54 protein-coding genes (1 of these 54 cut by a window edge) are annotated in these 56,020 nt (G+C 66.3%); 15 read left to right on the plus strand and 39 right to left on the minus strand.

Annotation, left to right across the window (positions count from 1 at the left end; genetic code table 11):
- Positions 1-163: 163 nt before the first annotated feature.
- A complete protein-coding gene (locus tag IE92_RS0112505) occupies positions 164-805 on the minus strand; it encodes a M15 family metallopeptidase (protein ID WP_051701916.1) in 642 nt (213 codons plus the stop codon).
- A gap of 85 nt (positions 806-890) precedes the next feature.
- On the opposite strand from IE92_RS0112505, the gene IE92_RS0112510 reads away from it, so the two are divergent.
- The gene (locus tag IE92_RS0112510; RefSeq protein WP_030148840.1) at positions 891-1,571 is read left to right on the plus strand and encodes a response regulator transcription factor; all 681 of its coding nucleotides are present in this window, start codon (positions 891-893) and stop codon (positions 1,569-1,571) included.
- Positions 1,568-2,668 carry a sensor histidine kinase gene (locus tag IE92_RS0112515; RefSeq protein WP_030148841.1) on the plus strand — a complete coding sequence of 367 codons (1,101 nt, stop codon included), beginning with the start codon at positions 1,568-1,570 and terminating at the stop codon, positions 2,666-2,668. The genes IE92_RS0112510 and IE92_RS0112515 overlap by 4 nt, the downstream gene beginning before the upstream one ends.
- Before the next feature lie 121 nt (positions 2,669-2,789).
- On the opposite strand, the gene mgtE is transcribed toward IE92_RS0112515, so the two are convergent.
- Both mgtE and IE92_RS0112525 read right to left on the minus strand, forming a co-directional pair.
- Positions 2,790-4,133 (minus strand): magnesium transporter, encoded by a 1,344-nt coding sequence (mgtE, locus tag IE92_RS0112520; protein WP_030148842.1) that lies wholly within the window; start codon positions 4,131-4,133, stop codon positions 2,790-2,792.
- A gap of 144 nt (positions 4,134-4,277) precedes the next feature.
- On the minus strand, positions 4,278-5,300 hold the full coding sequence (locus tag IE92_RS0112525; RefSeq protein ID WP_051701917.1) for a LacI family DNA-binding transcriptional regulator: 1,023 nt from the start codon (positions 5,298-5,300) through the stop codon (positions 4,278-4,280).
- A gap of 238 nt (positions 5,301-5,538) precedes the next feature.
- Between IE92_RS0112525 and IE92_RS0112530 the strand changes: the two genes are divergently transcribed.
- From IE92_RS0112530 to IE92_RS0112550, 5 genes are read left to right on the plus strand one after another with little or no spacing between them, the layout of a single operon-like run.
- A complete protein-coding gene (locus tag IE92_RS0112530; RefSeq protein WP_030148844.1) occupies positions 5,539-6,762 on the plus strand; it encodes a sugar ABC transporter substrate-binding protein in 1,224 nt (407 codons plus the stop codon).
- Positions 6,763-6,766: 4 nt separating this feature from the next.
- Positions 6,767-7,771, plus strand: coding sequence for a carbohydrate ABC transporter permease (locus tag IE92_RS0112535; protein ID WP_081864115.1), 1,005 nt, complete (start codon positions 6,767-6,769; stop codon positions 7,769-7,771).
- An 8-nt stretch (positions 7,772-7,779) separates the two neighbouring features.
- A complete protein-coding gene (locus tag IE92_RS0112540; RefSeq protein WP_051701918.1) occupies positions 7,780-8,634 on the plus strand; it encodes a carbohydrate ABC transporter permease in 855 nt (284 codons plus the stop codon).
- 33 nt (positions 8,635-8,667) lie between these two features.
- Positions 8,668-9,447: a ThuA domain-containing protein gene (locus IE92_RS0112545; RefSeq protein WP_030148847.1), complete on the plus strand. Its 780-nt coding sequence runs from the start codon at positions 8,668-8,670 to the stop codon at positions 9,445-9,447.
- Complete coding sequence (locus IE92_RS0112550) at positions 9,444-10,550, plus strand: Gfo/Idh/MocA family protein (RefSeq protein WP_043322156.1); 1,107 nt, start codon at positions 9,444-9,446, stop codon at positions 10,548-10,550. The genes IE92_RS0112545 and IE92_RS0112550 overlap by 4 nt, the downstream gene beginning before the upstream one ends.
- A 56-nt stretch (positions 10,551-10,606) precedes the next feature.
- On the opposite strand, the gene tyrS is transcribed toward IE92_RS0112550, so the two are convergent.
- Positions 10,607-11,902, minus strand: coding sequence for a tyrosine--tRNA ligase (gene tyrS / locus IE92_RS0112555; protein WP_030148849.1), 1,296 nt, complete (start codon positions 11,900-11,902; stop codon positions 10,607-10,609).
- Positions 11,903-12,033: 131 nt separating this feature from the next.
- Between tyrS and IE92_RS0112560 the strand changes: the two genes are divergently transcribed.
- A complete protein-coding gene (locus IE92_RS0112560; RefSeq protein WP_030148850.1) occupies positions 12,034-13,068 on the plus strand; it encodes a hypothetical protein in 1,035 nt (344 codons plus the stop codon).
- A gap of 11 nt (positions 13,069-13,079) precedes the next feature.
- Here IE92_RS0112560 and IE92_RS0112565 read toward each other — a convergent pair whose 3' ends face one another.
- Both IE92_RS0112565 and IE92_RS17915 read right to left on the minus strand, forming a co-directional pair.
- The gene (locus IE92_RS0112565; protein ID WP_030148851.1) at positions 13,080-13,496 is read right to left on the minus strand and encodes a hypothetical protein; all 417 of its coding nucleotides are present in this window, start codon (positions 13,494-13,496) and stop codon (positions 13,080-13,082) included.
- 8 nt (positions 13,497-13,504) lie between these two features.
- Entirely contained in the window at positions 13,505-13,705 is a 201-nt protein-coding gene (locus tag IE92_RS17915) for a type II toxin-antitoxin system HicA family toxin (protein ID WP_081864116.1), read from the minus strand.
- A gap of 94 nt (positions 13,706-13,799) precedes the next feature.
- On the opposite strand from IE92_RS17915, the gene IE92_RS0112570 reads away from it, so the two are divergent.
- Entirely contained in the window at positions 13,800-14,162 is a 363-nt protein-coding gene (locus IE92_RS0112570; RefSeq protein ID WP_030148852.1) for a hypothetical protein, read from the plus strand.
- A gap of 257 nt (positions 14,163-14,419) precedes the next feature.
- Here the strand turns inward: IE92_RS0112570 and argH are convergent, their stop codons facing one another.
- The 7 genes from argH to argC are packed head-to-tail and all read right to left on the minus strand — an operon-like array spanning position 14,420 to position 22,337.
- A complete protein-coding gene (gene argH, locus IE92_RS0112575; RefSeq protein WP_030148853.1) occupies positions 14,420-15,847 on the minus strand; it encodes an argininosuccinate lyase in 1,428 nt (475 codons plus the stop codon).
- Positions 15,848-15,907: 60 nt separating this feature from the next.
- Positions 15,908-17,047 carry an acyltransferase family protein gene (locus IE92_RS0112580; protein ID WP_051701920.1) on the minus strand — a complete coding sequence of 380 codons (1,140 nt, stop codon included), beginning with the start codon at positions 17,045-17,047 and terminating at the stop codon, positions 15,908-15,910.
- On the minus strand, positions 17,047-17,985 hold the full coding sequence (argF, locus tag IE92_RS0112585) for an ornithine carbamoyltransferase (protein WP_030148855.1): 939 nt from the start codon (positions 17,983-17,985) through the stop codon (positions 17,047-17,049). The genes IE92_RS0112580 and argF overlap by 1 nt, the downstream gene beginning before the upstream one ends.
- A gap of 23 nt (positions 17,986-18,008) precedes the next feature.
- The gene (locus IE92_RS0112590; protein WP_030148856.1) at positions 18,009-19,190 is read right to left on the minus strand and encodes an acetylornithine transaminase; all 1,182 of its coding nucleotides are present in this window, start codon (positions 19,188-19,190) and stop codon (positions 18,009-18,011) included.
- A complete protein-coding gene (argB, locus tag IE92_RS0112595) occupies positions 19,187-20,092 on the minus strand; it encodes an acetylglutamate kinase (protein ID WP_030148857.1) in 906 nt (301 codons plus the stop codon). Before argB ends, IE92_RS0112590 begins: the two co-directional genes overlap by 4 nt.
- A 3-nt stretch (positions 20,093-20,095) precedes the next feature.
- Positions 20,096-21,247 carry a bifunctional glutamate N-acetyltransferase/amino-acid acetyltransferase ArgJ gene (gene argJ / locus IE92_RS0112600; protein WP_030148858.1) on the minus strand — a complete coding sequence of 384 codons (1,152 nt, stop codon included), beginning with the start codon at positions 21,245-21,247 and terminating at the stop codon, positions 20,096-20,098.
- A gap of 46 nt (positions 21,248-21,293) precedes the next feature.
- Positions 21,294-22,337: an N-acetyl-gamma-glutamyl-phosphate reductase gene (gene argC / locus IE92_RS0112605; protein WP_030148859.1), complete on the minus strand. Its 1,044-nt coding sequence runs from the start codon at positions 22,335-22,337 to the stop codon at positions 21,294-21,296.
- A 382-nt stretch (positions 22,338-22,719) separates the two neighbouring features.
- On the opposite strand from argC, the gene IE92_RS0112610 reads away from it, so the two are divergent.
- Positions 22,720-24,285, plus strand: coding sequence for a helix-turn-helix domain-containing protein (locus IE92_RS0112610; RefSeq protein ID WP_051701921.1), 1,566 nt, complete (start codon positions 22,720-22,722; stop codon positions 24,283-24,285).
- Between the two features lie 54 nt (positions 24,286-24,339).
- Here IE92_RS0112610 and IE92_RS0112615 read toward each other — a convergent pair whose 3' ends face one another.
- The 3 genes from IE92_RS0112615 to IE92_RS0112625 form a co-directional block, all read right to left on the minus strand.
- Positions 24,340-25,344, minus strand: coding sequence for a hypothetical protein (locus tag IE92_RS0112615; protein ID WP_030148861.1), 1,005 nt, complete (start codon positions 25,342-25,344; stop codon positions 24,340-24,342).
- Positions 25,345-25,445: 101 nt separating this feature from the next.
- Positions 25,446-26,309 carry a hypothetical protein gene (locus IE92_RS0112620; protein WP_030148862.1) on the minus strand — a complete coding sequence of 288 codons (864 nt, stop codon included), beginning with the start codon at positions 26,307-26,309 and terminating at the stop codon, positions 25,446-25,448.
- A gap of 102 nt (positions 26,310-26,411) precedes the next feature.
- Positions 26,412-26,966 (minus strand): phosphoribosyltransferase, encoded by a 555-nt coding sequence (locus IE92_RS0112625; protein ID WP_030148863.1) that lies wholly within the window; start codon positions 26,964-26,966, stop codon positions 26,412-26,414.
- A 144-nt stretch (positions 26,967-27,110) separates the two neighbouring features.
- Between IE92_RS0112625 and IE92_RS0112630 the strand changes: the two genes are divergently transcribed.
- Complete coding sequence (locus tag IE92_RS0112630) at positions 27,111-28,049, plus strand: DMT family transporter (RefSeq protein ID WP_211250793.1); 939 nt, start codon at positions 27,111-27,113, stop codon at positions 28,047-28,049.
- A gap of 144 nt (positions 28,050-28,193) precedes the next feature.
- On the opposite strand, the gene IE92_RS0112635 is transcribed toward IE92_RS0112630, so the two are convergent.
- The 14 genes from IE92_RS0112635 to IE92_RS0112700 all read right to left on the minus strand — a co-directional run bounded on the left by IE92_RS0112635 (position 28,194) and on the right by IE92_RS0112700 (position 42,376).
- Positions 28,194-29,276, minus strand: coding sequence for a linear amide C-N hydrolase (locus IE92_RS0112635; protein WP_051701923.1), 1,083 nt, complete (start codon positions 29,274-29,276; stop codon positions 28,194-28,196).
- Positions 29,277-29,342: 66 nt separating this feature from the next.
- Complete coding sequence (locus IE92_RS0112640) at positions 29,343-30,047, minus strand: hypothetical protein (protein ID WP_030148866.1); 705 nt, start codon at positions 30,045-30,047, stop codon at positions 29,343-29,345.
- A 135-nt stretch (positions 30,048-30,182) separates the two neighbouring features.
- Positions 30,183-31,583: a glutamate decarboxylase gene (gene gad / locus IE92_RS0112645; RefSeq protein ID WP_051701924.1), complete on the minus strand. Its 1,401-nt coding sequence runs from the start codon at positions 31,581-31,583 to the stop codon at positions 30,183-30,185.
- 71 nt (positions 31,584-31,654) lie between these two features.
- On the minus strand, positions 31,655-33,601 hold the full coding sequence (locus tag IE92_RS0112650) for a YhgE/Pip domain-containing protein (RefSeq protein WP_030148868.1): 1,947 nt from the start codon (positions 33,599-33,601) through the stop codon (positions 31,655-31,657).
- Positions 33,598-34,446, minus strand: coding sequence for an ATP-binding cassette domain-containing protein (locus tag IE92_RS0112655; protein ID WP_211250794.1), 849 nt, complete (start codon positions 34,444-34,446; stop codon positions 33,598-33,600). The genes IE92_RS0112650 and IE92_RS0112655 overlap by 4 nt, the downstream gene beginning before the upstream one ends.
- 517 nt (positions 34,447-34,963) lie before the next feature.
- Positions 34,964-36,460, minus strand: a complete 1,497-nt coding sequence (locus IE92_RS0112665; protein WP_030148870.1) for an amidase — start codon at positions 36,458-36,460, stop codon at positions 34,964-34,966.
- Between the two features lie 44 nt (positions 36,461-36,504).
- A complete protein-coding gene (locus IE92_RS18565; protein ID WP_030148871.1) occupies positions 36,505-37,581 on the minus strand; it encodes a hypothetical protein in 1,077 nt (358 codons plus the stop codon).
- A gap of 2 nt (positions 37,582-37,583) precedes the next feature.
- Positions 37,584-38,225 (minus strand): ABC transporter ATP-binding protein, encoded by a 642-nt coding sequence (locus IE92_RS0112675; RefSeq protein WP_051701925.1) that lies wholly within the window; start codon positions 38,223-38,225, stop codon positions 37,584-37,586.
- The gene (locus IE92_RS0112680; RefSeq protein ID WP_156027549.1) at positions 38,213-39,316 is read right to left on the minus strand and encodes a hypothetical protein; all 1,104 of its coding nucleotides are present in this window, start codon (positions 39,314-39,316) and stop codon (positions 38,213-38,215) included. The genes IE92_RS0112675 and IE92_RS0112680 overlap by 13 nt, the downstream gene beginning before the upstream one ends.
- Positions 39,317-39,382: 66 nt before the next feature.
- A complete protein-coding gene (locus tag IE92_RS0112685) occupies positions 39,383-39,958 on the minus strand; it encodes a hypothetical protein (protein ID WP_030148874.1) in 576 nt (191 codons plus the stop codon).
- A gap of 17 nt (positions 39,959-39,975) precedes the next feature.
- The gene (locus tag IE92_RS19175; RefSeq protein WP_081864119.1) at positions 39,976-40,299 is read right to left on the minus strand and encodes a lactococcin 972 family bacteriocin; all 324 of its coding nucleotides are present in this window, start codon (positions 40,297-40,299) and stop codon (positions 39,976-39,978) included.
- A gap of 152 nt (positions 40,300-40,451) precedes the next feature.
- Positions 40,452-41,051 (minus strand): energy-coupling factor transporter transmembrane component T family protein, encoded by a 600-nt coding sequence (locus tag IE92_RS0112690; protein WP_030148875.1) that lies wholly within the window; start codon positions 41,049-41,051, stop codon positions 40,452-40,454.
- On the minus strand, positions 41,048-41,734 hold the full coding sequence (locus IE92_RS0112695) for an energy-coupling factor ABC transporter ATP-binding protein (RefSeq protein ID WP_030148876.1): 687 nt from the start codon (positions 41,732-41,734) through the stop codon (positions 41,048-41,050). Before IE92_RS0112695 ends, IE92_RS0112690 begins: the two co-directional genes overlap by 4 nt.
- Before the next feature lie 3 nt (positions 41,735-41,737).
- Complete coding sequence (locus IE92_RS0112700) at positions 41,738-42,376, minus strand: biotin transporter BioY (protein WP_051701926.1); 639 nt, start codon at positions 42,374-42,376, stop codon at positions 41,738-41,740.
- A gap of 81 nt (positions 42,377-42,457) precedes the next feature.
- Between IE92_RS0112700 and IE92_RS0112705 the strand changes: the two genes are divergently transcribed.
- Entirely contained in the window at positions 42,458-43,069 is a 612-nt protein-coding gene (locus tag IE92_RS0112705) for a TetR/AcrR family transcriptional regulator C-terminal domain-containing protein (protein ID WP_030148878.1), read from the plus strand.
- Between the two features lie 277 nt (positions 43,070-43,346).
- On the opposite strand, the gene IE92_RS0112715 is transcribed toward IE92_RS0112705, so the two are convergent.
- The 4 genes from IE92_RS0112715 to IE92_RS17420 all read right to left on the minus strand — a co-directional run bounded on the left by IE92_RS0112715 (position 43,347) and on the right by IE92_RS17420 (position 46,754).
- The gene (locus IE92_RS0112715; RefSeq protein ID WP_030148880.1) at positions 43,347-44,474 is read right to left on the minus strand and encodes an AI-2E family transporter; all 1,128 of its coding nucleotides are present in this window, start codon (positions 44,472-44,474) and stop codon (positions 43,347-43,349) included.
- Between the two features lie 253 nt (positions 44,475-44,727).
- A complete protein-coding gene (locus IE92_RS0112720; protein ID WP_043322161.1) occupies positions 44,728-45,279 on the minus strand; it encodes a GNAT family N-acetyltransferase in 552 nt (183 codons plus the stop codon).
- A 9-nt stretch (positions 45,280-45,288) separates the two neighbouring features.
- Positions 45,289-46,026: a uracil-DNA glycosylase gene (locus IE92_RS0112725; RefSeq protein WP_081864120.1), complete on the minus strand. Its 738-nt coding sequence runs from the start codon at positions 46,024-46,026 to the stop codon at positions 45,289-45,291.
- Positions 46,027-46,028: 2 nt separating this feature from the next.
- Positions 46,029-46,754, minus strand: coding sequence for a type 1 glutamine amidotransferase family protein (locus IE92_RS17420; RefSeq protein WP_051701928.1), 726 nt, complete (start codon positions 46,752-46,754; stop codon positions 46,029-46,031).
- A 141-nt stretch (positions 46,755-46,895) separates the two neighbouring features.
- Here IE92_RS17420 and IE92_RS0112735 point away from each other — a divergent pair, with 141 nt between their 5' ends.
- Positions 46,896-48,419: an MFS transporter gene (locus IE92_RS0112735; protein ID WP_081864144.1), complete on the plus strand. Its 1,524-nt coding sequence runs from the start codon at positions 46,896-46,898 to the stop codon at positions 48,417-48,419.
- Positions 48,420-48,470: 51 nt separating this feature from the next.
- On the opposite strand, the gene IE92_RS0112740 is transcribed toward IE92_RS0112735, so the two are convergent.
- The 4 genes from IE92_RS0112740 to IE92_RS0112755 are packed head-to-tail and all read right to left on the minus strand — an operon-like array spanning position 48,471 to position 52,498.
- A complete protein-coding gene (locus IE92_RS0112740; RefSeq protein ID WP_051701929.1) occupies positions 48,471-49,364 on the minus strand; it encodes a nucleoside hydrolase in 894 nt (297 codons plus the stop codon).
- A gap of 43 nt (positions 49,365-49,407) precedes the next feature.
- Entirely contained in the window at positions 49,408-50,265 is an 858-nt protein-coding gene (locus tag IE92_RS0112745; protein WP_051701930.1) for a carbohydrate ABC transporter permease, read from the minus strand.
- Positions 50,262-51,212: a carbohydrate ABC transporter permease gene (locus IE92_RS0112750; RefSeq protein ID WP_051701931.1), complete on the minus strand. Its 951-nt coding sequence runs from the start codon at positions 51,210-51,212 to the stop codon at positions 50,262-50,264. Before IE92_RS0112750 ends, IE92_RS0112745 begins: the two co-directional genes overlap by 4 nt.
- Positions 51,209-52,498, minus strand: a complete 1,290-nt coding sequence (locus IE92_RS0112755; protein ID WP_030148888.1) for a sugar ABC transporter substrate-binding protein — start codon at positions 52,496-52,498, stop codon at positions 51,209-51,211. The genes IE92_RS0112750 and IE92_RS0112755 overlap by 4 nt, the downstream gene beginning before the upstream one ends.
- A gap of 195 nt (positions 52,499-52,693) precedes the next feature.
- Here IE92_RS0112755 and IE92_RS0112760 point away from each other — a divergent pair, with 195 nt between their 5' ends.
- Positions 52,694-53,701, plus strand: a complete 1,008-nt coding sequence (locus IE92_RS0112760) for a LacI family DNA-binding transcriptional regulator (protein ID WP_030148889.1) — start codon at positions 52,694-52,696, stop codon at positions 53,699-53,701.
- Positions 53,702-53,798: 97 nt separating this feature from the next.
- On the opposite strand, the gene IE92_RS0112765 is transcribed toward IE92_RS0112760, so the two are convergent.
- Complete coding sequence (locus tag IE92_RS0112765) at positions 53,799-54,575, minus strand: SDR family oxidoreductase (RefSeq protein WP_030148890.1); 777 nt, start codon at positions 54,573-54,575, stop codon at positions 53,799-53,801.
- Between the two features lie 293 nt (positions 54,576-54,868).
- Here IE92_RS0112765 and IE92_RS0112770 point away from each other — a divergent pair, with 293 nt between their 5' ends.
- On the plus strand, positions 54,869-56,020 hold the 5' portion of the coding sequence (locus IE92_RS0112770; RefSeq protein ID WP_030148891.1) for a bifunctional o-acetylhomoserine/o-acetylserine sulfhydrylase. It continues 177 nt past the right edge of the window; only the first 1,152 of its 1,329 coding nucleotides appear in the window; it begins with the start codon at positions 54,869-54,871; the stop codon falls past the right edge of the window.

The raw sequence follows: 56,020 nt of genomic DNA on the forward strand, positions 1-56,020 counted from the left end.
CCGGCGTGTTGAAGTATGGGGATGATCCCGCTTGAGGCCGGCCGCTTTTCGCTTGCCGCACCTTTGGGGTGATGAGTATTACTTTACGCAGGTTCCACACAACGGGCAAATCGAGGCCGAATAGTGGCGTGTCGCGCGTGCATTCGCCGCGAGCGATGCCCGGTTAGGAGGCGTCGGTGCGCAGAGCGGGACAGGTACCTCCGGGGGTCGTGGCCAGCTCGAAATGCCAGGGCTCATTCGCGTAGATCCGGCAGAGTCCATATCGATTCCCGTGCCGTTCCACCCAGGCGGCGGCATCCGTGGGGCCGATGTCCACGGCCTCGCCGCTGACGTGTCGAGAAGACTCCGGGGTCGAGACAAACCTGCGGGCGGCGCTCTCGCTGCCGTAGTCCTTGATCGCCTGCGTGAGCATCCACTCCTGCAGCGCCTCCGAACGCCAGCCGCTATTCACCCCGAGCTCGATCCCCGCCCGTCGCGCATCCCGTGCCGCCGAGCGCACGGCCTTCAGAAGTCCGGGATCCAGGTTGGTCAGTGCCGGAAGCTCAGCGCTCTCAGGACTCAGCGACTCCCCCAGCCGGATATAGCCGTTGGCTTCGTCCAGGGCAAACGGAGGCTGAGTGAATCTGGGTTCAATGATCCCCGCCGCGGCCCCTCCTCCCGGATGGGTGGTCGCCCCGGGAAACGAGCCCAACACCGCGATGAAATAGGCGGCCAGCCCCGCGGGTACCAGCAGCACAAGGGTACCAACCAGGAGAGCGCGACGGCGGCGGACGAGCCGAGAAGAAGAACCGTGGTGAATCATCATGCGTCGATTCCATCCGGGTGCGCGTTGCCACGTCGTATCCGGTTTTTCATATGTTTTCGATACGCCGACTTCCTAGACTGTGTGCATGCGTGTGCTGATAGTTGAGGACGAGCCGTTTCTGGCCGAGGCGATCCAGGATGGGTTGCGCCTGGAGGCCATCGCCGCCGATATCGCCCTGGATGGGTTCGCGGCGCAGGAACTGCTGGCTCTCAACGGCTACGACGTGGTGCTCCTGGATCGGGATATTCCCGGTCCCTCGGGCGACGATATTGCCCGGGAGATTCTCACCGATGGGCTGGGCACCCGCATCCTCATGGTCACCGCGGCCGATCGCCTGGACGACAAGGCAATCGGATTTGAACTCGGTGCCGACGACTACCTGACCAAGCCCTTCGCCCTGCGTGAGCTGATCATGCGGGTGCGGGCACTTGCCCGGCGCTCCCCCGAGGCCGCACCCCCGGTCCTGGAATCGGCCGGGCTCCGAGTGGACACGTTCCGACGCGAGGTCTATCGGGACCAGCGCTATGTGGCGCTCACCCGGAAGCAGTTCGCCGTGCTGGAGGAGCTGATGCGCGCGGACGGCGGCGTACTCAGCGCCGAAACCCTGCTCGAGCGCGCCTGGGATGAAAACGCCGATCCGTTCACCAACTCGGTGCGGATCACCATCTCCTCGCTGCGCAAAAGGCTCGGCGAGCCGTGGTTAATTCACACCAGGCCGGGATCGGGGTACTACTTCGCCGCCCCCACACCCGGGGGCACGGCATGACGTCCCGGGCGCGCGGTCTCTCCGCGCGGGTCAAACTCACCCTCAGCTATACCGGTTTTCTCCTGGTTGCCGGGATCGCCCTGATGCTGTTTGCACAGTACGTGCTGCAGTTCGTGCCCACCAGCTCGCTGGTCCAGACCAATGCGCCCGATGGGAGCACCTTCGCCCCCAACCGTGGCGATCTGCTCCGGGTATTTTGGCCACGAGCTTTTGCGGTGCTGGGTTTTCTCACGGCGGTTGGACTGCTGGGCGGCTGGTTTCTGGCCGGAAGAATGCTGGCGCCGCTGACCCGAATCACCGCGGTCACCCGGGCCGCCGCCGAGGGGATCCTGGACCGAAGAATCGGGCTCCCCGGCCGCCGGGACGAGTTCCGCGAACTCGCCGACACCTTCGATTCGATGCTGGATCGGGTCGAGGGCATGCTCGCCGAGCAGCGACGTTTCGCGGCCAACGCGTCCCATGAGCTGCGCACTCCCCACGCGGTCATCCGCACGATACTCGAGGTCGCCGAGGCCGCCCCCGACCGGGTCGACGTCCCGAAACTGGTGTCCCGGCTCTCCCACACAAACGAGCGCGCGATCGCACTGACCGAGGCGCTTCTGTTGCTCGCCCGAGCCGAGGGTGAACCGCCGGCCGCCGAGGAGATCGACCTCACCGCGACGGTGCTCGCGGCGATTGCCGAGCTCGCCCAGGCATCCGAACACGCCCAGATTCGGGTGGACACCGCGCTCCTACCCGCGCGGGTGTGGGGCAACCCGGCGCTGGTGCATGCGGTGGCCATCAACCTGATTCGAAACGCCCTGGTCCACAACACCGCCGAGGGTGGATGGGTGCGGATCGGCACCGAAACCCGGGGCGATCAGGGCGTATTGCGGGTGGAAAACAGTGGGCAGATTCTCACCCCGGAACTCGTCGCCACGCTGACCGAGCCGTTCCAGCGCGGAGCAGCGCGTCGCCACGATTCCGAGGGCGGCGTGGGATTGGGGCTGGCGATTGTCTCCGCGATCCTGCGTACACACGCGGGAACGCTGACCCTCACCCCCCGGGCAGAGGGCGGCCTGGTCATCGAGGCTCGACTGCCCACGTCCGCACCGTAACCGTTGGCGCTGGCGCTGGCGCTGGCGCTGGAACCAGCGAGACCGAAAGCCACGGCGCGGAAACAGAAAATCGAGATCTACGAATCGACACCCGCGAGCCGCCGATCGAGGATGAGAGCGGTTAGATTCCCAGGATTACCTTGGCCAGGCTGAAGTAGATCAGCAAGCCGGTGGCGTCACAGAACGTGGTGATGAACGGGGTCGAGAACACGGCCGGGTCGACCCGAATGGCCTTGGCGATCAGCGGCATCGCGCCGCCCACGGTCGCGGCCATCGCGCAGACACACAGCAGGGTCGAGCCGATCACCAGGCCCGTGGGCACGTCATACACCAGCGAGGCCAGGGTGAAACCGAGGACCCCGAGCAGCAGTCCCAGCGTGGTGCCCACCCGGAATTCGCGCAGCAGCACACGCCCCACGTCCTTCGAGGTCACCTCCCCCATCGCCAGCGCGCGGGTGATCGTGGTGGCCGCCTGCGAGCCCGTGTTGCCGCCGGTTCCGGTGAGCAGCGGGATGAAGAGCGCCAACACCACCTTCTGCTCCAGGGTGGCCTCGAAGATGCCGAGGACCTGAACCGTCAGCAGCGCCGAGACCGCGAGCACCAGCAGCCACACCACGCGGGCCCGGGCGATCTTGAACGCCGAGGTCGAGAGATAGGGCCGGCGCAGCGGCTCGGCACCACCGGCGCGGGCGATATCCTCATCCTCGGCGTCGCGCAGAATCTGGTGGGCATCGTCGATGGTGAGGATCCCCACCAGGCGCTTTTCGCTATCCACGATCGGCATGGCCAGCAGATTCGCCTCGCTACAGCGCCTGGCCACCTGCTCGGCGTCATCGCTCACGGTCGCCAGCTCGGGGGTCTGCATCAGGTCGGACACGCGGGCGTCCTCGGGGGCCGCCAGAATTTCGCGGAGGCTGACCACCCCGACCAGCCGCTTTTCCCCATCGGTGACCGGGATCATGTAGATGGTTTCGGCCTCGGTGGCGCGGTGACGCACGGTTTCCAACACCCGCCCGGCGGTGAACTCGGGATGCGCCCGCACATACTCCGGACTCATCCGGCGACCCACCGAGCGGGACGGATAGCCGAGCATCAGCGTGGTCAGCGCGCGCTCATGCGGGGTCAGATCCGACAACAGACGCTTGGCCAATAACGCGGGCACCTCGTCCAGCAGGCCCACCCGGTCATCCGGATCGAGACCCGCAAACAGCCCGGTGACATCCTCATCACGCAGGGCCCGGACAAGATCGGCCTGGTGTGCGGGCTCGAAGCGCTCAAAAACCTCCAGCGCGCGCTCCTTGCTCAGCAGCCGGAACAGGACCGCCGAGCGCTTGAGGCTGCAGCGCCACAGGGTCGAGGTGACCTCGCTAGTTGACATTCCCGCGAGTTTCGCTGCCGCCAGGGGAAGGTCCGCCTCGGCGAGCGCGCCCTCGCGTACCAGATCGATGTCGATGCCCTGACCCATGCGTTCTCCTCGATGACGTCATTCGGGCGTGGTACACGCGGCACCACAGTCCCAAATTTTCCCCGGCCGGGCCGCGATTTCCCGCTCGGCCCGCCCCAAAGATAACAGGTTGGGGTGTCCGATGGGGGACGAGTGATCGAACGACTAGGCGCGTGGCCGAGCCGGTGCGATCGAGTTCACATCCACATAGCGACAGTCCACCAGCGCGGCGGCCGGTTCCAGGTTCGGGTTCTCCAGGCGCTGGATCAGATCCCGCACACCCCTGCGGCCCAGCTCACGGCTGGGTGACTCGTAAACGGTGAGCTCGGGATCTGCGGCGCTCACGATATCCACCGAGGCCCCCACCACGAGCACCGAGACGGCCTCGGGCACGGGTCGCCCGTGGGCGGCGAGCGCGCTGACGATCCCCGGGGAGGCGTGCTCGTTGATCAGGAGCAGCGCGGTCACATCGGGCATCTCGGCGAGAATCCGCGGGACCAGCGCCCGCCCGGCCGAGGAGCTTTCGGCGCAGGAAAAGATTCCCGGGGTGGCACCGATTGCGCGCATCCGTTCGAGATAGGTGTCGCGGGTGCGGGCGACCGGTCCGTAGTCGCTGGTGCCCGGATCCCCATCGTCGTCAAAAACGATGCCGATGCTGCGGTGACCCAGCGCCTCGAAGCGGGCGAGCGCATCGATCACCGCGCCCTCGAAGTTCACGTCCACATAGCTGATGCCCGAGAGCTCCCGGGTGCGACCGATCAGCGTGAAGGGAACGCCGAGTTCGCGCAGACGCACCACGCGCTCATCGTCCAGGTGGACCTCCATCAGGATGACCCCGTCGATCAGGCCATTACTCACCACCCGGTCGATGTGTTCGGCCCCGTTATCTCCGGGCCAGAGGATCAGGTTGTAGCCCAGCTCGGACGCGGCCTCGGCGGCGGCGGTGAAAAACTTCAGGGCGGTCCCGCTCAGGCTGTGATCCTCCATCGGGAACAGCAGCGCGATGATCCGGGTGCGCTTGCTCGCCAGCGCACGGGCGATCGCATTGGGCCGGTAATCGAGGGTGTCCATTGCCTCACGCACACGTTCCAGGGTGGCCGGGGCGACCGGCTTGGTGTTGTTGATCGCGAACGAAACCGTGGCGAGGGAAACGCCCGCCAGTTTCGCGACGTCGCGCATGGTTGCCATGGGGTTCCTTTGCGAATTGGTGTGTGCAGTCTCTCACACCCCTCGACCGCGACGAGACCGACGCGGCGCACAAATAACAAAACAGTGAACCGGTTAACTTTTTGGTTGACACGGGCTCGGAGTCGTGAGATTGTTGCGTCACCCACGAAATTACACCTCGACACGATCCCCGGACTGCTGCGGATCAAAGCGGTTTACCGAACGGGTCGAAGTCTCTCACCGGCAAAGGAGCCGCATCATGGAGAAAAAACATCGTCTGACCGTCTTAGCGAGCCTCGCCCTGGTTCCCCTCGCCCTGAGTGGATGCAGCGCGGGCGGATCCGGCGGCGGGGCCTCATCCGACGCCGACACCCTCAGCGTGGTCGACTACTACGTCAACGACCCCGACCAGGGACTCGTGGTGGCGGCACTGGATAAGTGCGCGGCCGAGCTCAAGGTGAAGCTGAATCGCACCGGCGTCCCGGGGAAGGATCTGATTCAAAAAGTCCTGCAGATGTCCTCCTCGAAGACGCTGCCCGACGTGCTGATGCTGGATAACCCCGACCTGCAGGAGATTGCGTCCTCGGGTGGGCTCACCCCGCTCAGCCAGTTCAACGTGGACACCTCGGGTTTTGCCCAGGGCATCCTCGACGCGGCCACGTATAAGGGAGAGGTCTACGGACTCGCGCCCACCGTGAACACGCTGGGTCTCTTTGTGAACAAGGCCATGCTGGATGAGGCGGGCCTGGCAATCCCCACCACCTGGGATGAACTCAAGACCACCGCCCAGGCGCTCTCCTCGGGCGACCGCTACGGACTGGCCTTCTCCTCGATCGCCACCTATGAGGGCAGCTGGCAGTTCCTCCCCTTCCTCTGGACCAACGGAGGATCCGAGGACAAGCTGGACAGCCCGGAGGCCGCCGAGGCGCTCCAGCTGCAGGTCGATCTGGTGAACTCCGGGGCCGCGTCCAAGAGCGTGATCAACTGGAGCCAGGCCGATGTGAAGGACCAGTTCATGGCCGGCAAGGCCGCGATGATGATTAACGGGCCCTGGCAGATCCCCGCGCTCAACGCCGATCCGAGCCTGACCTGGACCAGCGTGCAGGTGCCGATCAACAGGGCCGGACAGACGCCGACCGCTCCGCTGGGCGGCGAGGTCTGGACCGTCCCGCAGACCGGCAACAAGGAAAAGCAGGCCAAGGCGGCCAAGTTTGTTGAGTGCATTACCGACGATGACAACCAGCTCTCGCTCGCCGAGTCCCGCTTCACCGTCCCCACCAAGACCGCGCTGGCCGCGGAGTATGTGCAGAAGGTGCCGGATATGGCCGCCTTCACCGAGCAGGTCGCTAACGCCCGCTCCCGCACCGGGATCCTCGGGGAGGACTGGCCCAAGGCGGCAACGGTTATGTACACCGGTATCCAGCTCGCGCTCACCGGCAAGGAGAGCGCCACCGATGCGTTCTCGAAGGCGAAGGCGGGATAGTTCGATGACGCTCCAGGTTCCCGCTTCCGAGACCGCCGGTCCGGCATCCGAGACACGGCGGCGCCCCCGCCCCCTCGGTGCCGGGCCCGGCTCCCCGGAAATCCCCGCGGCGCCCCCGCGACGTCGCCGACGCCCCGAACGTTTTACCCGCCTACTGTTTGTGGCCCCGGCCGCGCTCTACATTCTGGCGTTTTTCGGCTACCCCATCGTGAAGAACCTCACGATGAGCCTGCAGGAATACACCACCAAAACCTTCTTCACCGGCGAGGCCCCCTGGGTGGGATTCGCCAACTACGTATCGGTGTTCACCAGCAGCCTGTTCACCCCGGCGCTGTGGAACACCGCGCTGTTCACCATCGGATCGATCGCCGGCCAGTTTGTGATCGGGTTGGCCCTGGCGGTGTTTTTCCGCCGTCGGTTCCCGCTCAACGGCTTCCTGCGCTCGATGCTCCTGCTGCCCTGGCTGCTGCCGATGATCGTCTCGAGTGCCACCTGGCGTTCGATTCTCGATCAGGACAGCGGCATCCTCAACCGCTTCCTCGGATCAATCGGGCTGACCGATGCGCCGATCGGGTGGCTCACCGATCCCAGTGTCGCGCTAATCGCGGTCATCATGGTCAACATCTGGGTGGGCATCCCGTTCAACGTGGCGCTGCTCTATGGCGGGCTGCAGGATATCCCCGAGGAACTCTACGAGGCAGGCGCGCTGGATGGTGCCACCGGATGGAAGGCGTTCTGGCACATCACCGTGCCCAACCTGCGTCCGGTCATCAGCGTGGTGCTCGTCCTCGGGGTGGTCTACACGCTCAAGGTGCTGGACGTGATCCTCGGACTCACCAACGGCGGACCGGCCAACGCCACCCAGACCCTCGCCGTGCGCTCCTATCAGGAGTCGTTTGTGAACTTCGAGTTCGGGATCGGCTCGGCCTGGAGCAACATCCTGATCCTCGTCTCGCTGATTTTTGCCGTGATCTACCTGCGTGCGAACCGGCGCGCGGTGGATGAATAGGAGTCATCATGACCACGCTGAATCTCCCCACTGCCGCCACCCGGCGCGCCCGCCGGGGACGCCTCTCGCGCGGAACCTCCACCGCGCTGGGCATCCTCTTCCTGGCCATCATGCTGTTTCCGATCTACTGGATGGCCAACGCCTCCCTCCAGCCGTCGGGGAACACCCTCACCGCCGGCATCTTCCCGTTCACCCCCGATTTCTCGGGATATGAGCGGGCGATCGCCGATCAGGGACACAACCTCCTGACCAGCCTCATCATCTCGATCGGGACCGTGGTGCTCACGCTGCTGATCGCAGCACCCGCCGCCTATGCGCTGGCCCAGTTCCGGTTCCGCTGGATTAACGTGGCCCTGCTGGTGATCATCATCGCGCAGATGGTGCCGGGTGTGGTGATCGCCAACGCCCTCTACAGCGCCTATAACGACCTGGGGCTACTCAATTCGATTGCCGGGCTGATCCTGGCCGATGCGAGCCTGGCCATTCCGTTTGCCATTCTGATCCTGCGCACCTCGATGATGGGCATCCCGCCCGCCATTGTGGAGGCCGCCCGGATCGATGGGGCCGGGCTCATCCGGGCATTCGTCTCCGTCGTGGTGCCGGTCAGTCGCAACGCCCTGATCACCGCCGCGCTGTTTGGATTCCTGTTCTCCTGGAGCGACTTCCTCTTTGCGCTGACCCTGACCACCACCGAGGATGTGCGCCCGGTCACCCTGGGCATCTACCAGTACCTGGGCACCCAGGTATCGAACTGGTCGGCCGTGATGGCGACCGCCGTACTGTCCTCCATTCCCGCCATCATCCTGCTGGTGCTGGCCCAGAAGTTCATCGCCGCCGGGGCCACCGGTGGTGCCGTCAAGTAACCATCCACCATTTCATCGTCGAAAAGGAACACCATGACTCAGTCCACTTCCCCACTGCGCGTCCTCGTCTGGGGCGAAAACCGGCACGAGCAGATCGAGCCCAATGTTGCCGAGATCTATCCCGAGGGCATGCACAATACGATCCGCGCCGGCATCGAGGAACACCTGGGCGCCGGGGCGCGCGTCCACACCACCACCTTGGATGAGCCCGAGCACGGACTCACCGAGGAGGTTCTCGCGGACACCGACGTGCTGGTGTGGTGGGGCCACGCCGCCCACGCCGAGGTCGCCGATGAGGTTGTCGAACGCGTACACCAGCACGTCCTCGCCGGCATGGGCCTCGTTGTCCTGCACTCGGGCCACTGGTCCAAGATCTTCCAGAAGCTGATGGGCACCACCTGCACCCTGCGCTGGCGGAGCGAGGAGGATCGCGAGCTGGTCTGGACCGTGGACCCCACCCACCCGATCGCCCAGGGGGTACCGCACCCGTTCATCATCCCGCAGCAGGAAATGTACGGGGAGTTCTTTGATATCCCGGCCCCCGACGAACTGATCTTCCTCAGCACCTTCTCCGGCGGGGAGGTCTTCCGCAGCGGCTGCACCTGGCGTCGCGGCCACGGCAAGATTTTCTTCTTTAGCCCCGGGGATCAGGACTACCCGGTCTACCACCACGAACACGTGCGCCGCGTCATCGCCAACGGCGTGAGCTGGGCACACTCGGTGCGCCCGACCCGCGAGGTCCCGACGCTGCTGCGCTACGAAACCGAGGACTTCTATAACGGTCGCGACTACCGCGGGGCGCTGGTTCGATGACCCACGCCCTGCTAGCTAATACTGGCGCACCCGTGCGCATCATCCTGGTGGGGGCCGGGGCGATGGGACAGCAGTGGCTGCGCGCGCTGATCGCCTCCCCCGATGCCGAGATCGTCGGACTGGTCGATCTCAACCTCGATGCGGCCCGGGCCGCGCTGGCCGCCACCGGCCTCGTCGATCTGCCCGTGGGCACCTCGGTATCGGCGCTCGCCGCGGAAACCGGCGCGCAGGCCGTGGTCAACGTGACCGTTCCGGTCGCCCACCACGCGGTGAGTACCGAGGCGCTGTTTGCCGGGCTGCCGGTGCTGTGCGAAAAACCCATCGCCCCCACCGTGGCCACCGCGCTTTCGCTCGCGGCCTCGGCCGAGGCGAGCGGGCAGCTGCTGATGACCAGTCAGTCGCGCCGCTACTATCGGGCCCTCGCCGCGCTGCGCGCACGCGTGGGTGAGCTGGGAACCGTGGGCACCGTGAGCTGCGAGTTTGCCAAAGCCCCGCGCTTTGGCGGATTCCGCGATGAGATGGATCACGTGCTGCTGGTAGACATGGCGATCCACCAGTTCGACGCGGTGCGCTACCTCCTGAACCTGGATCCGGTGGCCGTCTACTGCGAGGAGTACAACCCCGCATGGAGCTGGTACGCCGGAGATGCCAATGCCGCCGCCGTGTTTGAATTCGAGGGCGGCACCCGGTTTGTGTACTCGGGCAGCTGGTGCACGCCGGGGGCCGAAACCTCCTGGAACGGCAGCTGGCGCATCGGCGGGGAACACGGCACCGCGCTGTGGGACGGGGAATCCGCGCCGAGTGCCGAGCTCCCCGGGCTGGCGCTCGCCGCGCTACCCGCATCGCTCACCGACTCCTCGATCCCCTTTCCGGAAGAGATCAACGGGTCCCTCGCCGAGTTCATCGCCGCGCTGCGCACCGGGGATGTGCCTGACACCGAGGTGCATGCCAACATCCACTCGCTGGCGATGGTCGAGGCCGCGGTGCTCAGCGCGACCCGGGGATCGCGCGTGCTCCTCGCCGATGTGTTGGCCGAGGCTCGGGATGCGGCGATTGCCGCCGAAATCCGCTCGGACGTCCGCGACATCCTGATCCGCGGATAACCCGGACACACAACAGCGCGGCACCGGATCGCTCCGGTGCCGCGCTGTTGTGTGAGTTAGGCGGTGAAGATTCCCGCCAGGGTCTTCTTGCCGCGACGCAGTACCGCTACGCCGCCGGGCAGCAGGTCGGTCAGGACCGCGGCCTCATCGGTGACCTTCACGCCGTTGAGCGAGACGCCGCCCTGGCCGATCGAGCGACGGGCATCACCCAGGCTCGAGCACAGCTCGGTCGAGACCAGGAGCTGGGCCACCGAGGTGCCGGTTTCGGCGGTGATGTTGGGCAGCTCGCGCAGCGCGGTCGCCAGGGTCGCCGGATCCACCTCGGCCAGGTTGCCCTGTCCAAACAGCGCCTCGGAGGCGGCAATGGCGGCGTTCGCGGCCTCGGCACCGTGCACCAGGGTCACGGTTTCCAGGGCCAGACGCTTCTGCGCCGCCCGGCGGAAGGGCTCATCCGCCACGAGCTTGGCGAAGTCCTCGATCTCGGCGCGGGAGAGGAAGGTGAAGACCTTGAGGCGGTCGATCACATCGGCATCGTCGGTGTTCAGCCAGAACTGGTACATCGCGTACGGGCTGCACAGCTCGGCGTCCAGCCAGATCGCGTTGCCCTCGCTCTTACCGAACTTGGTGCCGTCGCTGTTGGTGATCAGCGGGGTGCCGATCGCGTGCACGTTGGCCTGCTCGGAGCGACGAATCAGGTCGACGCCACCGATGAGGTTGCCCCACTGGTCGCTGCCGCCGGTCTGCAGCACGCAGTTGTACGTGTTGTACAGCTCGCGGTAGTCGAGAGCCTGCAGAATCTGGTAGCTGAACTCGGTGTAGGAGATGCCGGCATCGGAGTTCAGGCGTGCACTCACCGCGTCCTTCTTCAGCATGGTACCCACGCGGAAGTGCTTACCGATGTCGCGCAGGAACTCGATCGCGCTGAGCGGCGAGGTCCAGTCCAGGTTGTTGACCAGGCGCATGCCGTTCTCGCCCTCGGTGTCGAGGTGGGTCGACACCTGAGCCTGAAGTCGGGTGACCCAGGCGGCCACGGTCTCCGGGGTGTTCAGGGTGCGCTCGGCGGTGGGACGCGGGTCACCGATCAGACCGGTGGACCCACCCACGAGGCCCAGCGGACGGTGCCCGCCCAGCTGCAGACGACGCATGAACAGCAGCTGCACGAAGTTGCCGAGGTGCAGGCTGGGAGCGGTCGGGTCAAATCCGCAATAATACGTGATCGGTTCGCCGTCGATGAGCTTCTTGAGCTCCTCGGCATCAGTCGAGACGTGGATCAGGCCACGCCACACCAGCTCGTCCCAGAGCGAGTCAAAGGACGAGTCATTACTCTGCTTGGCAAAATTGGGATTAGACACGCTCCCCAGAATAGCAGCGGAATGGCGGGGTTTTGTCCGGGAGATGCACGCCCGAATCCGCGCATCGGATCCCCCGTCGCGATAGTGTGATTTTGCCCGCGGCTCGCCCGCACCCTCATCTCAGGAGCACCGTGTCCACACCCCCGATCCCCTCCCTGGCGGACCTGCCACTCGACGTGTTGGCCGCCCCGGCCACCCCCGAGGAGATTCGGGCGCTCAAAAACCGGGTGCGCGGGGATAGCCGCTGGACCCAGGCCATCCCCACGTGGGGTGAGTATGGATCCTCGGTGGTCATCATGCTCCTGGTGGGCGCGATCGGGGTGTTCCTCGCCTATCTGATGATCAGCGGCGGATCCACGGCGATTGCCCCGTGGTTTCTGATCGGATTCTGCCTCTTACAGCTGGTTGCCCTGCCCTACTGGGTACAGAAAAACCGGCCGCGCTGGAAGGACTGGGCGCGGATGGTTCGATTTGCCGACGCGACCGGACTCCAGTTTGCGCCGCTCCCGCTCAAGACGATGGAGCAGACCGCGATCCTCGGGCCCAGCGCTCGCGACTACAACGGGTTCACCTCCCGCGGCGGCCTGCGGCTGGCCCAGCGGGCCGACAACATGTCCAGCAATCGGATCAAGCGCGAGCTGATCGATCGGCCCGGCGAATATGCCTACCTGCGCATCCCGCTGGGCGTGCAGATGCCGCACATCGTGTTGGACTCGCGGCACAACGACGGGGTCGCCGGCTGGCGCTCGCGCCGCACCCGGCTGCGCCTGGCCGATGACCAGCGGATCGAGTTGGAGGGCGACTTCCCGCGCGCATTCGGCGTCTATGCCCCCGAGGTGTTGCAGCGAGACGCCCTCTACTTCCTGACCCCGGACTTCATGGAAACCCTGGCGCTCTACGCCACCGAGTTTGATCTGGAGTTCTCCGGATCCGACCTGATCCTGGTGAGCACCCGTCCGATGGACACGGGTGACCCGAACGTGTGGCTACGGTTTTTCACTGCCGCCGACGCGGTCCTCTCCCACCTGCGTCCCACCGCCACCGCGTATCGCCGCGGGACCCCGCTGGACCCGATGGCTCCGCCGTCGCGCCTGAAGTGGGGCTTCCCGATCGGGACCGCCCTGCTGATCGCGGGCTTCATCGCCTGGCGGATCATCCTGGCGTAGGTGCTTCGGCGCTACGCGTTCAGAGCCTCGGCAGCGGATCGCTCGGAATCATCGAGGAGCTGATAGATCCGGGCACGTGAAATCCCCAACACGGTCGCCGAATCTATCGCGCTGAGGCCGTATGCGTCACGGAGCGCCCGCGCGGCCGCACGCCGATCACGAGCGGCCTGTTGCGCAGACTCGAGCGCAACCCGATCAAGCTCGGCCGCATCGGCTAACCGCCGGGCAACGTCCGCTGGCTTCTCGATGGTTACGCTGATGTCGAACGAGTCCTCCTCACGGTTGAGCGCGCCCGCGATGAGCGAGCGCCCCATCTCCTCGACCTCGGACAGCGTATGGGCCTGGGTCCGATAGTCAATCGCGGGCACATCGATGATCCACCATCTGCCCTCTCGCGAGACAACCAACTCGTAACTGTTTCGTTTCATGAGCACGCTCACTTCCACTCGTCCGGGACAAACCCGACTACCTGCTCCACCGTTCTCAGGACTCCAGCGGAGATCAACCGATGACGGGGAATCGGCACGGATCTGCTTCCCGGCTTTTTCCACCAGGTGTGCGGGCCACCGTCGCGATCCACCGTGAATCCCTGTGACCGCAAAAACCGCTCCACGTCTTTTCGCTTGGCATCCTTCATCAGGGTAGTCTAGATGGGGGTTTACAGCAAGTGTCAAGAGGGATATACACACCCACCACCAGGGCTCGGGAAGTTCCCGGCTAGAATGGGTCAAATGGTCACGAGACGAGAAGCAGCACAGCGCCTGGACATCCCCCTGGAGATGGCGGTGCGGCACGGACTGCCGCCCCAGCTCACCGAGGCGGCCGTGGTCGAGCTCGATACGACTCCCCCGGCCTGGCTCGCGCAGTCGCGGGCAAACCGCACCGGCAAGCGTCCGGTGTGGTCGGATCTGGTGTGCGCGGTCTGCGGATTCACCGAGCGGGCACGCCCCAAGAAGTGGTGGCCGGAGTTCACCTATGTGGTGTGCGATGACCACGAGATCGAGGAGTGGCCCAAGGCTGCTCCCGGGGCGATCCGCGCCGAGGTGTTCGGTGTCGGTGGACGTTTCGTGGGGCTGGTCGACGACGTCGCCTAATAGCCGCAGAGACGACGGTCCATATGACCGCAATTATTAGTACCGGTTGAGTATCATCCCTGCAGAATCGCCCGGATCGTATGCCGCAATAGTCACAAATATCCAGTCGCCTTCATTCGCAGGTTCCCCGCTCAACCGCTGAGAGCTCGGAACGCCGAACGCCCCGGGCTCCACGAGGGAGAACGGGGCGTTCGGGGGGGGGGCAGCCGAGCGGGAACCTCGGCGGGGTGGCCGTGTGTGTGCGGGCCCGCGGCGATCTAGCGGAAGTCCGCCAGTCGCCCGCGCAGGTTGGCGAGCTGCTCGGTCACCCGCACCGTGGCGGTGCCGCCGGCACCCACGCGGCTGTTGACCGAGCCCCCGATGGTCAGCACCTCGCGGACCGCGGGCAGCAGGTGCGGGGAAACCGCGGCCAGCTGCTCATCGGTGGGCTCGTGCAGTTCCAGGCCGTTTTCCTCGCAGAAGCGCACGAGCTCGCCGGAGATCTCGTGGGCGTCGCGGAAGATCACACCCTGCTTGACCAGCCACTCGGCCACATCGGTGGCCAGCGAGAAGCCCTGCGGTGCCAGCTCGGCCATCCGCTCGGTGTTGAAGGTCAGCGTGGCGATCATGCCGTTGAACGCGGGCAGCAGCACCTCGAGGGTGTCCACCGAGTCGAAGATCGGTTCCTTGTCTTCCTGCAGATCGCGGTTGTACGCGAGGGGCAGGGCCTTCAGGGTGGCCAGCAGACCGGTGATGTTACCGATCAGACGACCCGACTTGCCGCGCGCGAGCTCGGCGATGTCCGGGTTCTTCTTCTGCGGCATGATGCTCGAGCCGGTCGAGAAGGAGTCGTGCAGGCGGACAAATCCGAACTCGCGGGTGTTCCAGAGGATGATCTCCTCCGACAGACGCGACAGGTTGATCCCCACCTGGGCGAGGATAAACCCGAACTCGGCCACCACGTCGCGGGCGGCGGTCGCGTCGATCGAATTCTCCAGCGCACCGGACAGCCCCAGCTCCGAGGCCACCAGCTCGGGGTCCAGACCCAGCGAGGATCCGGCCAGCGCACCGGCCCCGTACGGCGAACGCTTGGCACGAACCGACCAGTCGCGCAGACGCTCCAGGTCACGCACCAGCGGCCATGCGTGCGCGGCCAGCTGGTGGGCCAGCAGCACCGGCTGCGCGTGCTGCAGGTGCGTGCGACCCGGCATGATCGCACCGGGGTGCGCCTCGGCCTGACCCGCGAGGATCTCGACCAGCTGCACCAGCAGGCCACGGATCACACTCTCGTGCTCCAGCATGTACAGTCGCACCAGCGTGGCGATCTGGTCGTTGCGGCTCCGGCCGGCACGCAGCTTGCCACCCAGGTTTGCTCCGGCGCGCTCGACCAGTCCGCGCTCGAGAGCCGAATGGACGTCCTCATCCGACTCGGCGGCGACAAACGCACCCGAGGCCACATCCGCGCGCAGGGTCTCCAGCGCGGCGTGCATCGCGACCAGCTCGTCGTTGTCGAGGTAACCGGCGGCGTTCAGGGCGACCGCGTGGGCCTTGGACCCGTCGATGTCGTAGGACGCCAGGGTCCAGTCAAACTGGGTCGACTTGCTCAGGCGGGCGAGCTCCGGCGAGGGGCCGCTGGCGAAGCGTCCGCCCCAGAGGGCCCCCGCCTCGGCGGCGCGGTTTCCGGAATCGTTGGTGTGAGAGGTCATGGTGTGAAGCGTCCCGTCGTGCAGTGGTCAGGCGTGTGAGCGAAAAGGATAAGAGTCAGTCTATTGAGTGGTGCGGGCGGGCCCGGGCACCGAGGCGGCGGCGCGAGAGCAGAACGACACCAGTTTTTCCAGCGGACCCTGCCGGCACAGCAGGATCCAGGCGGAGCAGCCGATCAGGGTGACCAGCACGAACCACCAGGTTTGGGCAACCGGATCGATCCGGTCCACCCCCGTGGAAACCAGGATCACCAGGGCGATCAGGTGCACGGCGTAGGCGGTGAGCGCCATCCGGCCGGTGGCGGCCAGCGGCCAGAGAACCCGTTGGGCCCAGCGGGGCAGGGCCAGGGCGGCGGCGATGATCAGCAGCGCGATCCCGGAGGCACCCAGGAGTTCGAACGTGCTGCCCGAGTGCGGCGCCGCACCCAGCAGGTTTGCCCACTGCGGATATCCGACAAACACCTCGCCCTGCTCGACCCCGGTGATCTGGGCGAACACACTGGCGCCCCCATAGCCGAGGATCGCGAGCCCGGCACCAACCAGGGCGATCAGGCCGAGAGAGGATCCGGAGATTCCGCCGGCAAACAGCCAGCGGGCTACCGCCAACCCGACAATCATGAACACCACCCAGATCAGCGCCGGGTAGTACCCAAAAATCATCAGCAGGGCCAGAGCCGAGGTGCCGCCCCCATTGTCCTGGATGAACAGCGCGATGCCGACCTGAGCGATCGGGGCCAGCACCGCGAGCACCCCCGCCAGGATCAGCAGGTTTCGCACCCGCCAGCGGATGATCGGCAGGACCAGCAGGAAGGCGATGGCGTAGTACTCGAGGATCACCGCGATCCCGTGATCCCCCAGGCTGAGGATCCCGCCCAGGGCAAAGATCACCAGCGCACGGGTGCCGATCCGCAGCCGCATGCGCAGCACGGCCTCGCCCTCCGGCGGGGTGCCCCGGCCCGAGAGCAGCGCCAGCGAAAACCCGGCAAGCACCGCGAACAGCGCCGCCGAGCGTCCGTTGACCAGGCCGATCCAGGTATCCGGATCCGCCGACACGGCCTCCTCCGGGCGAATGATGTGCGCGATGAACATGCCCAGGATCGCCAGGCCGCGGGCGATATCGAGTCCGGCGATGCGGGCGGAACCGGGATCGCCGGGGACCGGCGGCGCGGACGCCACCGGTCCCCGGGCGATCCCCGTGGTCACTAGACCGCGGCCTTCTGGTTCTGCTTCAGCAGCCAGACCATCAGGGCCTTCTGCGCGTGCAGGCGGTTCTCGGCCTCGTCCCAGACGACCGAGCGCGGGCCGTCGATCACGTCGGCGTCTACCTCATAGCCGCGGTAGGCGGGCAGGCAGTGCATGAAGATCGCGTCATCCTTGGCGAGGCCCATCAGCTCGGAGGTCACCGAGTAGGCACCGAATGCGGCAACCCGATCGGCTTTCTCGTCCTCCTTGCCCATCGACACCCAGGTGTCGGTGACCACAACGTCGGCACCGGCCACGGCCTCACGCGCATCGGTCGTGATGAACACCGATCCGCCGGTCTGCTCGGCCAGCTTGATCGCATCGGCCACCACGTCGGCAGCCGGGGTGAATGCCTCGGGGGCACCGATCCGCACGTGCATACCGGCGTTCACGCACGCGAGCAGGTAGGAGTTGCCCATGTTGCAGGCACCGTCGCCGAGGAAGGCGAGGGTCTGACCCTTGAGCTCTCCGCGGTGCTCGCGAATGGTCTGCAGGTCGGCCAGCAGCTGGCACGGGTGGAAGTCGTCGGAGAGCGCGTTGATCACCGGAACGGTGGTCCCGGCGGCCATCTCCTCCAGGCCTGAGTGTGCAAAGGTGCGCCAGACGATCGCGGCGACCTGACGCTCCAGCACGCGCGCGGTATCGGCGATCGATTCCTTGGCACCCAGCTGGCTCTCGCCGCCGCCCACGATCAGCGGCACGCCGCCCAGGTCGGCGATCCCGGTCGCAAACGAGATCCGGGTGCGGGTCGAGGTCTTGTCAAAAAATACGGTGACGGTCTGCGGGCCGGCCAGCGGCTTCTCGCTGAAACGGTCGGCCTTGAGCTTGATCGCGAGATCCAGAACCTCAGCCTGTTCGGCCGGGCTCAGGTCGTCATCGCGGAGGAAGTGACGGGTCATAATCGGTCTCCTACTTCTCGAAACTAGGCGGCGTGTGCCGCGAGCAGGCCGTCGAGGATCGCCACGAAGGCGTCCACGTCGGCGGAGGTGATGTTCAGCGGCGGGGCGATGCGGATCGTCGCCGCGTTGGGGGCGTTGACGATCAGCCCCGCGGCCAGGGCCTCGGCGGCCAGAGCGGGCGCGATATCCGCGGTGAGCGCGATTCCCAGCAGCAAACCGCGGCCGCGAACACCGGCAATCAGCGGGGAGTTCAGCCCGGCAATCGCACCGCGCAGCTGCGCCTCGCGCTCGCGCACGTTGATCAGCAGATCGCCGGATTCGATCTCATCCAGCACGGTCCCCGCCACGGCGGTGGCCAGCGGATTCCCGCCGAAGGTGGTGCCGTGGGTTCCCGGGGTGAACACCTCGGAGGCGGCACCGGTGGTGACCAGCGCGCCGATCGGGAAGCCGCCACCGAGGCCCTTGGCCAGGGTGAAGGCGTCGGGCAGGATGTCCTCAGACTGGAAGCCTAACCACTCGCCGGTCCGGCCGATGCCGGTCTGGATCTCGTCGATGATGAGCAGCGCGCCGCGCTCGCGGGTCAGCGCGCGGGCTGCCTGCAGGTACCCCTCGGGCAGCGGGATCACGCCCGCCTCACCCTGGATCGGCTCGATGATCAGGGCCGAGACGCTCTCGTCCAGGGCCGCATCCAACGCCTCGATGGTGGCGGGAATGTGCCGCACCCCACCGGGAAGCGGGGCGAAGGGGGCCCGGTAAGCCTCCTTGGCCGTGAGAGCCAGCGCCCCCATCGAACGCCCGTGGAACGCCTGCTCCAGCGCCAGGATGGTGGGACGAGCCTCGCCGCCGAACTTCCGAGCCAGCTTGAACGCCGCCTCATTGGCCTCGGTGCCCGAGTTGGTGAAAAACACCCGTCCGGTCTCGCCGACGCCCGAGACCCGCTTGAGCTTCTCGGCCAGCGCCAGCTGCGGCGGGCTGGAGAAGAAGTTAGAGACGTGGATCAGGGTGGCCGCCTGCTCGGCAATCGTCTTGACGATCGCCGGGTGAGCGTGACCCAGGGAGTTGACCGCGATGCCACCGAGGAAATCGAGGTACTCCTTCCCGTCGCTGTCGCGCACGCGTGCGCCCTCGCCGGAGACCAGCAGCGCCTGGGTGGGCCCAAACGTGTTCATCATGGTGGCGGCGGAGGTGTCCTGCCAGGAGGTCATTCTGTCTCGCTTACTACCTGGGTGCCGATTCCGTTCGAGGTGAAAACCTCCAGCAGGATCGAGTGTTCGATCCGGCCGTCGATGATCGCGGCGTTACGCACACCGTTATCCACCGCGTCCAGGCACGCGTTCATTTTGGGGATCATGCCGGATTCCAGCTCCGGCAGCAGCTCGCGCAGCTCGGCGGTCGAGATGACCGAGACCAGCGAATCGCGGTTGGGCCAGTCGCTGTAGAGACCGGCCACATCGGTGAGGACCAGCAGCTTATCGGCGTTCAGCGCGATCGCAATCGCGGCGGCGGCCGAGTCGGCGTTGACGTTGAGCAGGCGCTCGGGATCGTCCAGGTCATAGGCGATCGAGGTGATTACCGGAATGCGACCGGCATCCAGCGCGTCCAGGACGGCCGAGGGGTCCACCTCGAGGATGTCGCCCACGCGGCCGAGATCCTGCATCTCCCCGTCCACCAGCACGCCACGGGTGCGGCCGCCGAAGAGGTTGGCCTGCTCCCCCGAGAGCGAGCGGGCGATGTTTCCGTGCTGATTGATGTCGGTGACCAGAGACCGGTTCACCCGATTACGCAGGACATCGCGGACGACGCCGATGGCCTCGTCGCTGGTGTACCGGTAGCCGCCGCGGAACTCGCTGGCGATGCCCTTCTCGGCCAGGCCCGCGGAAATCTGCGGGCCGCCACCGTGCACCACAACCGGGCGCAGGCCCGCGTGGTGCAGGAACACCATGTCCTCGGCGAAGGCCGCGGCGAGCTCCGGGGAGATCATCGCGTTGCCGCCGAACTTGATGACCACGATCGCGCCGCGGTACCGCTTGAGCCACGGCAGCGCCTCGATCAGGACCGAGGCCTTGGCGTGCGCCTCTTCGAGCGAAATATCGATGGTGGTAGGCATGGATCAGCTCGAGTACGCGCTATTCTCATGCACGTAGTCGTGCGTGAGGTCGTTGGTCAGGATGGTCGCGGCGGCCGAACCGGCGTTCAGCTCGATCTCGATCTTGACCGAGCGCGGGGTCAGGTCAACGAGGTCGCGGGACTGGTCGGGGCCACCCTCGTGGCAGACCCGGACGCCGTTGAAGGAGACGTCCACGTTATACGGGTCAAACGGTGCCGAGGTGGTTCCAATCGCGGCCAGCACCCGGCCCCAGTTGGGGTCGTTGCCGTAGATCGCGGCCTTGAAGAGGTTGTTGCGGGCCACCGAGCGGCCCACCTCGACCGCGTCGGCCTCGGTCTCGGCACCGGTCACGACGATCGCGATGTCGTGGCTGGCACCCTCGGCGTCCCCCTGGAGCTGCTCGGCGAGGTCGGAGCACACCTGGATCAGCGCGGCGGTGAAGTCGGCGAGGTCCGGAGTAACGCCCGAGGCACCGGAGGCGAGCAGGGTGACCTGGTCGTTGGTGGACATGCAGCCATCGGAGTCGAGGCGGTCAAAGCTCACCCGGGTGGCCTCGCGCAGTGCCGCATCGAGGTCGGCGGGGGCGAGGGAGGCGTCGGTGGTGATGACCACAAGCATGGTTGCCAGGCCCGGGGCGAGCATGCCCGCGCCCTTGGCGATGCCGCCGATGGCCCAGTCGGTGGCCAGGAACTCGCTGGTCTTGGGCACGGTGTCGGTGGTCATGATCGCGGCGGCGGCGTGCTCGCCACCGTTTTCGTCGAGGGCGGCGGTCGCGGCCTCGACACCGGCGGTGAGCTTGCCGAGATCCAGCTGCTCACCGATCAGACCGGTCGAGCACACCAGCACATCGGTGGCCGAAATGCCCAGCCCGTTCGCCACGGCCTCGGCGGTGGCATGGGTGGTCTGGAAACCCTGCTGGCCGGTGAAGCAGTTGGCCCCGCCGGAGTTCAGCACGATGGCGTCCACGCGCCCATCCTTGATGACCTCCTTGGACCAGATGATCGGGTTGGCCAGCGCACGGTTGCTGGTGAACACGGCGGCCGCGTTCTTCTCCGGGCCGGTGTTGACCACGAGGGCGAGGTCCGGCTTGCCGGTGGACTTGAGGCCGGCGGGAACACCCGCGGCGATGAATCCCGAGGGGGTGGTGACGCTCATAGTGCTCCTTGAAGGGTGGTGATGAGGGAAAGAGTGGTGGCGGCCATTACGGGGCGACCCCGTCGATCGAAAGGCCGGTGGCCTCGGGCAAGCCGAGGGCGATGTTGGCCGACTGGATCGCCGCGCCCGCGGTGCCCTTGGCCAGGTTGTCCACGGCGGTCACGATGATGACCCGGCCGGCGGCCTCGTCGATCGCCAGACCCATCAGCGCGGTGTTGGCCCCCAGCACATCGGCGGTGCGCGGGAAGACGCCCTCGGGCAGCAGGTGCACAAAGGTCTCGTCGGCGTAGGCGCTTTCCCAGGCCGCGCGGATCTGCTCGGCAGTGGTGCCCGGCACGATCTTGGCGGTTGTGGTGGCGAGGATTCCCCGCGACATCGGGACCAGCACCGGGGTGAACGACACGGTGGCCCGCTCGGCCCCGGCCCAGCGCAGACCCTGGATGATCTCGGGGATGTGCCGGTGCGTGCCGCCCACTGCATAGGGGTTGGCGGTGCCCAGAATTTCCGCGGCCAGCAGGTTGGTCTTCAGTGCCTTACCGGCACCCGAGGGGCCCACGGCCAGCACGGTCACGATGTCCAGCGGCTCGATCACGCCGGCGGCGATACCCGGGGCCAGCGAGAGTTCCACGGTCGAGGCGTTGCAGCCCGGGGCGGCGATCCGCTTGGTGCCGACCAGCTTCTCGCGCTGCTTGCCCGAGCCGATCAGCAGCTCGGGAACCCCGTAGGTCCAGGCCCCGAAGAAGTCGCCGCCGTAGAACGCGGCCCAGTCCTCCTCGGATTCGAGGCGGTGATCGGCCCCGCAATCCACCACGAGGGTGTTCGGGTCCAGCTGCGCGGTGAGCGCGCCGGAGGCCCCGTGCGGCAGCGCCAGGAACACGATGTCGTGGCCGGCGAGGTTTTGTGCGTTGGTCTCGACAAAGACCTTATCGGCGAGCGAGCGCAGGTGCGGGTGGACCGCGGCGACGTTCTGCCCGGCATTGGAGTGGGCGGTGACGGTGGTGATTTCAAATTCGGGGTGGCTGGCGAGCAAGCGCAGCAGCTCTCCCCCGGCGTATCCGGATGCTCCGGCGATCGCGACAGAAAAAGACATTGAGGCTACCTTCAAGGACGAGTTGTGGGTGTGAATTCCGGATTCCGGCAACGCCCGGTCTCTTTCGCTTTCGCGAAAAAAACAATTAGGGGGCGTCGCCTATCGTCGCTCGTCGGTGGCGTCAACAAAGCTACGACGTCGCTCGTCGCGGCGGGCACGGCGTCGCGCCGGCGCAGGTGCAGATACCTGAGCGCTGAGGGCGGAGCGTGCGTGAGCCATGTTGGTTAGCGTAGCGCGGACGATACGACACGCGCAATCTGTGACGGACGCACGAATGATCGTATTTATTCCAACGCCACATCCGAGTTGAGGAAACTCTCAGATTGACGCTTTCGACCCGGAAAACGAGAAATTTATCTCAAATGCGGTATAGCATCGGGTCATGGCACTTTCTACCGATACTTCCCCCGTAGACATCACCGCCGCCGAACCCATGCGGCAGGTGGGCGCGCTTATTCGTTCGGCCCGGCAGGACCGTTCCCTCACCCAGGCCCAGCTGGCCGAACGGGTGGGCACCAGCCAATCGGCGATCAACCGGATCGAACAGGGCAGCCAGAACATCTCGATCGAACTGCTGGCCCGCCTGAGCGTCGCCCTCAAGAGCGAACTGGTGACCTTCGGTGATCGCCCCCGCCCCTCGCACATCCGCGTGGAGGGTGGCCACAAGCTCCACGGCTCGATCGCCGTGAACTCCAGCAAGAACGGCGCCGTCGCGCTGCTGTGTGCGGCCCTGATCAACCGCGGCACCACCCGCCTGCACCGCGTCGCCCGCATCGTCGAGGTCGACCGCATCATCGACGTGCTGCGCAGCATGGGTGTGCAGGTCACCTGGTATGGCGATGACAACAGCGTCGAGATCAAGGTGCCCGAAAACCTGAACCTCGCCGAGATCGACGCCGATGCCGGCCGTCGCACCCGCTCGGTGCTGATGTTCCTCGGTCCGCTGCTGGGCCGCTTCGACAACTTCTCCCTCCCCTATGCCGGCGGCTGCGACCTCGGCACCCGCACCGTCGAACCGCACCTGATCGCCCTGCGCCCCTTCGGGCTCGAGGTTGAGGCGACCACCGGCTGGTACCGCGCCACCGTGAGCCACGACGTGCCCGAGCGGGTCAAGGTTGTGCTGACCGAGCGCGGCGACACCGTAACCGAGAACGCGATCATGGCAGCCGCCGTGCGCGATGGCGTGACCGTGATCCGCAACGCCAGCCCCAACTACATGGTGCAGGACCTCTGCTTCTACCTCCAGGAGCTTGGCATCGAGGTGGAGGGCATCGGCTCGACCACCCTCACCATCCACGGCAACGCCAACGTCAACGCCGATGTGGACTACTGGCCCAGCGAGGACCCGGTGGAGGCCATGAGCCTGCTGACCGCCGGCATCGTGACCGGCTCGGAGATCACCGTGACCCGCGTCCCGATCGAGTTCATGGAAATCGAGATGGCGACCCTGTCGGAGATGGGCCTGCGCTACTCGATGACCGACGAGTATGACGCCGCCAACGGCAAGACCCGCCTGGTGGATATCACCGTGTATCCGTCGGAGCTGCGCGCCCCGATCGACAAGATCCACCCGATGCCCTTCCCCGGCCTCAACATCGACAACCTGCCCTTCTTTGTGGTCATCGCCGCCTGCGCGACCGGCGACACCCTGATCCACGACTGGGTCTACGAGGGCCGGGCGATCCACCTCACCGACCTCACCCGCCTGGGTGCCAACGTGCGCCTGCGCGACCCGCACCGCCTGGACGTCTCGGGCCCGACCCACTGGTCCGGTGCCGAGGTCTCGTGCCCGCCGGCACTGCGCCCGGCCGTGGTGATCCTACTGGCGATGCTCGCCGCCAAGGGCACCAGCGTGCTGCGCAACGTGGACATCATCTCCCGCGGTTACGAGCAGCTACAGGAGCGGCTGATCTCGCTCGGCGCGAAGATCGAAACCTTCCGCGACTAGCCGCCACAACGCAAAACCCCCGCCCGAATTTCGGGCGGGGGTTCTGCGTTCACGCTAGAGGCTCAGGCGACCCTCGAGGAGTTCGCGCAGCAGGCGAACGATGTCTTCCCGCTGGCTCTCGGTCAGGAAGCTAGGCAGCGTGTGCACCTCGCCGGGCGCGACGATCAGGCGGCCCTTTTCGGCCCGGATCGCGGCCGGATCGATGCCCGCGCGCGGGGTGCTGACCGGATCCTCCATCAGATCCCGCGAGTGGATAGCCGCTCCGGTGAGCACGCTCCCGTAGGGGCCGGCGAGGGTGCTGTCAGTGATCGAGAGCAGAATCGGCTCGTCGGCGCTCAGCTTCAGCACCTTGCTGAGCTTGGCACGCTGCTTGAGCCGCTTGGGAGACTCATCCGATCCCGGCACCACGATGTCGCCCAGGCCGAGTTCGCGCAGACGCTCCGGCAGCGAGGTCGCGGACGCGGGCGCCTCCGTGGCGACGCTGCCGCCGAGCGTGGGCAGCAGCGCCAGCACCAGGGCCACCATCGAGGAGAGCCGCTGGAGCGCCGCGGACCACACCTCGGCCGAGGTGACCTGGTGCGCCCACTTCCACTCAAACTTGGCGATCGCCTGCTCGGTAATGGCCTGCGCGCTGGCGGCGATCCCCTCGGGGCCCGAAAACAGCGGCACGATGCGCGGGGCCTGCGCACCGAAGAGTCCGCTCGGCGAATCGCGCACATAGACCGCGCCGCTGGTCAGTAGGAATCCCACCGGCTCGCGGCCGCGGGTGATGCGGTTGACCGAGGAGAATCCCAGAAAGAGCAGCGGAAACTCGTCGGTTCCCGCGAGGTCGGGCGCGAGCCCATCCGCGGCCGCCCAGAAGATCTCCTCGGCATCGGAGAACGGGTGTTGGGCCGGTGCCACCGCGGGGAACGTGAGCCGTTCCAGGTCCTCCCGGGCCGGAGCCGGCTCGCCCTCAAGCGCACCCTCAACCTCGGCGGAGATCGCCGTGGAGAGCGTGATCCACTGCGCCCGGGTTTGCGGCGTCAGCGCGGCGATAAATTCAGCCTGTGTGGTCATCGTTGGCCCCTTCGGTTGAGTGCGGGTCGCGATTGCGACCCGCACTCAGTGTAGGAATCCCCCGGGCCGCCGACAAGAGGGCGGTTCCTGCGAGGTCCCGATTAGAGCGGAATCGGGCCGCGTGATGCGACCGTGCCGGTGCCGGTCAGCGTTTGCTGGCAACTGTTGGTGCCGGTCACGGTGACATCCAGGTGCGCGGCGTAGTCGCCGAGTCGACTATCAGCCGCCACCTCGCTGTCGGGATGCTGGGCCTGTAGCTCGGCGGTGATGGCCGCAATCTGAGCGTCGATCTCCTCGACATTGGAGGTGTCACCATCCTCGGCAAACCCAAGCAGGAACCAGCCATCCTCCACCTGATCAACCACGCGGGGCACGGTACTCGTCACCGTGAACGTCTGGGTGTGCAGCGTTTGGCGTCCACCGTTTCCGTCAGACACACTCCAGGTCACCGTTTCCGGGACCGTGTCGGTACCGATGATCCGGGTGAGCAGGGTCGGGTCGGCCACAACCATCGCGTTCAGTTCGGCGTTTTCGAAGCGAATCCGGTCACCCTCGAAGTTCCAGCCATACTCAAGGGCAACCGTCCCGGTGATCGGCGAATCCTCGGGGACACACACCGTGGGGCTCGGCGACGGAGTGGGACTCGGAGTGACAGAAGGACTCGGGGTAGCCGTGGGCTCGGGCGTCAAAGTTGGGTCGACGCTGGGCTGGACCACGGGATTGGATGAGGTCGCGGGCGCACTCACGCAGTGTTCGGGCATCGCAGCCTGTGCCGGGGTGGATCCATCAAGCACGGGGATCCCCACCAGGAGCAGCAGCCCCAGGGCACCACCCAACATCATCCGACGGCGGGCACCGCGGGTCATAAACCCGATCAGCGCGGCGCCGATCAGGATCGTGGCGGCGGCGATGCCTAGCAGCAGCGGTCCGTTTATGCCGGTCTCCACCAGCACACAGTCAGTCATCACGGGTGTCTCCATCAAGTGAAAAAATCAGGGTTGCTCTAATAGTAACCAAACACTCGATATTTAAAGTAGATTGCCGTGAAACCGGATCGATGTGCCGGGCTAGGCCTTCGGGTATCGCTGCGCGGCCTCGGCGGCATCCACCGGGGGCAGCGCCGACCAGGGGAAGGTGATCCACTTATCGGTGTTCTTCCACACGAAGTCGGGCTCCAGGATGGTGCGCGGCTTGGAGTACAGGGTGACCGTGCGCACATCGGCGCCGTCGCCCTGCAGCATCCGCTGCACGAGCTCGAGGGTGCGACCCGAGTCCGATACGTCGTCCACCAGCAGCACGCGGCTCCCGGCGAGCGCGGGACCGTCGAGCATCGGCGGCAGCAGGACCGGCTCGGGCAGGGTCAGGTGTACGTCGGTGTAAAACTCCACGTTGATCGAGCCGCAGTTCTTGACCCCCAGCGCATAGGCGATCGAACCCGCCAGCAGCAGGCCACCGCGGGCGATGGCCACCACAAACTCCGGGGCAAAACCGTCCTGAACCACCTGGGCTGCCAGGTCGCGGGTCGCGTCGCCAAACCCGTCCCAGCTGAGAACCTCGCGCTCGGGATCGGTGGATACTTCGGTGTTCTTTGGTGCCGATGCGGCGGCGGGGGTCTCGGTCATTTCTCCACAGTAGCCAGTCGGGGCTGACGGCGCGAACTCTGCCCCCTCAAACTGGGTCTTGGCTCCACGGGAATCGCGTGCAAAGCTGGGGCGGACATCCATGTGCGACGGGGGAAAACAATGGTTGTAGGTTCTGCGCCGCTATTGGGAGTATTGCTGGCACTGGTCAGCGCGGCCGTCTTGGCGGTGGGCAATCTCTGGCAGAGTCGCGGGGTCAACCTGGTCTCCGCGGCGGCCGAACGCACCGGGGAATCCAAAACCTCCTTTCTCCTGCTGCTCAAGACCCCGATCTGGCTGGCCGGCAGCGCGCTGTTTGGGATCGCGATCCTGCTGCAGATGGGCAGTCTGGCCTTTGCCCCGCTGATCCTGGTGCAGCCCATCGGCGTGACCGCCCTGGTGTTCTCGGCGATCCTGAATTCCCGGGTACGCCGGGCGCCCCTGCCGCGACGGGTGCTGTTGGGTATCGCGATCTCCCTGGTCGGGGTGATCGCCTACGTGGTGATCGCCGCGCTGGTGAGTAAGCAGAAGCCGATCAGCGACGGCCAGCTGATCGCGATCCTGGTGACCCTGGCCGGTGTGCTCGCGATCGCGGCGGCCATCCGTTTCGGAACCCGGGGCACCACCAAGGCCCCCATCTTCTATGTGGTGCTGGGCGGAATCTTCTCGGGCTTTGTCGCCACCCTCGGCAAGACCGTGATCCTCCGGGTGGAGACGATGTTTGCCGGACACCGGATGGTGTTCGACTCGGGCAGCGTGCTCACCCTGATCTGTATCCTGGGCATCGGCGTCGCGTCGGCCCTGTCGATCTACTTTGTGCAGTACTCGCACACCTGCAATCCGCCGGATGTGGTGATTGCCGGGCTCACCGTGGTGGATCCCGCGGTCGCCGTGGTCCTGGGGATCGTGATCCTGCACGAGGCCGCCGGGGCCCCGTGGATCTCGTTTGTCGGATTCCTCGCCGCCGGAGCCGCCGCGTTTGTGGGGGTCGTGATCCTCGCCCGCGCCGAAAGCGCCGAGGAGGCGGATCCCCACACCACCGAGACCATCGAGCGCGGCGCCCAGCGCCAGGCCGAGAGCGGCTAGCCACACACGTCAGCGGGGACCGAGTGCCCGGCCGAGAACGGCTCGCCTGACAGCATGCGCAGTGCCCGGTCCCGGTCCACGAGCGGCTCGCCACATACGTAAGCGGGGCCCCACCAACCGGTGGGGCCCCGCCCGTGTGTGTGACTACTTCTTGGCCGCGCCAGCCAGCTGGCGCACCTCCTTGAGCAGGCCGGCGAACTCGTCCTGCTTCTGGGCGGCCACCTCGACAAAGCGCGTCGCCAGGTTCAGGCCCAGATCGGTCAGCGGACCCACCTGGTGGAAGTGGTGGCTGACATCCCCGGCCAGGCCGCCCTCCAGGGCCAGCTTGCTGACCAGGTCGAGCCGCAGCTCCTCGGTGCCCTCGGCGAAGCTCAGCTTGTCAAAGTCAACCCAGACGATGTTGGGACGGGTGGTCGACTCAAACGCGTAGCGGCGGTTGGTCAGATCGAGCACCACCTGCCAGATGGTCTGCGACGCATCGGGCTTGCCCGGGTCGGGCTGGCGGAAGGGCTGGGCGGCATTGCGGATGATGCTGAACATCGCCGCGATGGCCTCGAGCTGGGTCTTGGGCTGCTCCTGACGGCCCACATAGTAGGAGGCGCGGGCGAAGCGGTCGGTGGCCAGGGTCGATCCACCCAGCGGCGCATCCCCACCGAGGCCCTCGATCTTCGCCGCCAGCTCCAGCTGCTTATCGTAGGTGGGCGAATTGGTCATCACCGTGTACTCCCGGCTGTGATAGACCGTGGGGGTCCCGTCGGTGTACTCGATGATGGCCGAGTCGCCGGTGGCGTCGTTGATCGCCAGGTGCAGTGTGGGCGGCTTGCCGCTGGTCGGATCCAGCAGCTCGGCGATACGGACCTGGGTCTTCTCGGTCCACTCCACGGCCTCGGCCACGGTCTTGAAGTTGTCCAGGTAGTACTGCAGCCAGACGGCCTGGCTCAGCTGGACATCACCCTCGCTGGCGGTGCCGTAGTCGGATTCGGCGAGCCACAGGATGTGACCGGCAAACCCCTCCTCGTTCATGCCGTCGCAGGCGACCAGGTCAAACGCGGTGGCGACCAGGCTGCCGTACTTGGCGGTCCAGGTCAGATCCCCGTTGACCCCGTCGTTACGCTCGATCCCGCGGGGCAGCTTCCACAGGTTGGTGAGCAGGTCCAGGTGGAAATCCATATTGCGGCCCACGATCACGGCGCCGTTAGCATCGGGCCAAACAACTCTTGTGCACATAGTGTTTCACTTACCTTTCGGAGGGGCACCGCACGGGTGCCGGTTGTACAGCGATTACAAAGGGGGTCAGGAACGGGCATCGGCCTCGGCAGTGCGCCGGTTCCAGCCGAGTTTGGGGAGCACAATCATCGAGGCGACAAAGAAGCAGATCGCGCCGATGAAGGTGCCCCAGTTGGCCAGGCCCGCGTCCTTGGCGCTGCCGTCGTTGAGCACAAACGAGCCCGCGGCGGAAAACGCGAAGGCGAGGCAGCCCAGCATGTTGATGTGGGCCGCCCAGAATCCCGAGCGCCGCGGCTCCCACAGCGTGCCACGGGTGCGGTAGTAGGCGGTGTAGACCAGGATCGCGCTGAGCAGAAAGGCCACCGATCCCCCGGCGTCGGGGTTCCACACCAGGTGCTTCTCGGTGTCCACTGACTTTGCCCGCAGCGCCGCCGAGGTGCTGATGTTGAACATGATCGTGCCAAAGCTCTGGGTGGCCGCCGCCAACCGCTCGGCCCGAAACATCTTGCCCGGAGCGTAGGGCACCGTGACCACCGGATCCCCACTCAGCACCAGCTGATACAGCCCCGCAGCGGTAAAAAACCAAGCCCCGATAAAGCAGGCCAGGTTCGACGCCGCCGTGTTGTCAAAGTGCCAGATGTTCATCGCGCTGCCCAGCACAAACAGCGCCGAGCCGATCATGAACAGGGCGCTCTGCCTACTCAGGGTCGGCACCAGGAACGGCAGCGAGGCCGGCGGTGCCTGGGGGAACGGGGTGCTGCTCTGGGTCATGAGTGACGCTTTCTGTCTGCGAGTCCCGGTCCCGCCCACACGATCTGGGGTGTGGGCGGGACCGGGATGAAGGCTAGTGAGCGAACGAGGTGCGGGCCTTTTCGCGCGGACCCTCAGGTACGCGCTGCGGCATGCCTAGTGAGCGAACGAGGTGCGGGCCTTTTCGCGCGGAATCGGTGCGTCCAGATTCTCCAGGAACGCCACCTCCTCCTTGATCGCGGCCAGCAGCAGCTCGGCGAGGTCCTTGCTCAGGCCCAGACGCACCACGATGCGCTGCACCACCAGGGCCGACAGATCATCGGGCATCGGGTAGGCGGGCACCAGCCAGCCGCGCATGCGCAGGCGGTCGGCCAGGTCGTAGAGGTCCCAGTTGCGCTGGCCCGGGTTCAGCTTCCAGGCGAACACCGGGATGGTGTCGCCGCGGCTGACCAGCGAGAACGGATCGAGCTTTTCGATCTCCGAGGACAGGTAGGTGGCCACGTCGATCGAGTTCTGCTGCACCTCGCGGTATCCCTCGCGGCCCAGACGCAGGAACTGGTAGTACTGAAGCAGCACCTGGGCACCGGGGCGGGAGAAGTTCAGCGCCAGGGTCGGCATATCGCCGCCGAGGTAGCTCACGTGGAACACCAGGCTCTCCGGACACACCTCCTTGTTGCGCCAGACCACCCAGCCCACGCCGGGGTAGACCAGGCCGTACTTATGGCCCGAGGTGCTGATCGAGTTGACCCGCTCAACGGTGAAGTCCCACTCCAGATCGGGCTGGCAGAACGGGGCAACCATCGCGCCCGAGGCACCGTCCACGTGGATGCGCACGTCGAGTCCGGTGGAGGCCTGGATCTCGTCGAGCTTGGCGGCGATCTCCTTCACCGGCTCGTAGAGGCCGGTGTAGGTCTGGCCGAGGATCGCGACCACACCGATGGTGTTTTCGTCCACGTACTTTTCCAGCTCATAGCCATCGAGAACCAGGTGGTCCTCGGTCACCGGCACGTAGCGGGCCTCAACATCCCAGTAATTGCAGAACTTCTCCCAGACCACCTGCACGCCGGCGGAGAGAATGAGGTTGGGCTTCTCGGTGGACTTGCCCTCGGCCCGGCGGCGCTCCTGCCAGAGACGCTTGAGCGCCAGGCCGCCGAGCATGCAGGCCTCGGAGGATCCGATGGTTGAGGTACCGATGGTGTTGTGCGGGTCCGGCACGTGCCAGAGGTTGCCGAGGATGCGCCAGCAGCGGTCCTCGATGGCCGCGGTGGCCGGGTACTCGTCCTTGTCGATCATGTTCTTGTCGGCGGCCTCGACATAGAGCTTGCCCGCGTTGTCATCCATCCAGGTGGAGACAAACGTCGCCAGGTTCAGGCGAGAGTTCCCATCCAGCATGGCCTCATCGTGCACCAGCTGATACGCGGTGTCGCCGGACATCTGGTTCTCGGGAAGATCAAAGCGGGGCAGCACCGTGGCCTCACCCGGACGCGCAAACACGGGGTTGATCGAGATCTGCGACTCGTCCTCGCGTTCGGCGGCATTGCGATACAGCTCTGACATGGTGGTCCTTTCTGATTGACGGGAAAGCTCGCGACACTAAATTCTGAGAAAAACCGGGCGGGATATCCCCGCTACACCTCGATGGGTGGGTAGAGCCGGTCCATGTTGTACTGGCGGTTGCGACGCGCGGCCCAGGTGGACACCGCCAGGAACACCAGCGTGAGTGCCCCGATCACGGCGAGCGCGACCCCGAATCGATAGTCGATCCCGCCCATGATCAGCTGTCTGAGCCCGGTCACGGTATAGGTCATCGGGTCAAAGGGATGCAGCCACTGGAATAGCGGACTGGTGGTCTGGACCGGATAGATACCGCCCGCCGAGGTGAGCATCACCATCAGCAGGGCCAGGGTGGCCACGCGGCCCACCGCCGCTCCGAAGAGGGCATTGAGCATCTGGATCATCGCCAGGAACATCGCGGACATCAACCACATGAACGCCAGCGTGCCGATCGGATACTCCGGTTTAAGGCCCAGCCCGAAGTAGATCACCAGGAACAGGATCGTGCCCTGAATACCGCCGACCGCGAGGGTGGGCATGAACGAGGCCAGCACGGTCCGGAAGGATCCCAGCCCCTGCGCCAACGGACGCGCCTGAAGCGGGGTGAAGAGCATCCAGGCGATGATGCTGCCCACAAACAGGGCGAGTCCGAGGAAGAAGGGTGCGAAGCCGTAGGCGAAGGTTTTGGCCTCGTGCTCGGTCTTCTCGACCAGCTTCACAGGTTCGGCCAGCGTCTGGATCACGCTGCGCTCCTGGTCCTTACCCCACTTGGGGATCAGGCTCAGCCCGGTCTTGGCGGCTTCGGCGAGCTGCTCGGTTCCGGCGGCCAGCTTGGGGGTGCCCTCGGCCAGTGTGTTCGCCCCGGCGCTGAGTTCCCCGAGTCCGGTGCGGAGCTGATCGGCACCGCTGCGCAGCTGATCGGCACCGCTGCGGGCCTTGTTCAGGTCGCCGACAACCTGGTCGTTTTCGATGGCCTGCAGCACCACATTGAACTGGGTGCCCGGGCTGTTGAGCTGGCCGGCGAGCAGGTTGGTGTCCCGCCGGACCTCGGCGATGGTGGTGTTCGCCTGGGCGACCTGCGGGTTCGCGGCGATCGAGTTGCGCACACCCTGGATCTGGTCGGCCAGGCCGCCCTCCCCCTTGGCGCGGAGGTCGGCGATGACGGCGTCCAGATCCTGGGCGGCCTTCTGCTGCGTGGCCGCCGCATCGTTGAGCAACGTCGCCGCGGTATTGACCCCCGCGTCGATGCGCTGCACGGCCGAGCGCACCTCGGCCCCGGAAATGCCCGAGCCCTGGACCAGACCCTGAGCCTTGCCGATGATGCCGTCCAGCCCGGTGACGATCTCGTCCACCGCACCGGCCAGCTTGTCGCTCCCGTCCTTCGCGGTCACCAGGTTGGTCGCGAGTTCCTGCGCTCCCTGGTTGGCCTGCTGCATCCCGGAGTTCAGGGTGTCCACCCCGTTGGCCGCCTGGATGAGCTTGGGAATCGCGCCCTTGGCCCCGTCCAGTGCGGCCTCAAACACCTGGCTGCCCACCTGGGCGCTGACCTGGTTGATGACCTCCTCGGCGGCGTCCTGGCCGATCACGGTGGAGAGGTAGTTGTTGGTTTCGTCGTAGGTGAAGATCAGGTCCGCCGAGCGCGGGTTATCCCCCGAGACCGAGGCAATGGCGGCGGAGAAGTCGGCGGGGATCGTGATCGTGAAGTCGTACTTACCGTGGGACAGTCCGGTTTTGGCCTCCTCCTCGCTCACCTCGATCAGGTTGAGCTGCTTGGAATCGACCAGTCCCTTGACCACCTGCGGTCCGGCGTGAATGCGCTGTTTGCCGGCATCCGCGCCGGTATCCAGGTTGACGATCGCGACGGGAACCTTGTCCACATTGCCAAACGGGTTCCAGAAGGCCCAGAGGTAGAGGGCGCCGTACATCAGCGGCATGATCAGGATGACCAGCAGGGCCAGCCGCGGCATGGTCCCGCGGTAGTACCGTTTGAAGTCGCTCCCCGGGGAGAATGCGGCGATCATCGAGCTTCCTCAACTTCCTCGAGGGCCAGGCTCACAAACTGCTGGTTGGTGAGATTTGGCACCTCCACGTAGTCATCGGCGATCACCGAACCGCGGCGTCCGTTGACATCGGCGGTGATCACCGTCTGTTCGGTGCCCAGCGCGATCAGGCGTTCCAGAAGCTTTTCCGAGGCCTGGTCGCTGGAGAGGTTGTCCACCCCGCCCACCACGAGCAGCTCGGGTTTGCGCACGTTGGCCGCGGCGATGCGGAACAGCGCGGCGGTCAGCTCGGGAAGTTCCTCAACCATGTCGTCGAGGCCGGGCAGGGCCAGATCGCCAAAGACCGGGCGGCACATGCGTTCCAGATCCTCCTCGCGGGCGACGCGAACCCAGCGATACCAGGGGGCACCCCAGCGCAGCTGCTCGGTCACGATGTCGCGGACGCGGATGGCCTGCACCACCTCGTCCACCTCGTCGATCCACCCCAGGGCCGCGTTTTTGAAGAGGTGACCGGGGTTGTTGTTCAGCCCGAAGGAGACCACGGTGCCGCTTGAGGCACGCATGCGGCCGGCGAGGGTCAGCAGGAGCGCGGTACGACCGCGTCCGCCGTGGCCAACCAGGACGGTGGTGCCCCCACGCTTGACCGAGAAGTTCACCGGTCCAAAGATGTGCCCCCAGGATGCGCGCACGCTGACCTCGGAGAGGGTCAGCAGGTTGTCGGGGCTCGCACCGTGGCGGCCGTGGGGCTCCGCGGCCTCGCGCATGTCCTGGGACTGCCGTTCCTGGGCTTCGATGATCGCCGTTTCGACGGTTTCCGCGGGCGGCTCGTTTTCGTGCTGGCCGCCGTGTGCCGGGTGGCCGCTCATCGTGCGCACCCTCGCCCAAGGCGATCCCCATGCCCTCGATTTTGACCAGAATTGCGCGCTACAAATGCGCCGGCCTGAGCCAGTTCCCCCATTGAATACGATCCATTCTCCGGATGTTTCCCCATCAAAGTTCGATCAACGTACCATCGTTTCGCGAGGGGAAGATAGAGCTATCTTTTTGTAGGAATTTCGGATATTTTCGCGGGCCTAACCACTTTTTATTGTTGGTCGCAGACAAAAAAGGGCGGGAACCTTTCGGTCCCCTCGCCGATCACCGCGAGCATGGGGGACAAAATATTGATGACACAATCCGGCACCATCCCAAGGTGCTCAGCGCGCGGCGCTCCCTTCGATGCGTACGCCTCGGCCCGCTCGCACCGGCTCACTCGCCCCGACTCGCTCGATCCGAGGCGCAATACCCAGGCGCCCCGACACGGCAAAAACGCCCCACGCGGGAGAAGGCTTTCGCGCGTGGGGCGTTGATGGGGGACAAATTCCCCGGCGGCCACCGGGGCCGCTAGGCAAAGTCGGCGGGCACCCGTTCGTGCCAGCCAATCCGGTTCTCCAGCTGCGCGCCGAGGCTCAGCAGGGTCAGTTCGTCGCCGGGACGACCGATCAGCTGGATCGCGGCGGGCAGACCCCGCGCATCCTGGCTCACCGGGAGTGCGATGCCGGGCAGCCCGGTCGCGTTCACAAACGAGGTCCAGGGCGAGTACAGCACCTGCTGCTCGAAGCTCAGGTCGGGGTCGGTCTGGCTGTACCAGTTCAGGGCTCGCGGGCTCTGGCCGAGCGCCGGGGTGAGGATCGCGTCAAACCCGGAGAACTGATCGATCACGTCGCGTTCGAAGCGGGCGAAGAAGCCCAGGGCGGCGATCAGATCGGTTGCGCGCACCTCCTTCCCCGACTCGCGCAGCTGCGCGGTCACCGGCTCCAGCAGCGCCTCGGCCCCCTCGGTCAGCGGGGCGGCCGCCGGGAAGCTGCGCCACAGGGTGCGGAACGCGTTGGAGTATCCGGCGCTACGTTCCAGCGGGATCTCGGTGAGCACGTGGCCGAGCGCACGCAGGTGCTCGATGCCCTCGGAGAAGGCCAGCTCACCGGACTCGTCCAGGCCGATTGCATACTCATCCGCCCAGGGCGAATCGCGCAGGATACCGATCCGGAACCGGCCGTGCGGGGTATCGGCGGCGCGCAGCAGAGCACCGGGTTCCAGCTCGGGGGCGCGCAGCGCAAAGCGGGCGGGAGCGGGGGTGCCGATCATGCCCTCGAGCAGCAGTGCCGCATCGCCCACGGTGCGGGCGATCGGGCCGGCGACGCCGAGCCCACCCACGCTGCCGATGCCCGAGCCGCCGGGGACGCGGCCGCGCGAGGGTTTGAGCCCGACCAGGCCGGTCGCGGCGGCGGGGATGCGGATCGAGCCGCCCCCGTCCGATCCCGGAGCAAAGGGTAGCAGCCGGGCAGCCACCGCGGCGGCCGCTCCCCCGCTGGAACCACCGGCGTGCAGGCTGCGGTCCCAGGGGTTGCGGGCGGGCCCGGCAACCAGGTTGTCGGTAAAGCCGTGCTGGCCGAATTCGGGGGTGTTGGTTTTGCCCAGGCTGATCGCGCCGGCGGCATCCACGGCCTCGACGATCTCATCGCTCTGCTCCGACACCACCCCGGCAAATACCCGCGAACCATAGCTGGTGGGCAGCCCGGCCCGGGCCTCCAGGTCCTTATCGGCCAGCGGCAGACCCCAGAGCACCTGGTCGGGGTTTTCCCCGGGGGATTCGATCCGGAAGTGCTCGGGATCGCTCAGGCTAAACGAGCCGGTGGGGGTGGAACGGGGGTGCCCGGTGGCCTCCAGCGCGGCGGCGCGCTCGCGGGCACCGTCGGCATCCACCACGATAAACGCGCCGATGGACGCGCCGTGCTTCTCGATGCGATCCAGGTAGTGCTCCACCAGCTCACTCGGACGCAGGGCGCCGGTTCGCAGGAGGAAGCTCTGTTCACGGGCGGTAAGTTCGTGCAGCTGTGCCATGTCCCCAGCCTATTCCGGTTTCGAGGACGGCGCAGCCAGTTGCTCTACCGCTCGGCGAAATACCGATAGAGGTGCCGCTCTCGAATGCTGGCAAATGCCGCCAGGACCCCTACGAAGGCACCAAATACCAGCGCGCACACGATCCTTCCACCGAGAAGTAGTGCGATTGCGGGCTCAACTGAACTGAGCCCTGCCCAGCCGCTGGTCGTCGCCATACCGATCAGTGCCAGCGGTATTGTCCACAGGAGGGTTTCCCCGAGCAGGATCATGCGCAGGTCGCGCCGGGTAACTCGGGCATGCAACGCGGCCGCCAGCTCGACCCGGCGCAATCGAATCAGGAACCAGGAGATCCCCGCGGCCCCGATCAACGCCACGGCCCAGGCCCACCGGGTAATGCGCTGGTCAAACAGCTCGGGCGCAGGCGATTCGGCCCCCAGCCGCGAGTTCAGCTGCTCGACCCGGGGCGGTTCGCCTGCGCTCGCGATTCGTGGCAGAACGCTTGTATATAGCATCGAGCTCAGTTCGGGTTGAACCGGCCACGCGGTTGCCCAGCACTCATCGAATCTCCCGGTGGCCGCCGAGACACTCAGTCCCGAGTATTCCATTTCCCCACGCCGACCATCGGCAGGATATCGAAATACATCACGCACCAGAATCATCCCGGAATCGGTGTCCATCCACTTTCCCGGTGAGAGCCCCAAGGGGCCTGCGGCGGATTCGGCGAGGAAAACACCGTGGGTCTGGCCTCGTCCCAAACCGCGTGAGGGCTCCAAGACTCGTAGGAAACCGCTGGTGACTTCAAAATTGGCAATGGGTGCCCCGGGAAGAGCCCGAGCCAGCAAGGGTACAGCTGCTTTTCGACGTGCTCCGGCTGCAACCACCCCGGGGAGCTCCGCGATGACATCACAGGCCTGTCCGTCGATCGCGACCGGTGCCGCAATCACCAGCGTGGTCGCCCCTGAATCACGAAATTCGGCGACACGCTCCAAGATGCCCCGCACGCCACTCAGTTCTGCACCGAGGGTTGCCAGCAACAAAACCGCAGCGATCAGGAAAACGGTGCCCGTGCGAGCGGTACCTGAAACCGCGTTACGCCAGATTTCCCGGACGAGCGCGTGCATTCTCATCGTCCGCCACCGTCCTGGGCTCGCTTACCGAGATCGATGTGCTCATCACAGGCATCGCGAGTATCCGGATCGTGGGTGGCCACCACAACCGTCACGTCTGCATGCGCAAGTTCGGCGAGGACCGCATTAACCGATGCCGCGGATACCGGATCCAGCTGTGCGGTTGGTTCGTCCACCAGGAGCAGGGCTGGCATCGCGGCAAGTCCGCGCGCGAGCATGAGCCGCTGCCCTTCTCCGCCGGACAGGTGTCTGAACTGAGTTTGCGCTCGATGCTGGAGCCCAAACCTCGCAAGGAGATCCTGAGCATGGGCATCCGCACGTTCCGGGGTAAGCCCCCGCGCAAGAAACGAGAGAGCAACATGGTCAAGCGCCGTGCGTCGGGAAGTGCCATGAGGGTTTTGAAACACCCAGTTAACCCGCTCGGCAGCGGGAGCGATGAACGTTCCCTCGGTGGGTGTGCGCCAGCCTGCGAGAATGCTCAGAAATGTGCTCTTCCCCGAACCCGATGGACCCGTGAGTGCATAGACACGACCGGGACTGAGATCGAGGTTGACCCCACGAAACAACCAATTCTCGGCGTCAAATCGATGTCCCAAATCGCGCGCAATCAAAGTGTCCGACACCGCTAACGTGGACATTTTAGGTCCGCAGCAGGGTGCACACTTACGCGTTGCGGTTTCACGTTGTCGGAGAAAAGCACGAATGTCTGGCCCAGCTGAGAACCGATGACTCGAATGGATTCCACACGACCATCAACGACCACGCACGAGGGGCGCTGGGCCCCCGAAACATCCTCCCCAGCGGGTTCTCCCCCACCCATCTCGCTGGATGCGCCCCCGCTCTGAGTCTGTTCGGCCCCGGCCGGTTCGGGCGCGGCCGACGCAAAAAGGGCCGATGCTGGCACCGCAAATGCTGTCATCGGTTCCGCCAGCTTGCTGGCCGCGGGCAGTTCTCCGGGAGTATCTCCCCCCAGACTCTGCCGGTAGATTCGGGTTTGGGCGAGCCGATCCAACTCGGATCGATCGAGAATTCGCCCCTCGGAGTCCAGGTCGAAAGTATCCTCTCCCACGACCACGGTTCGAGCCCCCGGGACGATCGTGCCGCTCACCGCACGAACATGTGCCGTGGCAAGCGTTCCCTGAGCCGACAGAACCGTGCTCTCAACACTCACCCGCTGCCCAATTGAGGTTGCACAGGAGGCCACCACCGTTCGCACGGCTGGAATCCACATGAACGTGTCTTTTAGGATGCGGGCAGATGAGGCGACGGGCTCGCGGGCCGCCCGAGCACCTCGATCCGTCAGCAGCCGATTCACCGCGTTGAGGGTGTCTCGGTCGAGTCGTTGCTCGCCCCCGGCGAGATACCCCAACCGGGTCAGCTCCGTGGCGAGGGCGCGCACGTCCTCGCCCGAGTCTCCGATGCCAAGGTCGCGCCACATCGGAACGGACGTGGCCAGGGCAACGGCGGGTTCCCCCTCGACGCTCAGCACCGACGACCCCGATTCGATGGTTGATCCGGGTGCGCACTCCAGCGACGTGACCAGCCCCTCACGTGGTGAAGAGATCGGCGTGACCGGTCCCGTATCCGCGACCAGGGTAACCGGGCGGCGGTCATCGACGAGGCGCTCGGTTACTGCGATTTCCTTAACCGGATCGGCAGGTTTCACGGCCGCCGGGGTGGCCGGGGTCAGCACAAGAAATGCGGTTCCCGCGCCGAGGGAAAATACCATTATGCCGAGGCCGATGGTAAGAAATACCCGACCCCGTGAAAACGCAGGCTGCATAGCCGATTTCACCTATTTCGCTCCGAACGGGTCAATACGGCAGGAATCAAACACCTCGGCGGAATCGTCAGCCCCGTCCAGGGCCTGCAGCTTCTCCTCGTAGGAGGACGCGTTCCAGTGTTCAAGCGTGAAGTTGTCATCCAACGCGCCGACACGCTTTACACAGGCGAGGACAATTTCGTTTTCGTCCGCCCGATCGGGGTTTCGACGCATTGCATACCAGAGGCTACTCACACTGGCATCCCCGGAGGAGATTGAGCACTCGGTTTCGAAGGTATGAGCCTGGTCCACGGTTATGCTGCTGTCCCACTCGTAATTGCTACTGCCGTCAAACCGCACGTCGCTAATGTGCACACCGCGCTCGGCAGCACAAGAACGGTAGGTCTGCTCAACCTCGGCGTGTTCGGCATCGGTAATCACCCCATCGCGAAGGATCTCTCTGATCCGATCATCCGGTGCGTCTCGATATGACCGGGCAAATTCTTCGGCCCATGGGCCGGTAAAGGCGGGAACCTCACCCGTGACGGGTGAGGTTCCCTGCTCGGCGCATGCCGTCAGCGTCAACGCCAACGGAATGAGAGCAAGCATTACGACACCGATTCGCACTACTTGACGTCCCAATAGCTCTTGTTTCCGCTAAAACTCATCGGCCGCTTAATGGCGGTGGCAGTAGCCCGGGGCGCGTGCCAGCCTGTTTTCTCGCAGCTCTGCGCGTTGCAGGCCGTAGCGCGGTGGGATTTCTGACTGTGGTTGTAGATAGAAAAGACCTCCCCGCCGCTGCCGTAAATTCCCCCGGATCGCACACCATAGTCCCAGGTTCCCCCGCCAGCCTCGACTGCCTGCACCTGAGAGGCGGGCACAATGGCGAGCGCCAATGCACATACCGCTCCAGCGACGATTGAGCGTCGTGCTTTCAATTTTCCAAACATTTATCCCCCATGTCTGATACAACCATGACCGTTCGGCCAAGTGATAAACATATCGATAGGGGCGTCTCATTCCCAGACCCTGTTTCGGGGGTGGGAAGTGGCATCTAGATTCGGTTCCCAGGTGTGGCCTGTGCGGGGGATTGACGCACACGCTAGGAGCGCAGGCCCCGGGCCACCAGCGCCTCGCCCAGCTCGTCGGCGAAGCGCATCGTGTGGACCAGCAGCGGCACCACAAACGTGCGCGGGCCCGGGCGCACCCCGCGGGCACGGTGGGCGGTGATGATGTCGCGGGCAAAGCCCAGGATCACCGGGATCACGGTGATGGTCAGCGCGAGCAGCAGCGCGATCCGATCGGCCCGTACCCCGATCCGCGACAGCGGGGTGAGGCCGCGCTCGATCGCGTCGAGCATCGCCGAGGTCTGGGTGGTCAGGCTGATCAGGGCCGCGCAGAGGATCACCAGCAGGATCCGGGTGGTGGTGATCGTCGCCGCCGGCCAGGGCACAAAAATCAGCTGAAACACCCCGGTGAAGACGATCAGCATCCACACCATCCGCACCTGACGCCAGAGTCCGGAGATTCCCTGCCCGGCGATCAGATATCCGGCCACCACGACGGCCACCGCGATGCCGAGGGTCCACAGCGTGTGGGGATAGATCGAGATGGCCAGGACCAGCACACCGATCAGCAGAAGCTTACGCCCCGCGGGCATCCGGTGCAGCGGGCTGGTGCCCGGGCGATAGAGGGAGATCACGCGTAGGCCTCGGAATAGCGGGCGATGATCTCGGCCGGATCGCCGTGCTCAAGCAGGCGTCCGTCCTCGAAGCGCAGCACCACATCGCAGCGCGCGGCGAGGTCCAGGTCGTGAGTGACCAGAACCAGCTGGGGCACCCGCTCGGAGAAGAGGTGGTCGATGATCAGGCGACGGTTACGAGCGTCCAGCAGCGCGGTGGGTTCATCGGCGATGACCAGCTCGGGCCGGGTGATCAGCACCGCACACAGCGCCAGCAGCTGCTTCTGCCCGCCCGAGAGCTCGTGGGCCGGGGCATCCGCCAGCGCGCTCAGCCCAAATACCTCAAGCTCGGCGGTCACCCGCGCGGCGATTTCGGCCTGGGGAACCCCGCGACCGCGCAGCGAAAAGGCCACGTCCTCGGCCACGGTGGGCATGATGATCTGCGCATCCGGGTTGGCAAACACGAACCCGGCGATCCGGCGCACCCGGGCGGCCTCGGCGCTCGGGTCGATCCCGTGCACCCGCACCTCCCCGGCACCGGGCAGCACCAGCGCGTTGAGCATTCGGGCGAAGGTGGACTTGCCCGAGCCGTTGAGCCCGATGACGCCGATCCGCGCCTGGGTCAGCGTGATCGTCACATCACTCAGCGCGTTGTGCTCGCCGAAGCGCACGCCGACCCGGTCAAAGGCGATGGTGCCCGCCACGTGCTAGGCCTGCGGGGTGGTGGGGGCGGATTCGTTCACGGAGGTAACTGTATCCGACGATGCCTGCGGACGGCGCGAGGTCTGCCCAAACGCGCGCGGGTAGGCACGCCAGAGGGCGAGGGTCAGCGCGACGGCGATCACGGCCTTGATCAGGTCGCCGGGGAGAAAGAGCAGGCTGGAGAGGAAGGTCGGCCCGAAGCCCAGGCCGGTGATGCCCGCCTGGAAGGGGATGCCGAACGCGTAGATCGTGACGATGCCGCCGAGGACCACGCCGATCGAGGTGCGCAGGATCGTGGGACGACGGCGGTCCGCCCGCACGATCAGGCCGATCACGATGACCCCGGCGATCCAGCCGATCAGGTAGCCCACGCTCGGGCCCACAAAGACACCGGCGCCGCCGCGGCCGCCGGCGAGAACCGGAAGACCGGCAAAGGCCAGCAGCTCCAGCACCAGCACGGCGGCCGCGCCACGCCAGGGACCGAGGATGGTGCCGGCGAGCATCACACCGAGGGTCTGCGCGGTGATCGGGACGGCTCCGCCAAATGCGGCAATGGCCGGGGGCATGCCGAGGACCGCGATCAGCGCGGCAAAGACGGCGATGCGGGCGAGGTCTGCGCCACCAAACGAGGTACGGGTGGTCATGGGGATCCTTCCGACGGGGAGTGCCTGAACGGTGTTCTCCTGAACACTGTTCATGTGGTGTTCACTGAGTATAGTATGACCATGACGAGTTCACGCAACCCCCGGTCCGCGCCGACCCGTCACTCCCGGGAGGACGTGGCCGATGCGGCCCTGGATATCCTGAACTCCTTCGGCCTTGCCGACCTCACGATGCGCCGCCTGGCACAGTCCCTCGACGTGCAGCCCAGCGCCCTGTACTGGCACTATGAAAATAAGCAGAGCCTGCTGGCGCACCTGGCGGATCTGATCGTCGACGTGCCCGATTCCGAAGCCTCCCCCGGCACCGATCGGGTGCGCGCCCGCTGTCTGGCCCTGCGCGAGCGCCTGCTCGCCTACCGCGACGGTGCCGAGGTGGTCGCCAGCACGCTCGCCCTCGGTCTGGGTGCCGAGGCACCGGGCATCGACCTGACTGCGGCCCTGGTGGATGCGGGCACCGACCCGGAAACCGCGGCGCGGGTCTCCGGGGTGCTGCTGCACTTCATCCTCGGTCAGGTCTCCCACGAACAGCAGCGCGCCCAGGCGGGTTCGCTCGGTGCGGTCGCCCCGAAAACCACGGCATCCACCACCACTGCGGTGACGGATGCCGAGGCCGAAAGCGCCGAGTTCATCTTCGGCGTGGACCTGATCCTCGGCGGCCTCGCGGCGCGAGGCTAGCTTGCACGTCCGCGCCTGATCGCTTCGTTAATCGCGTCAACGGTGCGATACTCGGCCAACAAGAATTTGAATCCGGCCTTTGCAGCGGCATCTCCCGTGAGCACACGTCCCGCCGACGTAACCGGAACGGAAGAGTCGCTGAGGACCCGGGCCAGCTCGTCATAGTCGGTTCCACTCATTGCGATGCCCCGTCCTCGATCGTGTGCGATTGCACGAACCGTAGCAACGAAGACTGAACGCCGGGCGTAAATTCGGTTTCCACCGCCTCCGCCCTTCGCTAAACCTCTTCGGGGCGTTTTTGCTGGGCCGGGATGGCGGGGGTGTTTTCCCCGTTCCAGACCGAGATGATGCCCCAGGCAACCGCGGCGATCGGCACGGCCAGGACCGCGCCGATAATCCCGGCAATCAGCGTGCCGGCGGTCAGGGCGAGCAGCACGACCAGGGCGTGCAGCTTGAGCGAGCGGGCCATCAGGACCGGCTGCAGGAAGTTCCCCTCAAGCTGGTTGACCAGGACCACGATACCGATCACGATGATCGCGGCCACGGGTCCGTTGGCCACCAGGGCCACCAGCGCGGCCACGGCACCGGCCAGGGTTGCACCCACGATCGGGATAAACGCCATGATGAACACCACCACGGCCAGCGGTAGCGCGAGCGGAACGCCCACGATGGCCAGACCGATCCCGATCCCGATCGCGTCCACGGCGGCCACCGCGGCGGTCCCGCGGAAGTAGCCGCCCAGCACGCTCACGGTTTTGTCGCCGACTCGGCGCGCACGCTCATAGCCGGTGCCGGTGAAGGGACGCAGCAGGAACTCCCAGATCTTCGGGCCGTCCTTGAGGAAGAAGAACAGCACCACGATCATCAGCACCAGCCCGGTGAAGAAGCTGGTGGCCGCCGAAACCCCGGCCAGGGCACCGTTGCCGAACTGCGCGCTGGTGAGGAAGCCTGTGATCGAGTCCTTGAAATCATCCAGCTGATCATCGGAGATGGTGAAGGGCAGATCCTTGAGGTAGCCCTGGAGCGTGCTCAGCCCGTCGGAGGCGGAATCGGCCAGGTCGTCCCACTGGCTCTGCACGGCCCAGACGATCAGCCACACCACGGTGCCGAGGATGACCACGATGGCCAGCAGCGAGATCCAGGTCGCCAGCATCGTGTGCACGCCGCGGCGCCGCATCCAGGAGACAAACGGCGAGATCGCCGCCGAGAGGATGAGCGCCAGGATCACCGCGATCAGGATCACGCTGACCTGGGACACCAGATACAGCACCGCCGCAACAAGCGCGAGCACGACCAGGACCTGCAGGCTGCGCGTCGCGACCCGGCCAAATCCATCGGTCCACAGCGTGGGCTTTTTCGGAATCGGGGCGGCCTGCGAGGACCGGCGACGGGAAAACAGGGGCATACGGGTGCTCCGTTCGATCGGCTGCGGCATCCACACCCATCACGATCTGGATGCCCGGGCTGTCACGTCAGGCTGTCACGTCTGCGTCCGGGAAGCAAGGATCCGCCGGGCGCGTTTCCGGTTACGCCCCGCGCGATCACGCGGCCCGCGGGGGCCCGGAAGCTGCGATCCGCCGGGCGACGAGGCCGCGATCAGGCACCACACGGTCGGCACCGCGGCGAGGCCGAGACGCGGCGCAGCTGCCAACCGGTGGCTATGCCCCGGGCTGCGGGATCTCGCGCTGGAAGAAGCGCACCCCGACCCAGCGATCAAACTTATACCCAACCCGGGCCAGCGCACCGGCATCGGTGAAGCCGAATCGGCGGTGCAGAGCCAGGGAGGCGTCGGTACCCTCGTCGGTGATCACGGCGATCATCTGGCGCAGACCGGCGGCGGACGCGGCGTCCAGCAGCGCGCCGAGGAGCAGCGACCCGAGCCCCTGTCCGGCGGCGGCCGGGTCGAGATAGATCGAGTGCTCGACGGTATAGCGGAAGGCAGACTTATCGCTCCACGGGTTGGCGACGGCGTAGCCGAGCACCGTTTCCCGGCTCCCCGCGGTGGTGTCGGCGGAACCGGCCGCTCCCCCGGTCTCGACCGCGACCAGGAACGGCAGCCCGGCCGCATCCGCTCGCGCGATCCGCGCCTCCCAGTCGGCGACGGGACGCGGCACCTCGTCAAAGGTGATCGTGGTGGTGGCCACATAGTGGTCGTAGATCGCGGCGATGCCGGGGGCATCCTCCGCGCGAACTGGACGAAGCGAGATCATGGGGAAATTCTAGAACAGGGTGTCCTCGGGGAGCGACCAGTCCACGGGTTCTTGTCCCGCCGCGATCAGCGCCGCATTCGCCGCCGAGAACGGCCGGGACCCAAAAAAGCCGCGGGAGGCCGATAGCGGGCTCGGGTGCACACCCTCGATCACCGTGGTCCCGGTCAGTGCGGGAGCCAGGGTGCGCGCGTCGTTGCCCCAGAGGATCGCCACCGGGGGCTGCGGGAGCGCGGCCAGGACCGCGATCGCCCGGTCGGTGAACTCCTCCCAGCCGCGACGGCGGTGGGAGCCTGCCCGTCCCGGCGCCACGGTCAGCACCCGGTTGAGCAGCAGCACGCCGCGCTCGGCCCAGGCCGAGAGGTCGGCGGAGGCGGGCGGGGTGAGCCCTAAGTCGGTGTGCAACTCCTTGAACAGGTTGGCCACGCTGCGCGGGATCGGACGCACCGCGGGATCGGCCGAGAAGGCCAGGCCCACCGGGTGTCCCGGGGTCGGATAGGGATCCTGCCCGACGATCAGCACCCGGGTGTGCGCGGGCGGATGGGCAAACGCCCGCAGCACCAGATCGGACGCGGGCAGAAAGTCCGGCTCGTCCGCCAGGCTGGCGACCGCCCGCGCATACGCCTCCGCGGCCGGCGCGAGCGCCGCAGCCCACTCGGGGTGCAGCAGCCCGCGCTCGGCCGCGGAAGTAAGCGTTGCCGGCAGCAACCCGTGCCCGTCCGCAGAGGCGGGCGTTGCAGGGAGGCTCACGCTTACGCGCCGCGGGTCGAGACCGTGACGCCGTGCTCGGAACCGATGACCTGCCACAGGCTGCCCTTGCCCACAACCTCGAGGCGGCCGTCGGCGATGATTAGCGCGGTCTCGGTGTCGATTCCGATACCGCCGGGCACCAGCGCGCCCTCGGTTGCGGCGACCAGACGGCCGAGGCTGCCGGTCGCGGCGGGGGCGGTCACGACGCTGAGATCGAGCAGACCGAGACCCTGGGCCACGGTCACCTCGTCCAGGCCGAAGCCGTACTCCTCGGGGCTCACCGGCACTCCGCCGATCCGCCAGCCGCCAATCAGGGCCTTCTCGGCGGCCACGATCGCGCCCGCTCCGATGCCCAGGTAGGGGGTGTCGGCGGCCACACGACGACGGATCTCCCCGTCGATCGGGGCCAGGGCCGCACGCACGGCCTCGGGCTCGCCATCCACCACCACGATGGCGCTGGCAAACGCGATGGCCTGCAGGTCAAAGGTGTCGGAGGTGGTGACCACGCTGAAGCGGGCATCCCCCTCACGGTGAGCGGCCTCGACCAGCTCACGCGCCTGGGTGGCCGCGGTGTCCCCCACCGCGAGCACCACGATGCGGGTGTCTTCCCCGGCCTGGCTCCGCACGTCGGCGATGAATCGGCCCCACAGCTCCGCACACAGGCTTCCGGCCGCGGCGGCGGTTCCAGCCGCCGGTACGCGAAGCCCACCGGTCAGATAGATTCCCATTGTTTGTTTCTCCCGAAGATTGAGGTTTGCCGGATGGGTCGCATCCCGCCTGTTCAACCGTAGCTCCCGCCCGCCGAAATCCGAGGACTCGATTGGGCATGCCGCGGCATGAACCCTCGACTTTACCCCTACTATTTCGTCATGGCCGAATTACAGGGACGTTTTCCTCGAACGGGAGGCCGGGCGCTGGGCGTCACGGCCTCGCTGATCGGGTTTTTGGTGCTGGTGGAAATCTGCAGCGGCATCATCCAGGGCTACTACATTCCCCTGGTTCCCGACATCGTGAAGCACCTGGGCATTCACGACGCCGACTTCAACTGGTTTGAGGCCTCACAGCTGCTGCTCACCGCGATCGTGGTGCCGATCATGGCCAAGCTCGGCGACATGTACGGGCATAAACGCATCCTGCTGGTGGCGACCGTATTTACGGCAATCGGCAGCTGGGCGCTGGTGGCCGCCGACTCGTTCTGGGTGTTCCTGGGGGCCTGGGCGATCCAGGGGTTCTTCTCGGTGTGGCTGCCGCTGGAAATCGCGCTGATCTTTGACCGTGGACGCCGCACCGGCAGCGCCGCCGGGGATACCCGACGCGCGGCGGGCCTGCTCGTGGTGGCGCTGGAGCTCGGTGCGATCCTCGGGGCACTCGGTGGCGGGCGCATCTTTGAGGCGCTGGGTGGGGACGTTCCGACGACCCTGGCGATCCCGGCGATCGCGGTCACCCTGGTCTTTTTTGTCATTCTGTTTGGGGTGCGGGAGTCCGAGCCGCTGCCCGAGAAGCGCACGCTGGATCTGACCGGTTTTGTGCTGCTGAGCATCAACATCGCGCTGATCACCGGCGGACTCTCGCTGCTGCGCCTGAACGGCGTGGAGACCTGGTGGGTATGGATCCCGATCGCACTGGGCATCATCGGGTTCTGGCCGTTTGGCCGCTATGAGCTCAGGCAGAAGGACCCGGCGATCGACCTGCGCCTGATGCGTCAGTCGCGGATGTGGCCGGTGCAGCTCACCGCGGGTCTGGTGGGCATCAGCGTGCTGGGCGCGCAGGTGCCGCTGAGCACCTATGCGGGCACCCCGCGCGAAAACGGCTACGGGCTGGGGCTGCCGGCCGGACAGCTCTCGCTCCTGATCGGTGCCTATCTGATTTCGATGATCATCGGCGCGATCCTGTTCCCGATCGTCTCCAAGCGGGCGACCCCGCGAATCGCGCTGATCGCCTCGGCGATCTCGGTGGCCGCCGGTTATCTGCTGCTGATCCCCTTCCATCTCGAGGTGTGGGAGGTGGTGATGTGCATGATGATCGCCGGGGTCGGATCGGGTGCCCTGGTGGGTGCGCTGCCCGCCGCCGCGGCCGCCGCCGCTCCCCCGGGCCGCACCGGCATCGCCTCGGCGCTGACCAGCACGTCCAAGACCATCGGAGGCTCGTTCTCCTCGGCGATCTTCGGCATCGTGCTGATCGGCGGCGCGGCCACCACGGTGACCGCCGGTGCCTCCTCGCTGGCCGGATACATGACCGTCTGGGCCGTGTGTGGCCTCTCGGCTGCGGTGGCCGTGGTGCTGCTGCTGTTTGTGCCCAAGCTGTCGTTCTCGGACGCGCCGGAGGGCGGTGCACCGGACGATGATGCCCCCGAGGGCAACCCGCTCGGGGACTCCCCCGTCGACGCCCGCTAGCCCGAACACGGCAACGGCCCTCCCCCACTCGGGGAGGGCCGTTGTTCGTTATTAGCCCTTGGCGGCGCCGGCGATGCCGATCGCGGTGACGATCTCCTCGCCCACGGCCACGCCGTCCACATCGGTGGCTACCCGGACGGTTCCTGCGGCGTCGAGGTGGAACAGGCTGCGGCCGTCCTCCTTGCCACCCTCGATCATCTCGACCCGGCCCTGCGGGGAGAATCCAAACAGGTCGGGACGGGTCATCGTGAGCACGGTCACCGGGTCGTGCGGCACGTTCCAGGTCTCGTTCCAGTAGTCCCACCACTGCTGCACGTCGGCGCGCAGCGCGGCACCGAGCTCACCCGAGCGGCCGATCTCCTCCAGCTGGTCGGCACGGATCTCGATCTTTCGGGTCACCTCCAGCCCGGTCACGGTGGTGGGGATCCCGGCACCAAACACGATGTTGGTGGCGGTGATGTCGCTGCGGAAGTTGTGCTCGGGTTCGGTGCTGGTGAACGCACCACCCATGATCCACAGGTGACGCACCGAGGAGGCGAAGTCCGGGTGGGCCTGGATCGCCGCGGCAATGTTGGTCAGCGGTCCAATCGCGATCACGTCGATCTCGCCCGGACGCGCGGTCACGGTGTCCACCAGGAAGCGGATCGCCTCGCCCTCGTGCACGCTCTCGCGCTCGAGGTTCGGGTGCAGGCTGCCCTCGTGTCCGGGCCACCACACCTCGCGGCCGGACATGGTTTCGCGCAGCCCCGAGTACACGGGGATGTCACGGCCGGCCATACCGGCCAGACGCCTTGCGAGGCGTCCACGCAGCAGGGTGTCGCCGTAGACGGTGGTCACACCCAGCAGGGTCACGTTGGAGGTGCCCAGCAGCTGGGAGAGGGCCAGGGCGTCATCAACATCGGAGCCGATATCGGTGTCGAGGATGACGTGGTGAAGCGAGGTCATGAAGGGGTTCCTTCTGGGTTGAAGCGGGTGTCGGGCACGCGGGCTACTTGAGCCCGGACGTGCTCACCGACTGAATGAAATAGCGCTGGCAGATCATGATGATCAGCAGCGGGATGAGGGTCAGGATGACCGAGGCTGCAAACATCACGCCGTAGTCCACGTTGAACTGGCCCTGCAGGTTGGACAGCGCGACCGGACCCACGATGTGGTTCTGATCGGTGCCCATCAGCAGCGGCCACATGTACGCCTGCCACTGGAAGAGGAACAGGGTCAGCCCGGCGCCGATCAGGGCCGGCCGGGAGAGCGGCAGGTAGATCCGGCGGAACACGCCCCACCAGCCCAGGCCGTCCAGGCGCGCGGCCTCGACCAGCTCGGTGGGGATCGCCAGGAAGAACGTGCGGATCAGGAAGATCGCCATGCCGTTGCCGATCCCCGGGAGGATCAAGCCGATGAACGTGTTTTGCAGGTTCCAGTCGCGGAACATGTCCGCGAGCGGAATCGCGATTGCGTCAAACGGGATGAGGAAGGAGAGGATCACGATGCCAAAGATCGCCCCGCGTCCGCGGAACGGAATGGCCGAGAGACCGAAGGCCGCCATCGCGCAGATCAGCAGACCCGCCACGACCGTGACCACGCTGATAAACAGCGAGTTGCCGATTGCCCGGCCCAGGTCCCCGCTCAGCAGCGTGACGTAGTTGTCGAGGTTCGGGCTCAGCGTGAAGAAGGTCTGCCAGCTCAGCGGGTTGAGGAAGGCGAAGGTGTCACTGCCCGGACGCAGCGAGTTCACCAGCGTCCACCACAGCGGCAGCAGGAAGGCCAGCCCGATCAGAGCCCCCACCAGCGAGAGCAGCAGGTAGCCGGTGCGCAGTCGGCGCGGACGCCGGGTCACGGTCACACTCATGCGGCGTCCTCACTCTTGAGCAGGCGGAACTGGACCGCGACAATCGCCAGGGTCAGCAGTACCAGAATGATGACCTCGGCCTGGGCCGTGTTGAGGTCCCCGAGCGTATAGGCGCGGTTGAAAATATCGTGCATGAGCAGGTTTGTTGATCCCTCCGGGCCCCCCTTGGTCAAAATCTGAACCGGCGCGAACACCAGGAAGTTGGACACCGTATCGGCCACCAGCACAAAGGCCAGCGGGCGGCGCACCAGCGGGAAGGTGATCGTCCACAGCTGACGCCAGGCACTCGCCCCATCCAGGGAGGCGGCCTCATACAGCTCGGTGGGGACATCGTTGATGCCGGCAATCAGGAACAGCATCCAGTAGCCCACCCCGACCCAGCTGAGCAGCACCATGATCGCGGTGAGCGACTGGGTGGGCGAGGTGAGGAAGGGCTGCGCGGGCAGGCCCAGCATCCCCAAAAACGCGTTGCCCAGGCCGTCGGGACGGTAGATCACGCTCCAGATGACCGCGGATACCGCGGGCGGAACGGCGATCGGCAGGATCACCAGCGAGCGCCAGAATCCCGATCCCGCCGCCCGCCGGGTGTAGAGCACCGCGAGCAGGAATGCGATCGCGACCTGCACCGGGTTGATGATCACCGTAAAGAGCAGGGTCACCAGCAGCGAGCCGATGAAGTCGGCGCTCGAGAACAGCTCGACATAGTTGTCGAGGCCCACGAAGTGCTCACCCCCGGAGAGAATGCCACCACCCTGCAGGCTCTGCCAGAACGCGACCACCGCGGGGGCGAGGCGCAGCAGCACCAGGCCGATCAGCGCGGGCGAGAGGAACGCCAGCGCGACCAGCGTGGGCCGCCAGACCAGGCGGGAGCGCCGGCGCGGGCGCCGCGTCCCGGGGAGGGGGGACGCGGCGCGCGGGCGCTGAATGCGTGCGCCGGGTGCGGTCATCGCAACTTTTTCCAGGCGGCTTCGATCTGGGACTGGGCGTCCTTGAGGCGTGCCTCCACCGGGGAGCCGTTACGAATGTCGGCGAAGGCCTTGTTCATCATCGACTCGAACTGCACATAGCCCACCGAAACCGGACGTGGGACGGCGGTGGTCTTGATCTCCTCGGTGATCAGATCGGCGACCCCGGCGCTGTGGGTACCGCCGAGGGCCTCGAGGGTCGGCAGGTACTTGGCCTGAGCTTCGGTGTTGGCGGGGATGATCGTGGTCTTCTCGGTGGTGGCGAGGTTACCGGCGGGGTTCAGTGCGGCGAACTCGAGGAACTTCTTGGCGGCATCCTTGTGGTCCGAGGCCGGGTTGATGCCCCAGGACCAGGAGCCGTTGGGGGTCACGGCCTTTCCGCCGGCAAACGCGGGCATCGGGACGACGCTCCAGTTGAACTTGGCGTTCTCGGCAAACTTGCCCACGTCCCACGGCCCACCGATAAAGAAGGGCACGTCTCCGTCGGCGAAGACCGGGCTGGTCTGGAATCCACCCACCCCGCGCGGGGAAACGTTGTTGGAGTAGAGGTCGGCGTACCACTGCATGGCCTTGGTCCAGCCGGGGTTGGTCACATCGGCGGTCAGCATGTCCTTACCGGTGATGCCCGAGCCACCACCGAGGGATTCGGCGAGGGGCTGCAGCTGGTAGTACCCCTCGACCTGCTCGAACAGCAGGCCCCACTTGCTGCCGGCGGCCTGCGCGGCCTTGCCGGCGTCCACCGTCTGCTCCCAGGTCCAGCGCTCGGCCGGGTTGGCGGTGGGGGCGGCGATGCCCGCCTTGGCCAGGGCGTCGTTGTTCACAAACATCATCTGGGTCGAGTTCCAGACCGAGAGCGCCCAGAGCTTATCCTGATACACGTTGACCGAGTACTGCTCGGGGGTTGTGGCCTTCTTCGCCTGATCCTTCAGGTCGCTGAGGTCCTCAAGGAATCCCTGCGCGGCGAGCTGGGAGACGTTGGGCTGATCAACCGTGTAGACGTCGATGTCCTTGTCCTTGGCGGCCAGACGCTGCTGCAGCGTGCTGGAGAGCTGGTCGAAGGGCACCTGGGTGTACTTCACGGTGGTGCCCTTGTTCTCGGCCTCGAAGGCGGAGATGACCGGGGCGAAGGTGGCCGGGTCCTCGGCACCGAGGAGCTTCACCACGGAACCATCCGCGGAACCGGGGTCACTCGAGCTGGCCGAGCAGCCGGAGAGTGCGAGCGCCGCGGTGGCCGACAGGGCTACCAGCGCGAGGGAGACACGCCTCATGGGAGGAGTCCTTTCACAAGAGTGAGGGTGGTGTGGACGTCAGGGGGGATCATCCACACCACCGGATCTAACCGCATAGACTAAGCGGTTAGATGACCCTACCGCGCAGGCGACGCGCATGCAAGCGGATCCCGACTCTCGGCATCGGCCACGCTAGGATCGTGATATCTAACCGAGTAGAAACAGGGGTGCCCCGTGGCCACAGGCAGGGACGTAGCGCAGCTCGCGGGAACCTCCACCGCGGTCGTCTCCTACGTGTTTAACAACGGCCCGCGCAACGTCTCGCCGGAGACCCGCGAACGGGTGCTCGCCGCGGCGGCGGAGCTGAACTACCAGCCCAATGCGCTGGCCCGCGCACTCAGCGCCGGCAAGACCTCCTCGATCGGCCTGATCGTACCCAACATCGCCAACCCCTATTTTGGCGAGCTGGCGCGGGCCCTGGAGGATGCTGCCCTCGCCCACAACCACCTGTTGATCATCGCCGACTCCGCCGGAAACCCCGAGCAGGAGACCCGGCACTGCGCGTCCTTCCTTGGCCGCCGGGTCGACGGGGTGATCCTGGTCTCGCTCTTCGACAACCCCGATCTCAGCGCATTCCGCCGCGAGAATGTCCCGGTTCTGGTGCTGCACCCGATCGATCACGTACACGGGGTCAGCTCGCTCACCATCGACTACGAGGCCGCCGCCCGGGACGCCACCGCCCACCTGCTAGACCACGGCTATGACAGCATCGGCATGCTCAACGGGCTGGGCGAAACCGCCGGGGCCCGGCAGCACCGCGCGGGCTTTGAGGCCGCGCTGGCCCGGCATGCCGAGCGCAATCCGGGCGTCACCGTGCGCGCCGAGGAGCGTCCGGCCGAGATCTCCCGCGCCGCCGCGGCCCGGATCGCGACCGCCTGGTTGGCCTCGCCAGACCGTCCGCGCGCGATCTACTCAACCACCGATGAGCAAGCCTTCGGGGTGCTCTACGCGGCACACGTCAACGGGCTGCGGGTGCCCGAGGACCTGGCGATCGTCGGCTTCGATGGCACCGAGCAGACCGAGTTTGCGGTGCCCCCGCTCACCACGATCGCCCAGCCGATCCGGCAGATTTCCAACCGGGCCATCGAGCTCCTGGTCCGCTACGTCCCCGATGCCCCGGTCCACGAGCTGTTTGCCTATACGCTCACCCGGCGCTCCTCCTGCGGCTGCGAGCCGGGCTAGCCCGAGGCTCCGGCCGGGCGGATGACCTGGGCACGATTCCCCAGGAAAACGCCGCGGGCCCGCCGATTCCTCGACGGGCCCGCGGGAAATCCCGAAACTAGCGCTTCATTTTCAGCTCGCCCTTGGCGACCTTATGCAGGGCCGCCTGGGCGACGGGCTTAACCGTGAGGTGATCGATGTTGACGTGGCCGGGCAGTTCGACCGCGTGCACGATGGCCTCGGCGATATCCTCGGCGCTCAGTGGGTTGGGCACCTCGGCATAGACGGCGTCGGCGCGGGCCTGGTCGCCGCCGAAGCGCACCAGGGAGAACTCCTCGGTGTGGACCATGCCCGGGGCGATCTCGATCACCCGGATCGGCTCGCCGGAGAGCTCCAGGCGCAGCACGTTCAGCAGTGCACGCTCGGCAAATTTGGCCGCGTTGTAGCCGCCCCCACCCTCATAGGCGGTGTGTCCGGCAGTCGAGGTCACCCCCACAATCGATGCGGTTTCGCCGGCGGCGGTGCTGCGGCGCATGTTCGGCAGCAGGGCCGAGATGACCCGCTTGGTGCCCAGCACGTTGATCTCGAACATCTTCTGCCAGTCTTCGACCGAGGACTCCTCGACGCTGGCCAGACCAAACGCGCCGCCGGCGTTGTTGATCAGGATCTGCACGCCGCCGTTTGAGCGCACGTATTCGGCGAGCGCCGCCACATCGTCCTCGGAGGTGAGGTCGGCCGCAAATACGTCGGCCCCGGTGCGCTTGGCCAGCTCGGTGAGCTTATCGGCACGGCGGGCTACCCCGAGTACCTCGTATCCCTTTTCACGGAACAGGGCGACGGTTGCCGCCCCGATTCCCGAGCTTGCTCCGGTTACCACTACGCGCTGTGAAGTCATGAGAATAGAGTACGCCCGCCGGGGCCAAAACACCGATCCTGCAAGGATGCCCGAATCCGCCGAACATACCCCCGGGAAATCCCCACACACGATAGTGTTTCGGTGGGCGAATCACCCCGCTCCCGCGTCCCCGACACAATCTCCGGATGCGGGTACCGTGTCCCCCAGTCACCGCGCATGACGTCGTGTGTCGGTCGGGGGTTCCCTCGGGCGGCGGGTTCGGTTTACCCTCAACCCACTTCTACTTTTTCGATCAGCCCGATCGCCACAGTTTCCGACCCGTGAGGACAACCATGACCGATGCAGCAAACGCCGCCAACTGGCGGTTTGAGACCAAGCAGATCCACGCCGGTGCCGCCCCCGATCCGGTAACCGGTGCCCGCGCCACCCCCATCTACCAGACCACCAGCTACGTGTTCCGCGATGCCCAGCACGCACAGAACCTGTTCAGCCTGGCCGAGCCGGGCAACATCTACACCCGAATCCAGAACCCCACCCAGGACGTGGTTGAGCAGCGTCTCGCCGCCCTCGAGGGTGGATCGGGTGCGCTGCTGGTCGCCTCGGGTCAGGCCGCCACCACCAACGCGGTCCTCAACATTGCCCAGGCCGGCGACCACATCGTGTCCTCCTCCTCCATCTACGGCGGAACCTTCAACCTCTTCAAGTACACCCTGGCGAAGCTCGGCATCGAGACCACCTTCGTGATCAACCAGGACGACCCCGAGGAGTGGCGCCGCGCCATCCGCCCGAACACCAAGCTGCTGTTTGCCGAGACCATCGGTAACCCGCAGATCAACGTGCTCGACATCCGCGGCGTCTCGGACATCGCCCACGCCGCCGGCGTCCCGCTGGTCGTAGACAACACCATCGCGACCCCGTACCTGATCCGTCCCTTCGAGCACGGCGCGGACATCGTGGTGCACTCGGCCACCAAGTTCCTCGGCGGTCACGGGACCGTCGTGGGTGGCGCGATCATCGACGGCGGCCGCTTCGAGTGGTCAAAGAACGCCGAGCGCTTCCCCGGCCTGACCACCCCGGATGAGTCCTACCACGGCATCACCTACTCGGAGGCCGTGGGCGACGCGGTCGCCTACATCATCAAGGCCCGCGTGCAGCTGCTGCGCGACATCGGTGCGGCGATCTCGCCGAACAGCGCCTGGCAGCTGCTACAGGGCATCGAGACCCTCTCGCTGCGCATCGAGCGCCACGTATCCAACGCCCAGCAGATCGCCGAGTGGCTGGAGAACAACCCGGATGTGGCCTCGGTCAACTACTCGGGTCTGCCCTCGAGCCCCTGGTACTCCTCGGCCAATCGCTACGCACCCAAGGGCGTCGGCGCGGTGCTCTCCTTCGAGCTCAAGGGCGGCGTGGACGCGGGTCGTGCACTCGTGGACAACCTCTCGCTGTTCTCGCACCTCGCCAACATCGGTGACGTGCGCTCGCTG

It is taken from the genome of Mycetocola saprophilus (assembly GCF_000718085.1).
Taxonomy (GTDB): Bacteria; Actinomycetota; Actinomycetes; order Actinomycetales; family Microbacteriaceae; genus Mycetocola; species Mycetocola saprophilus.

What these genes read in the sequence shown, in the direction of transcription:
- IE92_RS0112505 (WP_051701916.1), bottom strand. Translation starts at nt 805, where the DNA reads ATGATGATTCACCACGGTTCTTCTTCTCGGCTCGTCCGCCGCCGTCGC.
- IE92_RS0112510 (WP_030148840.1), top strand. Translation starts at nt 891, where the DNA reads ATGCGTGTGCTGATAGTTGAGGACGAGCCGTTTCTGGCCGAGGCGATC.
- IE92_RS0112515 (WP_030148841.1), top strand. Translation starts at nt 1,568, where the DNA reads ATGACGTCCCGGGCGCGCGGTCTCTCCGCGCGGGTCAAACTCACCCTC.
- mgtE (WP_030148842.1), bottom strand. Translation starts at nt 4,133, where the DNA reads ATGGGTCAGGGCATCGACATCGATCTGGTACGCGAGGGCGCGCTCGCC.
- IE92_RS0112525 (WP_051701917.1), bottom strand. Translation starts at nt 5,300, where the DNA reads ATGGCAACCATGCGCGACGTCGCGAAACTGGCGGGCGTTTCCCTCGCC.
- IE92_RS0112530 (WP_030148844.1), top strand. Translation starts at nt 5,539, where the DNA reads ATGGAGAAAAAACATCGTCTGACCGTCTTAGCGAGCCTCGCCCTGGTT.
- IE92_RS0112535 (WP_081864115.1), top strand. Translation starts at nt 6,767, where the DNA reads ATGACGCTCCAGGTTCCCGCTTCCGAGACCGCCGGTCCGGCATCCGAG.
- IE92_RS0112540 (WP_051701918.1), top strand. Translation starts at nt 7,780, where the DNA reads ATGACCACGCTGAATCTCCCCACTGCCGCCACCCGGCGCGCCCGCCGG.
- IE92_RS0112545 (WP_030148847.1), top strand. Translation starts at nt 8,668, where the DNA reads ATGACTCAGTCCACTTCCCCACTGCGCGTCCTCGTCTGGGGCGAAAAC.
- IE92_RS0112550 (WP_043322156.1), top strand. Translation starts at nt 9,444, where the DNA reads ATGACCCACGCCCTGCTAGCTAATACTGGCGCACCCGTGCGCATCATC.
- IE92_RS0112565 (WP_030148851.1), bottom strand. Translation starts at nt 13,496, where the DNA reads ATGAAACGAAACAGTTACGAGTTGGTTGTCTCGCGAGAGGGCAGATGG.
- IE92_RS17915 (WP_081864116.1), bottom strand. Translation starts at nt 13,705, where the DNA reads ATGAAGGATGCCAAGCGAAAAGACGTGGAGCGGTTTTTGCGGTCACAG.
- IE92_RS0112570 (WP_030148852.1), top strand. Translation starts at nt 13,800, where the DNA reads ATGGTCACGAGACGAGAAGCAGCACAGCGCCTGGACATCCCCCTGGAG.
- argH (WP_030148853.1), bottom strand. Translation starts at nt 15,847, where the DNA reads ATGACCTCTCACACCAACGATTCCGGAAACCGCGCCGCCGAGGCGGGG.
- argF (WP_030148855.1), bottom strand. Translation starts at nt 17,985, where the DNA reads ATGACCCGTCACTTCCTCCGCGATGACGACCTGAGCCCGGCCGAACAG.
- IE92_RS0112590 (WP_030148856.1), bottom strand. Translation starts at nt 19,190, where the DNA reads ATGACCTCCTGGCAGGACACCTCCGCCGCCACCATGATGAACACGTTT.
- argB (WP_030148857.1), bottom strand. Translation starts at nt 20,092, where the DNA reads ATGCCTACCACCATCGATATTTCGCTCGAAGAGGCGCACGCCAAGGCC.
- argJ (WP_030148858.1), bottom strand. Translation starts at nt 21,247, where the DNA reads ATGAGCGTCACCACCCCCTCGGGATTCATCGCCGCGGGTGTTCCCGCC.
- argC (WP_030148859.1), bottom strand. Translation starts at nt 22,337, where the DNA reads ATGTCTTTTTCTGTCGCGATCGCCGGAGCATCCGGATACGCCGGGGGA.
- IE92_RS0112610 (WP_051701921.1), top strand. Translation starts at nt 22,720, where the DNA reads ATGGCACTTTCTACCGATACTTCCCCCGTAGACATCACCGCCGCCGAA.
- IE92_RS0112615 (WP_030148861.1), bottom strand. Translation starts at nt 25,344, where the DNA reads ATGACCACACAGGCTGAATTTATCGCCGCGCTGACGCCGCAAACCCGG.
- IE92_RS0112620 (WP_030148862.1), bottom strand. Translation starts at nt 26,309, where the DNA reads ATGACTGACTGTGTGCTGGTGGAGACCGGCATAAACGGACCGCTGCTG.
- IE92_RS0112625 (WP_030148863.1), bottom strand. Translation starts at nt 26,966, where the DNA reads ATGACCGAGACCCCCGCCGCCGCATCGGCACCAAAGAACACCGAAGTA.
- IE92_RS0112635 (WP_051701923.1), bottom strand. Translation starts at nt 29,276, where the DNA reads ATGTGCACAAGAGTTGTTTGGCCCGATGCTAACGGCGCCGTGATCGTG.
- IE92_RS0112640 (WP_030148866.1), bottom strand. Translation starts at nt 30,047, where the DNA reads ATGACCCAGAGCAGCACCCCGTTCCCCCAGGCACCGCCGGCCTCGCTG.
- gad (WP_051701924.1), bottom strand. Translation starts at nt 31,583, where the DNA reads ATGTCAGAGCTGTATCGCAATGCCGCCGAACGCGAGGACGAGTCGCAG.
- IE92_RS0112650 (WP_030148868.1), bottom strand. Translation starts at nt 33,601, where the DNA reads ATGATCGCCGCATTCTCCCCGGGGAGCGACTTCAAACGGTACTACCGC.
- IE92_RS0112655 (WP_211250794.1), bottom strand. Translation starts at nt 34,446, where the DNA reads ATGAGCGGCCACCCGGCACACGGCGGCCAGCACGAAAACGAGCCGCCC.
- IE92_RS0112665 (WP_030148870.1), bottom strand. Translation starts at nt 36,460, where the DNA reads ATGGCACAGCTGCACGAACTTACCGCCCGTGAACAGAGCTTCCTCCTG.
- IE92_RS18565 (WP_030148871.1), bottom strand. Translation starts at nt 37,581, where the DNA reads ATGCACGCGCTCGTCCGGGAAATCTGGCGTAACGCGGTTTCAGGTACC.
- IE92_RS0112675 (WP_051701925.1), bottom strand. Translation starts at nt 38,225, where the DNA reads ATGTCCACGTTAGCGGTGTCGGACACTTTGATTGCGCGCGATTTGGGA.
- IE92_RS0112680 (WP_156027549.1), bottom strand. Translation starts at nt 39,316, where the DNA reads ATGGTATTTTCCCTCGGCGCGGGAACCGCATTTCTTGTGCTGACCCCG.
- IE92_RS0112685 (WP_030148874.1), bottom strand. Translation starts at nt 39,958, where the DNA reads ATGCTTGCTCTCATTCCGTTGGCGTTGACGCTGACGGCATGCGCCGAG.
- IE92_RS19175 (WP_081864119.1), bottom strand. Translation starts at nt 40,299, where the DNA reads ATGTTTGGAAAATTGAAAGCACGACGCTCAATCGTCGCTGGAGCGGTA.
- IE92_RS0112700 (WP_051701926.1), bottom strand. Translation starts at nt 42,376, where the DNA reads ATGACCACCCGTACCTCGTTTGGTGGCGCAGACCTCGCCCGCATCGCC.
- IE92_RS0112705 (WP_030148878.1), top strand. Translation starts at nt 42,458, where the DNA reads ATGACGAGTTCACGCAACCCCCGGTCCGCGCCGACCCGTCACTCCCGG.
- IE92_RS0112715 (WP_030148880.1), bottom strand. Translation starts at nt 44,474, where the DNA reads ATGCCCCTGTTTTCCCGTCGCCGGTCCTCGCAGGCCGCCCCGATTCCG.
- IE92_RS0112720 (WP_043322161.1), bottom strand. Translation starts at nt 45,279, where the DNA reads ATGATCTCGCTTCGTCCAGTTCGCGCGGAGGATGCCCCCGGCATCGCC.
- IE92_RS17420 (WP_051701928.1), bottom strand. Translation starts at nt 46,754, where the DNA reads ATGGGAATCTATCTGACCGGTGGGCTTCGCGTACCGGCGGCTGGAACC.
- IE92_RS0112735 (WP_081864144.1), top strand. Translation starts at nt 46,896, where the DNA reads ATGGCCGAATTACAGGGACGTTTTCCTCGAACGGGAGGCCGGGCGCTG.
- IE92_RS0112740 (WP_051701929.1), bottom strand. Translation starts at nt 49,364, where the DNA reads ATGACCTCGCTTCACCACGTCATCCTCGACACCGATATCGGCTCCGAT.
- IE92_RS0112745 (WP_051701930.1), bottom strand. Translation starts at nt 50,265, where the DNA reads ATGAGTGTGACCGTGACCCGGCGTCCGCGCCGACTGCGCACCGGCTAC.
- IE92_RS0112750 (WP_051701931.1), bottom strand. Translation starts at nt 51,212, where the DNA reads ATGACCGCACCCGGCGCACGCATTCAGCGCCCGCGCGCCGCGTCCCCC.
- IE92_RS0112755 (WP_030148888.1), bottom strand. Translation starts at nt 52,498, where the DNA reads ATGAGGCGTGTCTCCCTCGCGCTGGTAGCCCTGTCGGCCACCGCGGCG.
- IE92_RS0112765 (WP_030148890.1), bottom strand. Translation starts at nt 54,575, where the DNA reads ATGACTTCACAGCGCGTAGTGGTAACCGGAGCAAGCTCGGGAATCGGG.